The following is a 55,720-nucleotide window of genomic DNA, read 5'->3' on the forward strand; positions in this document are numbered from 1 at the left end:
TCCCGCACCATCCGCGAGCACGTGGGCTACATGACCCAGCGCTTCTCGCTCTATCAGGATCTCTCGGTGCGGGAGAATCTGGAGTTCGTCGCCCGCCTCTATGGCGTGCCGCAGCCCGAGGCGGCGGCGAGCGCGGCCTTGCAGCGGCTGGGGCTGGAGGGGCGTGGCAAGCAGCTTGCCGGCGCGCTCTCCGGCGGCTGGAAGCAGCGGCTGGCGCTCGGCGCCTGCATCCTGCCCGGCCCGGACCTTCTCCTCTTGGACGAGCCCACGGCCGGCGTCGATCCCCAGGCGCGGCGCGAGTTCTGGGAGCAGATCCACGACCTCGCCGCCGAGGGGCTGACCGTGCTCGTCTCCACCCACTACATGGATGAGGCGGAGCGCTGCCACGAGATTGCGTATATCGCCTATGGCAAGCTCCTCGCCCAGGGCACGGTGCAGAGCGTCATCGCCGCCGCCGGCCTCACCACCGTGACGGTGGAGGTGAAGGGCGAGGCGGGACAGGAGGCCGGGCGCATCGCCCGTGACCTCGCCCGCGACCTGTCCCAGCGCGCGGGGGTGGACATGGTGGCGCCCTTCGGCACGGCCCTGCACATCTCCGGCCGTGACGGCGCGGCGCTGGAGGCGGCCCTCGCGCCCTTCCGCTCGGACGAGCGCCTCGCGTTCCGCGCCGATGCGCCCACGCTGGAGGACGTGTTCATCGACCTCATGCGCCGTTCCAAGGACGAGCTGCGATGAGCGCCCGCGCCGCGCGGGGCGGCTTCCTGACGCGCGTCGGCGCCATGATCGTGAAGGAGTTCATCCAGCTCCGCCGCGATCGGGTGACGTTCGCGACGATGATCATGATCCCGCTGCTGCAGCTGATCCTGTTCGGCTATGCCATCAACACCACGCCGCGCAACCTGCCCACGGCGGTCTTCACCCACGAGAACAACGAGGTGAGCCGCGCCATCCTCGCAGCCCTGCGCAACACCGCCTTCTTCGCCTTCGTGCGCGAGGTGAAGAGCGCGGAGGATGCCGAGCACATGATCCGCTCGGGCGAGGTGCTGTTCTTCGTGGAGATCCCGGCCGGGTTCGAGCGGTCGCTGCGGCGGGGGGAGACGCCCCAGCTTCTCGTGGCGGCGGACGCCACCGATCCCGTCGGCTCGGCCAATGCGCTGGCCGCGCTTGCCGGCGTCGTCAATTCGGCCCTCGTGCGCGAGCGATTCGTGGATGCGCCGGGCAGCGCCGCGTTCGAGATTGTACAGCACCGGCGCTACAACCCCGCCGGCACCAGCCAGCTCAACATCGTGCCGGGCCTGCTCGGCACCATCCTCACCATGACCATGCTGATCTTCACCGCTTTGTCGGTGACGCGCGAGATCGAGCGGGGGACCATGGAGAGCCTCCTCTCCATGCCCATCCACCCGGTGGAGATCATGCTGGGCAAGATCACGCCCTATGTGCTGGTGGGCATCCTGCAGGCGCTGCTCATCATGGGCGCGGGGATGATTCTCTTCGGCGTGCCGCTGGAGGGCAGCGCGATCCTGCTGGCGGTGGCGACGCTGCTGTTCATCGTCGTCAACCTGTCCATCGGCTACACCTTCTCCACCCTGGCGCAGAACCAGCTCCAGGCGGTGCAGATGTCGTTCATGTTCTTCCTGCCCTCCATCCTGCTGTCGGGCTTCATGTTTCCGTTCTCGGGCATGCCGCTCTGGGCGCAATGGATCGGCGAGGGGCTGCCGCTGACCCACTATCTGAGGATGGTGCGCGGCATCCTTCTGAAAGGGTCCGGCTTCTCCGACCTGACCACCGATGCGGGCGCGCTGGTGGTGCTGATGCTGGTCGCGATGGCCATAGCCGTGGCGAGATTCCGGCAAACTCTGGACTAAAAGCCGTGCGGCATGTGGCCGCGAAGTTTTGGCGCTTGCCGGAAATCGGGCTGTGGAAAATAGTGGCCCTTCTGGTGGAGCCTGGAGGCGTTCCAGGCTCGCGCGTCCAGCGTTTGCACGATGGCTATGCGACCTGATGTCCGCTGCACTGCGGCAATAGGCTTGCCGACTTGCGACGGCCCGCCACAGCGCACATCCGTATTTCGACGGGCATAGCCTTTGACCTGCGTCAAGGTGAAAAACGGTCCTAGGGCGTTGTTCTGCGTCCTAGTCCCCCGGGTGTAGTTCTGCGCTCCGGCGTGAAGGGTCCACAGATGACAACATTGCAAGCTCCAATCCAGCCCCCGGCGAAGTCGTTGAGGTGGGGTGAGGGCGCTCTCATCGGGGTGTTCTCCCTCTTCGCCCTTTTCTCGATCGTCGTGGCGGCGAAGGCCTACACGCCGGAATTCGCGTTCCACGCTTACCTGTTCGCCGCGGCGAGCATCGCGGCCGTGTTCGCCATCGGCAACCGCTACATGAACCGCCCGGCCGGCCCTGTGCCGCAGTTCATTGACGGCAAGCCCAACTACAACATGGGCGTGGTGAAGTTCGCCACCATCGCCGCCGTGGTGTGGGGCATCGCCGGCTTCCTGGTGGGTGTCATCGCCGCGCTGCAGCTGGCCTTCCCGCTGTTCAACTTCGATCTGCCCTGGATTTCATTCGGCCGGTTGCGGCCGCTGCACACCTCGGCGGTGATCTTCGCCTTCGGCGGCAACGTGCTCCTCGCCACGTCCTTCTACGTGGTGCAGCGGACCTCGCGCGCCCGCCTCGCTGGCGACCTCGCCCCGTGGTTCGTGATCCTCGGCTACAACTTCTTCATCGTCATTGCCGGTACGGGCTACCTGCTCGGCATCACCCAGGGCAAGGAATACGCCGAGCCCGAGTGGTATTCCGACCTGTGGCTCACCGTGGTCTGGGTCACCTACCTGCTGGTGTTCCTGGTGACGCTGCTGAAGCGCAACGAGCCGCATATCTATGTGGCCAACTGGTTCTACCTGGCCTTCATCATCACCATCGCGGTCCTGCATCTCGGCAACAACGCCACCATCCCGGTGTCGGTCTTCTCGCCGAAGTCCTACATCCTGTGGTCCGGCGTGCAGGACGCCATGTTCCAGTGGTGGTACGGCCACAACGCGGTGGGCTTCTTCCTGACCGCCGGCTTCCTCGCCCTGATGTACTATTTCATCCCGAAGCGCGCCGAGCGGCCGGTCTATTCCTACCGCCTGTCCATCGTGCACTTCTGGGCGCTGATCTTCATCTACATCTGGGCCGGCCCGCACCACCTGCACTACACGGCGCTGCCGGACTGGGCGCAGACGCTGGGCATGACCTTCTCGGTGATCCTGTGGATGCCCTCTTGGGGCGGCATGATCAACGGCCTCATGACGCTCTCCGGCGCCTGGGACAAGCTGCGCACCGATCCCGTCATCCGCATGATGGTGGTGGCCGTCGCCTTCTACGGCATGTCCACCTTCGAAGGTCCGATGATGTCGGTGAAGGCGGTGAACTCGCTCAGCCACTACACCGAATGGACCATCGGCCACGTGCACTCCGGCGCGCTGGGCTGGGTGGCCTACATCTCCTTCGGCGCCATCTACTGCCTGGTGCCCTGGCTCTGGAACAAGCGCGAAATGTATTCGGTCAAGGCCATCAACTGGCACTTCTGGGTCTCGACCCTCGGCATCGTGCTCTACATCTCCTCGATGTGGGTCGCGGGCATCCTGCAGGGCCTCATGTGGCGCGCCTACACGCAGCTGGGCTTCCTCGAATACTCGTTCATCGAGACGGTCGAGGCGATGCATCCGCTCTACGTGATCCGTGCCCTGGGCGGCATCCTCTTCCTCACGGGCGCTCTCATCATGGCCTGGAACATCTGGAAGACCATCACCACGCCCCAGACCGCAGCCGAGCGCGAGCTCGCCCTGCAGGCGGCCGAGTGAGGAGGCGAGCATGGCAACCCAAGGCACCTCCATCTGGTCCAAGCACCAGATCTTCGAGAAGCACTCCTACTGGCTGATGCTGGGCATCCTGGTGATGATCTCCATCGGCGGCCTCGTCGAGATCGCGCCGCTCTTCTACCTGAAGAGCACCATCGAGAAGGTGGAGGGCATGCGTCCCTACACCCCGCTCGAGCTGGCCGGTCGCAACATCTACGTCCGCGAGGGCTGCTACAACTGCCACTCGCAGATGATCCGCCCGCTGCGCGACGAGGTGGAGCGCTACGGCCACTACTCGCTGGCGGCCGAGAGCATGTACGACCGCCCGTTCCAGTGGGGCTCCAAGCGCACCGGCCCCGACCTTGCCCGCGTCGGCGGCAAGTATTCGGACCTGTGGCAGGTGGAGCACCTGAACAACCCGCGCTCCGTGGTGCCGGCCTCCATCATGCCGAGCTACCCCTGGCTGGCGAAGACCAAGCTCAACGCCAAGCACATCGGCGAGGAAATGCGGGTCCAGCAGGTCCTCGGCGTGCCCTACACCGACGAGATGATCGCCAAGGCGCAGGATGACCTGAAGACCCAGGCGACCACCGACGCGGCCGACTCCGACGGCCTGCAGAAGCGCTATCCCAAGGCGCAGGGCCGCGACTACGACGGCAATCCCGGCGAACTCACCGAGGCCGACGCGCTCATCGCCTATCTGCAGATGCTGGGCACGCTCGTCGACTTCAAGCTCTACGACAACCAGGCGAATGTGAGGTGATCGATGCACGACACCTATCTCGGTCTCGCGGCCTTCGCCCAGACGGGGGGCCTGATCCTCTTCGTCGTCGCCTTCCTGCTGGTGGTCGCTTACGCCTTCTGGCCCTCTAAAGCGAGGAAGAAGGAATTCGACGACGCCGCCAACATTCCGCTCAAAGAGGATTGATCCCGTGAGCACGACCAACGACACCCACGGCAAGGTCGACCAGGCAACCGGCGTCTCGACCACCGGTCATGAATGGGATGGCATCTCCGAACTGAACAACCCGCTGCCGCGCTGGTGGCTGTGGGTGTGGTACGCCTGCATCGTCTGGGCGATCGGCTACTGGATCCTGTATCCGGCGTGGCCGCTCGTTTCCTCCGCGACGCCGGGCCTCCTCGGCTGGCATTCGCGCTCGGCGGTGGCGATGCAGATCGCCGATCTCAACGCCATCCGGTCGGAGAGCGCGGCCAAGCTCGCCAACGCCTCGCTCGAGCAGATCGAGCAGACGCCGACGCTGCTCTCCCTCGCCCGGGCGCAGGGCCGCGTGGCCTTCGCCGACAATTGCGCGCCCTGCCACGGCGCGGGCGGCGGCGGCGCCACCGGCTTCCCCAACCTCAATGACGACGACTGGCTGTGGGGCGGTTCGCTGGAGCAGATCCAGACGACCATCGAGCACGGCATCCGCGCCAACGATCCCGACACCCGCCAGGGCAGCATGCCGGCCTTCGGCAAGGACGGCATCCTGCAGAAGCCGGAAATCTCGGCGGTGGCGGACTATGTGCGGACCCTCTCCGGCATCGCCAAGCCCGGCGCAGATTTCGCCAAGGGCAAGGAAGTGTTCGAGGGCAATTGCGCCGCGTGCCACGGCGAGGATGGCAAGGGCAACCAGGAGATGGGCGCCCCCAACCTCACCGACGGCATCTGGCTCTACGGCTCCGACAAGGCCACCATCGAGTATGGTGTCACCAACGGACGCGGCAACGTGATGCCGGCCTGGCACGCGCGCCTCGACCCGACCACGATCAAGGCGCTCACCGTCTACGTCCACTCGCTGGGTGGCGGACGCTGAGCCTGAAGTCCGGGGCTTTCCGCCCCGGACGCGCCCACCGGCCAGTCTTCCGGGCGGACACGCGCACCGCCCGGATTGGCCGAGAGGCGCAGATGCCAAAAGGTCGCGCGACCAAACGTCGGCGCGACCTTTTGCTTTGGGGATCACATCTACATTCTAAGATATGAATGTAGTGCAGCAGAACGGAGACGGGGGTCTTCGCGTCTGCGCCCGAGGGGCACGGCCCCGACACGTATGGCCGGTCCGTCTTGACCGGCGAACCGCGGTGAAGATGATGACTGCCCTGTCCACCAAGTCCGAGGACAAGAAGGCCCCCGTGGTCGTGAGCGGCGACGACGACATCCCGCTCTACGAAGCCCGGCGCCAGATCTATCCCCAGAGCGTCCACGGTCGCTTCCGCACCATCAAGTGGGTTTTGCTCGGGATCACCCTCGGCATCTACTATCTGCTGCCGTTCGTGCGCTGGGACCGCGGGCCGGACGCGCCCAATCAGGCCGTGCTCATCGATTTCCCGGCCCGCCGCTTCTACTTTTTCTTCCTCGAGATCTGGCCCCAGGAATTCTATTACGTCGCCGGCCTGCTCATCCTCTCCGCGCTCATCCTGTTCCTGATGAACGCGGTGGCCGGCCGCGTCTGGTGCGGCTATCTCTGCCCGCAGACGGTGTGGACCGACCTGTTCATGGCCGTGGAGCGCCTGATCGAGGGCGACCGCCGCGAGCGGATGATTTCCGATGCCGCGCCGTGGACCATGGAGAAGGTCGCCCACAAGACGCTGAAGCACTCCGTCTGGCTGTTGATCGCCTGGTGGACCGGCGGCGCCTGGGTGCTCTATTTCGCCGATGCGCCCACTCTGGTGGTGGAACTCGCCACCTTCCAGGCGCCCGCCATGGCCTACATGTCCATCGCGGTTTTGACCTTCACCACCTATGCCCTCGCCGGCCACATGCGCGAGCAGGTCTGCACCTATATGTGCCCGTGGCCGCGCATCCAGGCCGCGCTGACCGACGAATACGCGCTCAACGTCACCTATCTCTACGATCGCGGCGAACCCCGCGGCTCGGTGAAGAAGGCGGCTGTGCTGCGCGAGAAGGGGCTGCCCGCCGGCGACTGCGTGGATTGCGGCCAGTGCGTCGCGGTGTGTCCCACGGGCGTCGACATCCGCCACGGTCTCCAGCTGCCCTGCATCCAGTGCGGCCTGTGCATCGATGCCTGCAACACGGTGATGCATAAGATCGGCCGCCCGGGGAACCTCATCACCTATGAGAGCGAGGCGAATCTTGAGGCGCGCGCCGCCGGCAAGCCCTTCGTCCAGCGCATCCTGCGCCCGCGCACCATCCTCTACGGCGTGCTGATCGCCCTCGTTTCCGGCCTCATGCTCACCGCGCTGATCGGGCGCTCGACGGAAGGCGTCGCCGCCATCCACGACCGCAACCCGCTGTTTGTGCGGCTCTCCAGCGGTGCGATCCGCAATGCCTACACCATCCGCCTCATCAACAAGAAGCTGGAGGAGCGGACCTTCATCCTCTCCGTCGAGGGCGTTCCCGACGCCAGCCTCGAAGTGATCGGCGACAATGCGGACGGCCTCACCATCGGCCCGGACCAGACGCGGGAGGTGCGCGTGCTCGTCACCACCGGCGACAAGCTTCCGCCCGCGGCTTCCCTGCCGGTGACGTTCCGCATCCGCGACAAGGCCTCCGGCCTGTCGGCCTCCGTCACCGACCATTTCATCGGCCCCTGAGCGGGCCGCACGAAGGGAAACACACCATGGCTCGAGCCTCTGCCCCGGCCGCCACCCCCCCGAAGGCACCGCGCGAACTGACCGGCCGCGCGGTGCTCGCCATCCTCCTCGCCTTCTTCGGCGTGGTCATCGGCGTCAACGTCATCATGGCGCGCTTCGCCGTCACCACCTTCGCGGGGGTGGAGACCGAAAGCTCCTACAAGGCCGGCCTTGCCTTCACCGCCGAGCATCAGGCGGCCGAGCGGCAGGCGGCCATGCACTGGAAGGTGGATGTGTCGCTCGGCTCGCTCGGCGGCGGCGCCCGCGAGGTCAACATCGTGGTGCGCGACGCCAATGGAAAGCCGCTCACCAACCTCGTCGCCGACGGCGAGCTTGCCCATCCCACCGACGCCCGCCGCGATGTGGCGCTGGACCTCGAACCGCTGGGCGACGGCCGCTACCGCGCCCGGACCCAGGCCGGCGCCGGCCAGTGGGATCTGGTGATTGATTTTGCGCAAGGCGGCGAGCGGGTCTTCCGGTCCAAGAATCGTGTGCAGCTTCCGTAAGCCGCTTAAACGGGCAACCGGCATCCTCCGGGCCTCCCGAGGCGGCATCGAGACTGCCGGGCGGCTACCGTCCAGTGCCGTCCGTGCCTTGGGTACGAGAGGCTGGGCGGCTCGTCGCGCCGCCGGCCTGTCGTACTCTTTTTATTTCATGGCACGGTGCTGATCCGTGTTGCGGGCTGAGCCCGCACCCCTCCCTGCAGCCCCCGGGGACCTGAAGATGTCTGAGGCGATCGACTATTCCATCTTCGTCGGCACGTCCGAGGACGGTCTGGCGCAGATGAGCCTCGCCATCGACGGCATCGATTGCGCCGCCTGCATCGGCGAGATCGAGAACGGGGTGAAGGCGCTGCCCGGCGTGGTGCGCGCCCGCCTCAACTACTCGACCCACCGCCTCACCGTCGCCTGGTCGGAAGGCACCTCGCCGGACCGGGTGGTGGGGCAGCTGGAGGCGCTCGGCTACCGCGCCCATCCCTTCGCCGGCCGGGCGGAGGAGAGCGAGGCGCGGCACGCCCGCTGGCTGCTGCGCTGCCTCGGCGTCGCGGGCTTTGCGGCCATGAACATCATGCTGCTGTCGGTCTCGGTGTGGTCGGGCAATGTCACCGACATCACCCCCGAGACGCGTGATTTCTTCCACTGGATCTCCGCGCTCATCGCGCTGCCAGCGGCGGCCTATGCGGGGCAGCCCTTCTTCCAGAGCGCGGTCAGGGCCATCCGCTCCGGCCGGCTGAACATGGACGTGCCGATCACCATCGGCGTCACGCTGGCGCTGGGCATGAGCGTGCTGGAAACGGCCATGAGCCAGCCCCACGCCTATTTCGACAGCGCCATCATGCTGCTGTTCTTCCTCCTCGCCGGCCGCTACCTCGATCACGAGGCGCGCCGGCGCACCCGGGCCACGGCTGGCAACATCGCCGCGCTTCGGGGCGAGATGGCCCATCGCATCGGCGCCGACGGCGTGCCCGTGCTGGTGCCGGTGCAGGCGCTCCAGCCGGGCGACACCATCCTCATCCATCCCGGCGAGCGGGTGGCGGCGGACGGCGTCGTCGCCTCCGGCCTCTCGGCGGTGGACGAAAGCCTCGTCACCGGCGAGACGCTGCCCCGGGCGCTCAAGGCGGGAGATCACGTCTATGCCGGCAGCCTCAACGGCGAGGGCGCGCTGCACCTCACCGTCACCGCCGGCGGCGAGAACACCCTGGTGGACGACGTGCAGCGGCTGCTCGACGGCGCTCTGGCCGAGAAGGGCGCCTATGTGCGCCTCGCCGACCGGGTGGCGCGGCTCTATGCGCCGATGGTGCACCTCACCGCCCTGGTCTCGGCCATCGGCTGGCTGCTGGCGGGCTCCGGGCTGCACGATGCGGTGATGATCGCGGTGGCCGTGCTCATCATCACCTGCCCCTGCGCGCTGGCGCTCGCCGTGCCGGCGGTGCAGGTGACGGCGACGGGAAGGCTGTTCCGCGCCGGGATGCTCATCAATGCCGGCGACATGCTGGAGCGCCTCGCCGCCGTGGACACGGTGGTGTTCGACAAGACCGGCACCCTGACCCTGCCCGAGCCGGCGCTGGCCTTGCCGAGCGGCGCCGATCCGGACCTGGTGGCGCTGGCCGGCCGGCTGGCCCTGTCGAGCCGTCATCCGCTCGCCGGCGTCATCGCCGCACGGGCGAAGGGGCCGGCGCTGGAGCATGTCACCGAGGTGAGCGGGCAGGGCATCGAGGCGATCATCGAGGGACGACGCGCCCGTCTCGGCAGCCTCTCCTTCTGCGAGGCCGTGGCTCCCGCCGATCTGCCCGCCGACGCCTCACTCATCGCCTTCCGCCATGGGGAGAAAGTGCTCGTCATGGGCGTCGCCCAGGCGCTGCGGCCCGATGCGTGCGAGGTGGTCGCCGAGCTGAAGGCGCGTGGTCTCGACGTGCGCATCCTCTCGGGCGATCGTCCCGCCGCCGTGGCCCCGGTCGCCGTGGCGCTCGGCATTGCGCAGGCCGAAGCCGGCCTCAAGCCCGCCGACAAGATCGCCGCGCTGGACGCCCTCAAGGCCGAGGGCCGCCGCGTGCTCATGGTCGGCGACGGCCTCAACGACGCGCCAGCCCTTGCGGCGGCGGCCGTGTCCCTCTCGCCTGCGACCGGTGCGGCCGTCACCCAGGCCCATGCGGACGCGGTGTTCCTCGGCCGCCGGCTGTGGCCCGTGCTCGCCGCGGTGGACGGTGCCCGCACGGCGGCGCGGCTCATGCGGCAGAACCTCGCCATTGCGGTCGGCTACAACATCATCGCGGTGCCGCTCGCCATCGCCGGCTTCGTGACGCCGCTGGTGGCGGCGCTCGCCATGTCCGGCTCTTCCATCCTTGTGACCGTGAACGCCTTGCGCGCGGCCCGTCCCGGGCGCAAGGAAGAGGCGGTGGGGGATGACAGCGCGACGGGCGAAGCCGGTGCGCTCACGGAGGTGGCGGCGTGAACGTCCTCGTCTATCTCGTGCCCCTCGCGCTGCTGCTCGGCCTCGGCGGCCTGTTCGCCTTCCTGTGGAGCCTCAAGAGCGGGCAGTATGACGATCTCGACGGCGCGGCCGTTCGGGTGCTCTCCGACGACGACCTGCCGGACAGTGCAAGACCCGCGTCCAGTGCCGCGCCGGAAAGGCACCACTCGTGAGGCGCGCCGCGCCCGCTCCCGAGCCCCGCGCGGGGATGCTGGTCTGCGTCTGCGACCCGCAGCTCGACGCTCCGGCCAATGACAACGGCCCCCGTGCCGTCTCCACCTTCGGCCTCGCGGTGGGCTTCGCCTTCGCCGTGCTGGCGCAGACGGTGGCTTCCGCCGCCTTGCCGCTGGCCGGTGCGCAGTTGGCCCCCCGGCCGGAACTGGTGACATGGCCGTTCGCCGCCCTACTGCTCGGCGCGGCGCTCGCCTCCTTCCCCGCCTCCTTCCTGCGCGATGCCTTCGGCCGGCGCACCGGCTTTGCGCTCGGCGCCTCGGTGGGCATCGCCGGCGGCGCCCTGCTGGTGGCGGCGCTGATCCAGCGGCAGTTCGCCTGGGCCTGCCTTGGTGCCCTCTGGCTCGGCATGGCGCAGGGCTTCTCCTTCTTCTACCGGCACGAGGCGGCCGCCGCGAGCGGGCGGCCCGCCGCCGCCACGGCCGGGGTGCTGGCTGGTGGCCTCCTCGCGGCTGTGGCCGGGCCGACGCTGGCGGGCTTCGCCGAAAGCCTCGCCGCCCCCTTCTTCCTGGTCGGCGCGGCTGCGTTGGCGGCGCTGGCGCACACCTGCTCGCTGGGCGTCGCGGTGATGCTGGCGGACGATCCCACTTCCACCTTCCGCCCCAAGGTGACGGCGCCCCTCTCGGCCATCGTGTGGCCGACGCTGGTGGCCGGCACGGCGTGGTTCGGCATGAACGCCGTCATGTCCGGGGCGCCGCTGGCGCTGGTGGGCTGCGGCATCGGCGGGGCGGCGGTGTTCGGCTTCATCGCTTTGCACGTCGCGGCCATGTATGCGCCCGCCGTCCCGCTGGCCCTCGCCGGGGACCGCCTGCCGCCGCTGGCCATCGCGCTGACGGGCGTCGTGCTCGTCGCCATCGGCGTGCCGCTGCAGCGGCTCGCGACGCCGGAGAGCATCACGGCGGCGCTGATCTGCGTCGGCGCCGGCTGGTCCGTCGCCACGGTGGGGGCGACCGCCTGGATCTACCAGTCCGGCCAGCCGAGCCGCCTCGCTCTGGCGCTCCATGACGGCGGCCTGTTTGCCCTCGCCATCTGCGGCGCGCTCACCGGCTACCTGCTGGCCTGAATCGTCCCGGAGCGGTAGGCAGGGGGAGACGAACCCCGGAGCCTCGCCGTGACCCATCCCTTCGCCCTCGATGGACAGACCGCCCTCGTCACCGGCTCGGCCTCCGGCCTCGGCTTCGAGATGGCGCTGGCGCTGGCGCAGGCCGGCGCCCATGTGCTGGTGAACGGGCGCCATGCCGAGCGGCTGGGCGCCGCCGTCACCGCCATCATCCGCAAGGGCGGCAAGGCGGAACCCTTCCTGCTCGACGTGTTCGACGCGGCGGCGGTGGATGCGGTCCTGGCCAAGGCCCCGCCCATCCACATCCTCGTCAACAATGCCGGCGCCCGCGACCGCCGCGCCTTCCTCGACATGGAGGATGCCGACTTCCGCCGGCTGGTGGAGGTGGACCTCCTCGCCCCCGCTCATCTCACCCGGCAGGTGGCGCGGGGCATGGTGGCGCGCAAGGCGGGCGGGCGCGTCATCAACATCACCTCCATCGCCGGGCCGCTCTCCCGCGCCGGGGATGCCGCCTACACCACGGCCAAGGGCGGGCTGGAGGCGCTGACCCGCGCGCTCGCCGCCGATCTCGGCCCGCACGGCATCACGGTGAACGCCATCGCCCCCGGCTACATGCTCACGGCCGCCAACGAGGCGCAGTCGCGCGACCAGACGCTCAGGGAATGGCTCTCCCGCCGCACCTCGCTCGGCCGTTGGGGGCATCCGGAGGAGGTGGCGGGGGCGGCGGTGTTCCTCGCCTCGCCGGCGGCCTCCTACATCACCGGCCAGATCCTGGCGGTGGATGGGGGCTATATGGCCCACTTCTGAGGCGCGCCTCAGCGCACCCAGAAGCGCGGCATGAACAGCACCAGCACGGTGAGGATCTCGAGCCGCCCCAGCATCATGGCGGCGGTCAGCAGCCACAAGGCGGGATCGGGCAGGCCGCCGAAATTGGAGGCCGGCCCCACCACAGGACCGAGGCCCGGCCCCACATTGGCGAGGCAGGCGATGGCCGCCGAGAAGGCGGTGCGCAGATCGAGCCCCATCGCGTTCAGCGCGACGCCCACCAGGAAGAAGGTGAGGAGATAGAGGAAGACGAAGGAGAGCACCGAGCCCACCACGTCGTCAGACACCGGCGCCCCGCCATAGCGGATGGGGAAGATGCCGGCCCGGAACGAGATGCGCTTCAGGTGCTGGCGGATGGCCTTGGCGGTGATGGCGAGCCGGAGCGCCTTCAGCCCGCCCGAGGTGGAGCCGGTGCAGCCGCCGAGGAACATGAGCACGAAGAAGAGGGCATCCGAGAACGGGCCCCAGTTGGTGTAGTCCACCGACATGAAGCCGGTGGTGGAAATGAGCGAACTCACCGTGAACAGCGCGCTGCGCAGCGCCATCTCGCCGCTGGCGATGCCCTGTAGGCTCTGCTGGGCGAAGGACAGCAGCGTGAACACGCCGACGATGGCGAGGAAGACCCGCACCTCGGGATTGGTGAACAGCCGGCTCGCATCCCCCGACAGCGCCCGCACATAGAGCGGGAAGGGCAGGGCCGCGGCGAGCATGAAGACGATGGCCACATAGTCCACCGCCGGGCTGGCGAACACCGAGAGCGAGGAATCCGAATTGGCGAAGCCGCCACTCGACAAAGTGGACATGGCGAGCGTCACCGCATCGAACGGCTTGAGGCCCGCCGCCAGATAGCACCCGGCGCAGATGACGGTGAGCAGCACGTAGGCCTGGAGCAGGCGCTTGGCGATGCTGCCCGCGCGCGGCAGGAACTTGTCGGACTTGTCGGAGGATTCGGTGCGGAACAGCTGCATCCCGCCGATGGAGAGCACCGGCATCACGGCGATGGCGATGGCGATGATGCCGATGCCGCCGAACCAGTGCAGCAGCGCCCGCCACAGGAGGATGCCCGGCGACATGGCGTCGAGCCCCGACATGACACTGGCGCCGGTGGTGGTGAGGCCGGACATGCTCTCGAACATGGCCCGCGTGAAGGAGAGGCGCGAAGACCCCCACATGAGCGGCAGCGCGGCGAACACCGAGAGCACCACCCAGACCGAGGTGGTGAGCACGAAGGCCTGACGCAGATCGAGCTTGCGGGTGAGCTGGCCGCGCCCGGTCATCCACAGGAGCACGCCGACGAAGATGGTGACGGCGGCCGAGCCGACGAAAGCCGCGCCGGCGAACGTCTCCCGGCTGTTGGCGCGGGCGGCGAAATCGGCCACGGCGGGCGCCAGCATGGCGGCGCCGAGGATGGCGAGCAGGATGCCGAGCGTGGCCGCGACCGGGCGCAGGCTGAGGACCGATACGGCCTCGGCCTCCACGGTGGGAATGCCCGCGTGCATGATCTCCCCTCTCGCCCGGTTCGCTGCAACGTCAATAAAGGACAGGGGCCAAAAAAAGCTAAAGCCGAAAAGGCCAAGGCTGAAAAAGGTTAAAGCTGAACAGGTTTCCCCGCCCGGCCTGCGCCGGGCGGATGGGTGGGGTCAGTTGAGGACGCGGCGCACGTCCGGCACGTCCAGCGAGAAGGCCGGGATCTCGATGGAGAAGGCCTCCCCCGTGTCGGTGACCATCTCGTAGCGTCCGCGGATGATGCCGGTGGCTGTGTTGAGCGGCACCCCGCTCGTGTATTCGAACCGGCCGCCGGGCGGCAGGGTCGGTTCCTCGCCGACGACGCCGGCCCCGTGCACCTCCTCGGTGCGGCCGTTGGCATCGGTGATGATCCAGTGGCGCGCCTTGAGCTGCACCGTCTCCTGGCCCAAATTGGCCACCTCGATCGTATAGGCCCAAAAATGACGGCCCTGGTCGGGCTCCGACCGCTCGGCCACATAACGCGGCGTCGCGGTCACCTGAATATTCCGAGTGATGGCGCGGTACATACCCGCTCGACCTCCTCACACCGCGGGAGAAAATGCCCCCGCGGCGCATAGTGAACCTGCGTTGTCGCCCGCGCGCAACAGGACATGGTGCGGCGCGGCAGTCCGCGCGGCACGACGCCTGCAATCACAAGGCTTCGGCGGCTCCGGTCAGGTCGGCGATCAGGTCGTCGGCATGCTCGAGGCCCACGGAGAGGCGCAGGAGGCCGTCGGAAATGCCCATCTCCGCCCGCGTCTCCGGCGTGAATCGCTGGTGCGTGGTGGTGGCGGGGTGGGTGATGAGGCTCTTCGCATCGCCCAGATTGTTGGAGATGCGGATGAGCCGCAGGGCGTTGGCGAAGCGGAAGGCGCCGGCCTTGCCATCCTTCACCACGAAGGTGACGAGGGTGCCGCCGCCCTTCATCTGCCGTTTCGCCAGCTCTGCCTGCGGATGATCGGCGCGGCCGGGATAGATCACCTTTTCCACGCCCGGCAGGGCGGCGAGGGCGTCAGCCACCTTGCCGGCGCTCGCTTGCATGCGCTCCACGCGCAGGGCCAGCGTCTCCAGCCCCTTCAGCATGATCCACGCATTGAAGGGCGAGATGGAGGGGCCGGTCTGGCGCAGGAAGGTCTGGAGGTGGTCGGTGACGAACTGCTTGGAGGAGAGGATCACCCCGCCGAGGCAGCGGCCCTGGCCGTCCACATGCTTGGTGGTGGAATAGACCACCACATCCGCTCCCAGCTCGAACGGATGCTGGAGGAGGGGGGTGGCGAACACGTTGTCCACCACGAGGCGCGCGCCGGCTTTGTGCGCGATCTCGGCCACCGCGGCGATGTCGATGAGGTCGAGCGTCGGGTTGGTGGGGCTTTCGAGGAACAGGATCTTGGTGTTGGGCTTCACGCCCGCCTTCCAGGCGTCGAGGTCGCCGCCGTCGATGAGCGTGGTCTCGACGCCGAAGCGGGGGAGGAAGTCCTCCAGGATCCAGCGGCAGGAGCCGAACAAAGCGCGAGCGGCGAGCACATGGTCGCCGGCGGAGAGCTGGCACAGGAGGGCGGCATTCACCGCCGCCATGCCGGAGGCCGTGGCGCGCGCCGCTTCCGCCCCTTCGAGCAGCGCCATGCGCTCCTCGAACATGGCGGTGGTGGGGTTGGAATAGCGGGAATAGACGAAGCCGGGGTCCTCGCCCTTGAAGCGCGCCTCGCAGCTTTCGGCGTCGTCATAGACGAAGCCCTGCGTCAGGAAGAGCGCCTCGGAGGTTTCGCCGAAGGGGGAGCGCGTCGTCCCGCCATGGACTAGCCGTGTTTCCGGGTGGAGTGTAAGGGGATCGCGGGGGACGAACCGGGGGGGCTTTGGCGCCACGGACATGACGGTCTCCGAGGGGAGGCCGAGGGGACCGGACCGGGCGTTCGCCATATGCGCAGACGGAGCTGCTGCACAGACGGACCGACCTTGTCGTCTCCCCGGCCTTTTAGCATGGTTGTTTAACGTGGCTGCAAGCCGGCCGGCTCAAATTCTCCACGGCCGCACTAAAGAGCGGGGCCCCCTTGGCGTCAAGGGCTCCGTCCGGTAAATCGAACAAAAAGGACGGGAAAGCGGATATGACGATGCGTGCCACGGAGCATCTGAAGCCCGGCATCCTGCCTGCAGAGGCAATCGGGGCGCTGAAGGCGTCCGGCGCCATCGCCTGCCGCAAGGCGCTGGACGACGACCAGATCCAGCCGGCGAGCCTGGACCTGCGCCTCGGCCGCACCGCATGGCGGGTGCGCGCGAGCTTCCTGCCGGGCGCCGGCGTCTCGGTGAAGGAACGGCTGGGCGACCTCGCCCTGCACGATTTCGATCTCACCAAGGGCGCGGTGCTGGAAACCGGCTGCGTCTATCTGGTGGAACTGTTCGAGCGGCTGAAGCTGCCGGCGGATCTGGCCGCCGCCGCCAACCCCAAGAGCTCCACCGGGCGGCTCGACGTGTTCGTGCGCGTCATCACCGATGGCGCCCGCGCGTTCGACACCATCCCGGCCGGCTATAACGGCCCGCTCTATCTGGAAATCTCGCCGCGCACCTTCCCCATTCTCGTGCGCACCGGCTCGCGCCTGTCGCAGGTGCGGTTCCGGCGCGGCGTGTCACGGCTGTCCGATCTGGAGCTTCTGAATCTCCAGACCGCCGAATGCCTCGTGGATGCGACGAGCCCGGACGTGGCGGCGGGCGGCATCGCGCTGGGCGTGGACCTCGCCGGCGATGCGCTGGGCGGGCTCATGGGCTTCCGCGCCAAGAAGCATACGGGCGTGATCGACGTGGACCAGGCCGGCGTGCTGGACGTGGCGGACTTCTGGGAACCCATCCATGTGCGGCCGGATCGCCCCGCCAGCCTCGTGCTCGACCCGGATGCCTTCTACATCCTCGCCTCCCGCGAGGCGGTGCATGTGCCGCCGGACTATGCGGCGGAGATGGTGCCGTTCGATCCGCTGGTGGGCGAGTTCCGGGTGCATTATGCCGGCTTCTTCGACCCCGGCTTCGGCAATCCGGCGGCCGGCGGGCGCGGTGCGCGGGCGGTGCTGGAGGTGCGCTCCCGCGAGGTGCCGTTCATCCTGGAGCACGGGCAGACCGTGGGCCGCCTCGTCTACGAACGCATGGCCGCGCGCCCCCACACGCTCTATGGCGCCGACATGCGCTCCCACTATCAGGGCCAGGGGCTGAAGCTCTCCAAGCACTTCAAGCCGGTCGCGCTCTAGAGCGCGATCCGAGCGGATCAAAATCAACCCGCTCCGTGAGTCGCCCTCTGAACCCAGAGTGGAGAACGCGCCGGCTCGTCCTTGGAGCGCTCCGTTGCGCGTGTCGACGGGGATGCAGCTGATTTGAACGTTGGCCGTCGTTAAAGGTGGCCGTCGTTAAAGAAAGCCGCAGCGGGCGCCAGACACGGCTTGCGTATGACGGGTCAGCGCGAAATGGTCGCCTTCCACTTACCCGCAGCTTTCGACCAGGCGCAATTGTAATCGCCGGCGATTATATTGCCCTTTACGGTTCCGGTATATTCGCAGCCGGCCTTGCCGACGCCGGGCCCGGACGTGTCATCCCGCGTGATCGAAACGACATTTCCACTCACGGTCATCTGAAGACTGGCGCGGACAACGCGATTGTCTTTGGTCCAGACGGCCTGAAATGTGTTGGACCGGCCGACGCGCGTCCACACGCCCTGCCATCCGGCTTCCTGCTCGTTCCAGATTGTGCCCAGATCGACGGGCGTCTGGGCGTTGGCCAGATGCATTCCCGCAGTCGTAAGCGCCATCACGGCGACCAAATTGCAAACGCCAGCCCGCGTCATCGTTTCCCCCCATGGGTGATGGTCGTGGCCCCCAATTTTGCCCGGCCGTCACCCCGATTTCGACTGTACAGCCACGTGGACTGCGAGCAAGGCGGGATCTAAGGCGCTGGCGTGGCCGGGGCGGCGCCCGCAGCGATCATGTCTTCCTTGCGCCATGGCTTGTCGCGCAGGCCCGCATTGAGTTCACGCAGCGGGCGCAGCAGCGCTTCCGAATAGGCGAGATAGTCCGCTACCAGCGGCAAAGTTTCCCTGAGCTTGGCGTCGTCGGCGAGGCCGAGCACGGTGGAAACGGCGGCGGCCACGGCGGGATTGGCGGCATCGGCGCTGCCGGCGCCGGCCTCCCCCAGCACCACCTCGAAGGCGGTGAGGGTGCGCGAGCGGGCGGCCTCCACCACGGTCACGAGTTGCTCCGAGGGGTTCGCGGCGGCGAGCCGGTGGGCCACGTCCTCCATGAGGGCGAGATAGGTGATGAGCACGTCGAGGGTGGAGACGATGTTGGCCACATCTCCCGCCGAATGGCCGAACACCTGCTCGGCGCCGAGATTGGGCAGGCGCAGGCCGAGGGAGCGGACGTCCCGCACCAGCGCCGCGACACTGGTCGTCTCGCCGGGATGCGGCCACCACGATGCAAAGGCCGCCCGGCAGCGCCGGAGCAGCGCGCGCACCTCGGGCCGCACCTGATCGGTGAGGTAGACCGGCAGCACGATGAACGACACCGCCAGCGCCACCGCCGCGCCGATGGCCGTCTCATAGACGCGGGCGACCATGCCCTCCGGCCCGAGCCCGGAGATGATGTGAAGACCCAGCACCACCGAGAGGCCGACCGCGGCGGAGGCGATGTCGTAACGGTCCTTCTGGGTCACCACGGCGATCATCTGCGCCAGCATGCAGAAGCCGGCCATGACCCAGATCTGCCCTTCCAGCGCGAGGAACAGGCCGAAGCCCAGCGCCACGCCGATGAGCGTGCCCACCGTGCGGTAGCGCACCCGCATGTAGGTCTCGCCCACGCTGTTGCCGATGACGAACATGACCGTCATCGTCGCCCAATAGGCATGGTCGAGATGGACGATGAGGTCGAAGGCCGTGGTGATGGCGGTTGCCATGGCCCCCTGGCAGGCGACCCGGTAGGGCGCGGAGAGGATCTGGCGGCCGTCCGGCGCCTTCACGAAGAGGGGGATCGCCCTGGGCGGCGGAGGCAGGGCGTCCTGCTCGTCATCGGGATGGGGCGGCGGGAAGGGCGCCATCTCGGCCGCCGCGATGCCGGTGACCACCATGGAGAGGCGATCGAAGGCCGTGAGCGCCCGCAGAAGCGCGAAGCGCGCCTCGCCGGGCAGGTCCGGCGAGAAGGCAACGAGACGCAATTGCGCCACCGCGCGCTCGAACCGTTCTTCCGCATGGACATCGGAGACATCCACCGCCTCCAGCCGGCGGGCGATGTGGTCGGCTGCGGCGGCGAAGGGCTGGCGCCAGTCCACGGTGTCGGGCGTCTTCTGCGGCACGCAGCCGGCGAGAAGCTGCACCGCCACGCGCAGGCGATAGAAGCGCACGCGCAGCTGCTCGAAATCGGGCTGGGCGGCGGGATCTTCCGCGATGGCATTGGCGAGGGCGTTCCAGACGCGCCCGCGCAGGTGCTCCAGCACCTCGGACGCATCCGGCGGGAAGGGATGATTGTCGCGCACCGCCGCCGACAGCTCGCGCAGGTAGGTGGCGACGGCGCTCTGCATGTCGAGGGTGGTGTCCACGAAGGCATTCACCGCCGACGGCCGCCACGGCGAGAGCCGCACCGCCGCCGCCACCAGCGCCCCCTGGCAGAAGGCGAGGAGCAGCATGGCCGCCTCCATCCGCGTTGGGCGGATGATGGTGCCCACCGTCGCCACCACGATCAGCGCGAGGCCGAGGCGCTGGCCGTCCATGCCGGAGCGCCTGAGCGCCAGCGCGATGAAGGACAGCGGGATCAGCAGCAGCTTCTGCACCATGTCGTTGGCCGCGCCGTTGCCGGGGCCGATGGCGGTGAGAAGCACGAGGAAAGCGACGGAGACGCCGAACAGGCGCAGCATGGTGCGCCCCTCGGCGGCGGCGCTGGCGCCGGGATTGAACGAGATCATCACCAGCGCGGCGCAGCCGGCCATCATCGGAAAGGTGGTGTCCATTCCCAAGCGGAACCCCACCGAGGTGGCGTAGCCGGTGGCGATGACGATGACGAATGAGATGCCCAGCGCGAGCGCGCGCGTGGTGTCGATGCCACCGGGATCGTGGTCGGCCAGCCAGTGCTTCACGCGGCGGGCGAACGGCTCGCGCGGACGGTGGCGGGGCGGGGCAAGGGGTTCCATCGTGCGGGCTCGGCTGTTCCTGTCGGGCGGGACGGTGGATGACGAAAGAATTTGGCCTAAGCGCGGTCGCCTTTTCGCAGGCGGGCCTGACGGGGGCGGGTCTGATGGGGATAGTGTGCTCTGGTGGTCAACACGGAGACCGGTCGGCGTGTCACCTTTCAAACTCTACTGCTTCGCCCAGTCGGGCAATGCCTATCGTGCCGCCCTCATGCTGGAGCTGTGCGGGCTCGCCTGGGAGGCCCGGTTCGTCGACTATTTCAACGGCGAGACCCGCACCGAGGCCTACAAGCGCGATGTGAACGAGATGGGCGAGGTGCCGGTGCTGGTGGATGGCGCGCTGAAGCTGTCCCAGTCGGGCGTGATCCTCGACTATCTCGCGAAGAAGACCGGCCGCTTCCTGCCCGACGACGAGGAAGGCCGGCGCGAGGTGCTACGCTGGATTCTCTTCGACAATCACAAGTTCACATCCTACTTCGCCACCCTGCGCTTCATGGTCGATCTGCGGGGCGAGGGCGAGAACGAGCTGACCACCTTCCTCAGGACACGCGCGAAGGCGGCCTATGCCGTCGCGGACAAGCACCTGCAGGCTTCGGACTTCCTCGTGGGCGACCGGCCCACCATCGCCGACATCTCGCTCGCCGGATACATCTACTATCCCGAGCGGGCGGGTGTGGTGGTGGAGGATTATCCCGCTCTGGCCCGCTGGGCCGGCCGCATCGCCGCTTTACCCAGGTGGAAGGCGCCCTACGAGCTCATGCCCGGCCATCCTCTGGTCATCGCCGAGACGCTCTGAGCTTCAACTTTCCGCCGATCTGCTCTAAGCGGATGCGGCAGTGCACAAGCGCCGAACCGCGGCGCGGCAGGTGAAGGCGCCGGGAACGGCGGGTGAACGGGAACACGTTCATGGCGGGTGAGACGACGGCGCGGGTCACGGAGCTTTATGCGGCGAAACTTGCCGCTGGGGAAATCTCGGAAGATCCGGCCCAGGCCGAAGTGGTGAACGAGTTCGCCCGGCTGGAGCTGGAATTGCGGCAGCGGGCGCTGGCGCAGAAATCCTCGGCGCTCGGCTGGCTGTTCCAGCGCCGCGCCCCGGTCCAGCCCAAGGGCATGTATGTCTACGGCAAGGTCGGCCGCGGCAAGACCATGCTCATGGACCTGTTCCTCGATGCGCTGCCGGCCAAGGGCAAGCGCCGGGCGCATTTCCACGAATTCATGGGCGACGTGCACGAGCGCATCTTCCGCGAGCGGCAGGCGCAGAAGCAGGGCGAGCGCAAAAGCGCCGATCCCATCGCCCCGGTGGCGCAGGCGCTGGCCGACGAGGCCAAGGTGCTGTGCTTCGATGAATTCCACGTCACCGATATCGCCGACGCCATGATTCTCGGCCGGCTGTTCGAGAAGCTGTTCGCCGACGGGGTGGTGGTGGTGGCCACCTCCAACGTCGCGCCGAAGGACCTCTATGCCGGGGGACTCAACCGCGCGTTGTTCCTGCCCTTCATCGGCGAGATCGAGCAGCGCATGCGTGTCATGTCCCTCGATTCCCGTACCGACTACCGCATGGAGAAGCTGGAGGGCGTGAGCACCTGGCACACGCCGCTCGGCCCGGCCGCCGACGCGGCGGTGGCGGCGGCCTGGCGGCGTCTCGCCGGCCCCACCGGCGGCAAGCCGGGGGAGATGCTGCTGAAGGGGCGCAAGCTCGCCATCCCCGCCATGGGGCAGGGCGCGGCGCGCTTTTCCTTCGCCGACCTGTGCGAGGCGGCGCTGGGGCCGAACCCGGACTATCTCAGCCTCGCCCGCCAGTTTCACACCATCGTGCTGGAGCACATCCCCATTCTCGGGCCGGACCAGCGCAACGAGGCGAAGCGCTTCATCTCGCTCATCGACACGCTCTACGACGCCAACGTGAAGCTCATCGCCTCGGCGGCCGCCGAGCCGGAGCAGCTCTATCTCGGCACCGAGGGGGCAGAGGCGTTCGAGTTCGCCCGCACCATCTCGCGCCTGCACGAGATGCGCTCGGACGAATATCTGGCCAAGCCCCACGGCCGCACGGATTCGGTGGCGTCTGGCAACACCACGGGTCTGGTCGAGACCTGAGGCTTATCGTTCGGTGAAGAAGGTCATCACCACCTTGTCCTTCTCGCCCACGAGGCAGAGGAAGCGGTGGGCCTTGTCGGAGCGGTCGCGCTTGATATAGGCCTCGCCCATCAGCACGGCGGTGATCTTCTCCTGCCCCACGGTCGCGTCGGCCTTGGCGATGGTGAGGCCGTCCATGTCGATGAAGATGTCGTCGACGGAGGGCGAGCGGGCCTTGAGCCGCGCCATCGCATGGGCCTTGCAGGCGGCGGCGCGCTCGGCATCCTCGGGCGCCTCGGCTTCGGCGTCCTTGAGCGCCTCCTCGGTGACGGTCTGTTCCGCCCGCGCCTTCAGCGCATCCCCCGGTTTTGGCGCGGCCAGCGGCGGCGCGATCTGGGGCGAGACGACCGGCGATGTCGCCGGTGCGGGCGCGGCCGTGGCGGGCGCGGGGCGCGAGGGGAGGGGATCGGCCGGGGCGGCCTGCTGCGCCAGCGCGGGGTCGCTCAGCAGCGCACCCGCGAGGAAGGCTCCCGCAAGGACGGGACGAAAGAGGCGGATCGGGCGGGCAGACGGCATTGTGTCCTCCGGATGGTTTCGGAGGACAACGCAGGCGCGGCCATATGGTGCCGCCGCGCCTCTGCTTTCGGTGAACCCTATCTTACGTGCCGGCCGGTGAGGGCATAGCAGAAGGCGTCGAGCATCTCGGCCTCGGCTTCCTTGAGCGAGCCGTCGGCGTTGATGACGCGCATGCCGGCCTTGAGCAGGGTGGCGATGGCCTCGGTGCCGCTCTCGAACAGGGTGTCGAGGGAGGTTTCCACGGACTCGGGCGTGGGCCGCAGGCGGGCGACCCAGGCGGCAAGGCGCTCGCGCTCGGCGCCGGTGAGGTCGATTTCCTCGGCGGCGCAGGCGCGCTCGCAGAAGAACACCATCTCCTCCACCTCGGCGGCACCGATCTCCCGGTCTGCCCGCGCCAGCGCGGCGAGGAGCGCAATGCCGGCCTTGCGGATGACCATGCGGATGCGGTCCCAGCGCTGGTCCTCGGGCTCCTCGGGGGCGACCACCTCGGCATCCTTGGGCCAGATGAAGCCGAAGGTCTCGTAGAAGAAGCGCGACAGCGGCTCGCGCTTCGCCCCGTCGAGGTCGGTCACACCGGTGATGCGGTCCACCCGGAACGCGCGCGCCGCCTGCCGCTCGTGGCACTTGGCGATGAGGATGGGCACGCCCTCCACATTGCGCTGCACCGCCCACACCGAGATGCGGCGGTGGCTGATGTTGCCGGCATGGTCCACATAATCGATGGCGAAGGACTGCCCGTCGGCGGGGTCATGGTCTTCCGCCGCCCCGGCGGCGAGGGTGTCGTGGGGGTCGTCCTCGGGCACCGAAAGGCGGTGGGCGTCGGTATAGAAGGGGGCGCCGATCATCTCGACCCGGTCGAGGATGAAGGACTTCAGCGAGGTGATGGCGTTCATGGGGGCGCTCGCATTGAGGCCGACGGTTCACGCATCGGGCCGACGACGGTTCTCCCATAGATAGCTGGCGCAGCGTCGCCGATAAAGCTTTTCCCCGTGGGGCCTACCCCTGCGCCTCAGTCCCGATCCAGCGCATCCCGGATCAGGAGCGCGATGTGGCGCGCCTTGCGGCCCGAACCGTGCTCGATCTGGTGGCGGCAGGAGAAGCCGTTGGCGATCAGCGGCGCGTCGTCCGGCGCGGCGCGCATGGCCGGCAGCAGGGCGATCTCGGCCATCTGCATGGAGGCATCATAATGCTCCGCTTCCAGCCCGAAGCTGCCGGCCATGCCGCAGCAGCTCGTTTCCACGATGTCGTAGGAGAAGCCGGGAATGAAGGACAGCACCTTGCGCGTCGCCTTCATCACCCCGAACGCCTTCTGGTGGCAGTGGCCGTGCAGCACCGCCTTCGCGCCGGGAAGGGCCTTCAGCTTCAGCCGCAGGCCCCGGTTCTGGTGCTCGCGGGCGAGAAATTCCTCGAACAGATAGAGCTGCTTGCCCAGCGCGCCGATCTTCGGGCCGAGGCCGAGGCTGTAGAGTTCGTCCCGCAGCGAGAGCAGGCAGGAGGGCTCAAGGCCGATGATGGGCGTGCCGGTGGCGATCTCGCTCTCGAAGGCGGCGAGCACGCGCTTTCCCTCGCTGCGCGCCTTTTCCACCATGCCGGTGGTGAGATAGGTGCGGCCACAGCACAAAGGCCGGTCGGGCTCTGCGTCGGAGGGGTCGGGCTTGGCGATGCGCACGCGATAGCCGGCGAAGGTCAGCACCTCGCGGGCGGTCTCCGCCACCTCCGGCTCGAAATGGTGGCAGAAGGTGTCCACGAACAGGATCACATCGCCCCGTTCCGCCAGATGCGGTGCGGCCGGCGGCGCCACATAGGCCGCCGGTGCCGGCTCCGGGATCGGCCGGCGGGCGGTGATGCCGAGGAACCGCTCGGCGAGCCGGGCCATCAGCGGCACGCGGTTGCGCAGGACAATGGCGCGGCGCAGCAGGCGGCGGTGGCGGCCGGTCCATTCCGGCACCCCGCCGAACAGACGGGTGCGCAGGGGCACACCCTTGATCTCGTGCCGTTGCGCCAGATACTCGGTCTTGATGAGCGTCATGTCGACGGCGCTCGGGCATTCCTTCTTGCAGGCCTTGCAGGAGACGCACAGGTCCATGGCGGCGTCGAGCCGGGGATCGGCGAAGGCGGCGGCATCGCCACCGTCGTTCAAAGCCACCTTGAAGGCGGCGACGCGGGCCTCGGTGGAATGGGCGCGGTCGCCGGTGATGCGGTAGCTCGGGCACATCACGCCCTTGCCGGTATTCTGACAATCGCGGCTGTGCATGCACACGGCCACGGCCTTGGCGTAGTTCCCGCCCGTGGCGGGAATGCCGGAATAGGCGTCGCCGATGCCGTAGGTGTCGTAAGCCGACCAATCCAGAAAGGTTTTCATGCCGCGGGCCCCGTTCGCCCGCGCCCATGCAAGAGGCATACCCCCGGACACACGAAGAGCCCGGCGGCGCACGTGGGATAGGCGTGCGCCACCGGGCGCCGGCCACAGCCTGCGGGACGAGCAGGACACCTGCGACCGGAGGGAGACGGCCCCTGTTCGGCCCGTCTCTGGATCGAAGCGGAGACGACCCGCGGGAGGTCAGAACCGCGTCGTCAGCGTGGTCAGCCAGGCCGGGGAGACCTGAACCAGCGCCGCTTCGATCCGCTTGTCGGCGCCGGTGGCGATCAAAAGGCCGACCACCACCAGCACGAGACCCATGAGCGCCTTCGCCCCCTTGCCGCCGGAGATCATCCGCGAGCGCCAGCGCATCAGCGTGGGGCGCGAGAGGGTTCCGGCAAGAGCCAGCGGCAGGCCGGCGCCGAGGCCGAACAGGCCCATCACCGCCGCCACCTCGCCGAGGTTGCGGCCCTGCGCGGCGAGCACCGAGGCGGCGCCGAGCGTCGGGCCGACGCAGGGGCTCCACACCGCGCCGAGCAGCAGCCCGACGGCGAACTGGCCGCCCACCCCCTCGGTCGCGAAGCCGGAGAGGTGCCGGCTGGCGAGGTCGCTCACCGGCCCGCCCGCGGTGGCGAGCCGCGTCTGCAAGGGCGGCACGGCGAGGACCGCGCCGATGCCGATCATCAGCACTGCGCCCACCATGCGGAAAGCGTCGCCCTCCAGCCCGATGGCGTAGCCAACGGTGGCGACGAACAGGCCGATGACGGTGAAGGAGAGCGTCACCCCCACCGCCAGCGCCAGCGGGGCGAGGCGGTGCTCGGCCGCTGCCGCGCCGAGCACCAGGGGCAGCAGCGGCACCACGCAGGGCGACAGGATGGAGAGGACGCCCGCGAGAAACGCGAGGCCGAGGCTGCCGAGGGCCATGGCCGCCTCAGACGCCCTTGGCCAGCAGCGCCTCGATGGAGGGCTTCGCGGTATCACCCACGGAACGGCCTTCCTCGGTCTTGCCCTTGTAGACGATGAGGGTGCTCTGCGAGCGGGCGCCGAACGCCTTCACCGCATCCTTCTGGCTGTCGAAATCCACGCGGAACACCACCACGTCCTTGAACTTGGGGGTGGCCAGCAGCTCGCCGAGGATGGGGGCCTGGGCCGCGCACACCGGGCACCAGCTGGCGTGGATCTCCACGAGGATGGGCTTGCCCGCCTTCTGCGCGTCGGCAAAGGCGGCGGGCGTGTAGGCGGCGTGTTCGGTTGCGGCGTGTGTGGTGGCGCCGTGTTCGGTGCCGGCGAGGGCGGATGCGCCGGCGAAAGCGGCTGCGGCGAGGGGGAGGGCGATCGCGAAGGCGAGGGTGAAACGGCGGGTGAACATGGATGGCGTCCTTCTTCCCTGGATCGGCTGCGCTTGGCCGACAGGGGGCTTTTCGGGCGCCGGCCGGCGGCGGTTACCGATGGCGACTGCCATCACGGGCAGTTGATCGGCGTTCACAGGCTCCCCCAATTCCGCTAGACCACGGTCCTGCATTCGGCCGGCGCGATCCGGCCCGGGAGGATTTTGCTCCGTGAACGATCAGGTGAAGCTCGTCCTTGCCTCCGGCTCTCCCCGCCGCCTCGCGCTGCTGAACCAGGCCGGCATCGAGCCGGACCTTCTCATGCCCGCCGACGTGGACGAGACGCCCGAGCGCGGCGAGCTGCCCCGCCGCCTCGCCCAGCGCCTGTCGCAGGAGAAGGCGAAGCTGGTGGCCGGCCGGGCCAAGGACGCCGAGATGAACGCGCTGGTGCTCGCCGCCGATACGGTGGTGGCGGTGGGCCGGCGCATCCTGCCCAAGCCGGACCTCGTGGACGAGGCGGAGGCGTGCCTGCGCCTGCTCTCCGGCCGCACGCATCGCGTCTATACCGGCGTCTGCCTCATCGATCCGCGCGGCCGCACCGCCACCCGCCTCGTGGAGACGCGGGTGCGCTTCAAGCGGCTGTCGCGTGACGAGATCAACGATTACCTCGCCTGCGGCGAGTGGCGCGGCAAGGCCGGTGGATATGCCATCCAGGGCATCGCGGGCGGCTTCGTGGTGAAGCTCGTGGGCTCCTACACCAACGTGGTCGGCCTGCCGCTTTCGGAAACCCTCGGCCTGCTGACCGGCCAGGGCTACGACGTGCGCGCCGGCTGGGTGGAGCGCGCGGCGTGAGCGCGGATACCCCCGCTAAGCCCATCCCCACCGCCCGGCCGTGCCCCATCTGCGGCAAGCCGCCGGTGGAGCGCTACAAGCCCTTCTGCTCCAAGCGCTGCGCCGACGTGGACCTCAACCGCTGGCTGTCCGGCAGCTACGCCATCCCCGGCCGTCCCGAAGAGGACGAGGACGGGGAGAGCGGCCCGCCCGAGCGGGGCTGAACCACCTGCGGGCTCTCGCGCAAAAATATGCCTTTCCAGTAAACACAACTTTAAATAGAGTTGCGTTGGGGAGGGCATCCTATGCATGCAGCGATCTTATCCGTGCTGCCGGCGGTTGCGCTTGCCGCCGGGCTTCTGGTTCCGACCGGTGGGGCGCAGGCACAATCCGCATGTCCGGTGGCATCCGGGCAGCTTATGCCCGGCCAGCTTTATCTTCGCTCGCCCGACGGACGACAGTGGATCGACGCCACCGGACCGGGAGTGAAGTCCGTGATGGCTACATCAGACCGCGTCCGCGCCATCTATGCCCTGCCACCAGACCGTGGCGGCGTGGTCGCGATCAAGCTGCGCAACGAGGCGCCGCGCACCGGGCGGGACAGTGCGGACGTGCAGGAAGTCCACATCGAGCGCCCGGCCCTCAATGAAAGCTGCTTTGCGGGCAGGCGGGGGCCCATGGATCGGCGGGTGGCAGCGCGGGAGTATGACGACTACCACGCGGCGGGCCTCAAGGAATCCCAGCTGCTCCATGCCTTCCATTTCCGCTACCGCTCCACGGAGCAGCCGGAGTGCCACCGGACCGACGACGCCAACGTCGGCGGGCGGAGGCATTATTCGTTCACCCAGCCGAGCGAGTCCGGCGAGCCCACCCTTCGGGTCGCCGAGATTTCCGACGATGGCATTCCCCCGATCCTCGTCCCCATACGCGATGCGCTCGCCGTGATCTCCGGGCTGAAGCCGGCCCAGGCCAGCACCGGTGGCGGGCCGGGCATGCACTATGTCTATCTGCGCACCATGCTGCGGCGCTACCAGCCGGTGCCGCAGGGGGCGGCAAATTGCGTCTCCTTCAGCCTCGACGCCGCTGCCAACGTGACGACCACCTATGTGACGGTCTCCGACCTTGACTCCGGCAAGCAGTCCGCCGTGCAGCAAACGACCTGGACCCTGCGCTGGGCACGCCCGGAGCGATAGGCATGGCCGGAAAGCTGGTCGATACCATCAAGCGCAACATCCAGGTCTTTTTCGACGCCTTCTATTCCACCCGTGTTCCGCCGCTGGGCCAGGACGCTCCCGGTGAGAAAAAGGATGCGGTCGCGCTCTCGCAGCTGCTTCTGGTGACGGTGCTGGTGCTCGTCTCCCGGAGCTTTCTGGCGGGCGGCGGCATCTCCCTGTCGGTGCCGGCGATGCTCGCAGGTGTCGCCTTGGTGGCCGTGATCCTCGTGTCCCTGCTCGCCTACATCTTCTACCCCAAGGCCGATCCTAAGACGCAGAGCCTGCGCGGGTCGGTTTTCGTGATGTGCTATCTGATCCTGACGATCATGCTGTTCATCCTCATCGACGGCGTCGGCCTGTTCGCGCTCGGCCAGGCGCCTTCGACGCTGCTCGCCGACGCGATGTTCGCGGTGGGGCTCGATCCCGTCCGCTTCGGGGATTTTCTCACGGCTTTGGTCTTCAGCCTGCTGGCCTGGGTCCTTCTGACGGTGCGCACCGTATTGCAGTTTCCGCCGACCTCCTGGACAGACGCCTTCTGGACCCCGCAGTTCCCGACCTTCGTGCTCATGAATGCGGGGCTGTTCTACGTGGTCATCCTCGCCTGAGCGCCCGCCGCCCCACCTTGACGGCTCCCGTTACGGCGCGCGAGGGTGCCGCAGGTCTGGCACGGGCCGGGTCTGGCAGCGGAGCGCACATCATGGCGGCGGTGGAACGGGCGGCGGCGGACATTCCTTCCTTCCGGACCCACGCCTTCATCGACGGGGCCTTCCACCCGGCCGCCTCGGGCCGCACCTTCAGCGCCGTCAATCCCGCCACCGGCCACGCCATCGCCGAGGTCGCGGCCTGCGATGCGGAGGATGTGGACCGCGCCGTGAAGGCCGCGCGCCGCGCCTTCGAGGATCGCCGCTGGGCCGGCCAGCGCCCGCTGGAGCGCAAGCGCGCCTTGCTGCGCTTCGCCGAGCTCATCCGCGCCCACCGGGATGAACTGGCCCTCACCGAGACGCTGAACATGGGCAAGCCCATCTCGGACGCCCGCGCCATCGACGTGCGCGCGGCGGCCGACTGCTTCGCCTATTACGGGGAGTGCTGCGACAAGGTCTATGGCGAGGTCGCGCCCACCACCGACGACAATCTTGCCCTCGTGCTGCGCGAGCCGCTCGGCGTGGTCGGCTGCGTCACGCCGTGGAACTTCCCCATGATCATGGCCGCCTGGAAGGTGGCGCCGGCGCTGGCCATGGGCAATTCCGTGGTGCTGAAGCCGGCGGAGGAAAGCCCGCTCACCGCGCTGCGCCTCGCCGAGCTGGCGGCGGAGGCCGGCATTCCCGCCGGGGTGTTCAACGTGGTGCCGGGGCTCGGCGTCGAGGCTGGCAAGGCGCTGGGGCTCCACATGGATGTGGACGCCATCGCCTTCACCGGCTCCACCGAGGTGGGTCGCTATTTCCTGCGCTATTCCGCCGAGAGCAACATCAAGCGCGTGGCCCTGGAGCTGGGCGGCAAGACCGCCTTCGTGGTGGCCCACGACGTGAAGGATCTCGGCGCCGTGGCCGAGGCGGTGGCCGGCGGCATCTTCTTCAATCAGGGCGAGATGTGCACGGCGGCTTCGCGGCTGCTCGTGGACAACCGCATCCGCGCCGAGCTGGTGGAGCGCGTCGCCGCGCTTGCCCCGCGCTGGATGCCGGGCGATCCGCTTGATCCCGATGCGCCGGCCGGTGCCGTGGTGAGCCGCGAGCATCAGGGCCGCATCCTCTCCGCCATCCAGGCGGGCGGGGAGAGTGGCGCACGGCTGGTGACGGGCGGCACGGCGGTGCGCACCGAGACCGGCGGCGCCTTCGTGGTACCCACGGTGTTCGACGATGTGGCACCGTCCTCCGCGCTGGCGCAGAACGAAATCTTCGGGCCGGTGCTGTCGGTGATCGGGTTCGACGGGCTGGACGAGGCGGTGGAGATCGCCAACGGCACCATCTACGGCCTCGGCGCCTCCGTCTGGAGCGCCGACCTTGCCGCCGCCCACAAGGTGGCGCGGCGCTTCAAGGCCGGCATCGTCTATGTGAACTGCTTCGACGCCGACGATATCACCACCCCCTTCGGCGGCGTGAAGCAGTCCGGCTTCGGGCGCGACAAGTCCCTGCACGCGCTGGAGAAGTATTCCGACCTCAAGACGGTGTGGACGCGGCTTTGAGACTGGAGCGGCCCGGCTCCCCGGACAAGCGACACCGGAGGTGGAGCGCCGATCCGGGGGCCAGCGCAAAAGTCCGCCGCAGGCGCTTCAAAATCCAGCGGCTGCAGGAATTGTCCGCTGCGCGGTCGTCCTTGCGCTGGATCCCGGCTCTCCTTCCGCTGCGCTCCAGTCGGCCGGGATGCGAGACCCCTCACCGCCGCTCCAGCAGATGCACCTCTTCGGTCGCTTCCCACTGGCCCTTGAGGGCATCGGGACGGGTGACGGCATCGAGGTGCGTCACCCGATAGCCGGCGTCGTGCAGTGCATGGACCTCCACCGAAGGCACGGAGAAGGGCGGGCCGCCGACGAGGGACTGGTCATAGACGAGCGTCACCACCAGCTGCGGCACCGCCCCGGTGATGGCCGTGACATGGGCCGCATAGCGCGGGCGCATGTCGGGCGGCAGGGCGATCAGCGCGGCGCGGTCGTAGACCGCATCGACCGGACCAAGTGTTTCGGCTTCGAGCGCGAAGATGTCGCCCTGGAAGATGTCGAGGCCGGGGGCGCTGAAGCGCAGGAGGTCGCCGGCCGCGGTGATCTCGGGCACCACCTCCAGCTCGGCGAACAGCTCCTCCACCGCGATGCGGCTCAGTTCCGCGCCGGCCACGGCGAAGCCTTGCCCCAGCAAATAGGCGATGTCCCGCGTCTTGCCGCACAGGGGCAGGAAGATGCGCGCGCCGGGCGCGAGGCCGAGGCGGTCGAGGTGCTTCACCAGATAGGCGTTGGGCTTTCCCTCGTGAAAGCCGATCTGCTTCGTCTCCCACCGCGCCTGCCAGAACCCCGGTTCCATGCCCTCGCCTCCGCTGACTCCATCACCGGTCGCAGCTTTAGCAGATCAGGCGCGCCGTGCGAGCGCGGGGGTGGCCCACGGTCCCGCTTTCGCGCTGGAGCATGTCCGGCGAAGTCCGGTCGCCGGAAAGGCTCCAGATTTTTGGCCAAACGCATTTTCTTGACGCGAACCGGAATCCACTTCGCTCGAAAATGCTCTAGAACCGCAGAGGTTCAACACGGAGCATCGCCATCGTGACGTCCGCCCCCCTGTCCAACTCCACCGCCCACTGGCGCGCGCTGGATGCGGCGCACCACCTGCATCCGTTCTCCGACACGAAGGCGCTGAACGCCGAGGGGGTGCGGGTCATCACGCGGGCCGAGGGGGTCTATGTCTTCGACAGCGACGGCAACAAGATCCTCGACGGCATGTCGGGCCTGTGGTGCTCGCAGGTGGGGCACGGGCGGCACGCCATCGTCGATGCCATGGCGCAGCAGCTCTACCAGCTCGATTATTACAACACCTTTTTCAAGACCACCCACCCCGCCGCGGCGGAGCTGGCGGCGGCCATCTCCGAGGTGGCGCCGGCCCATATGAACCATGTGTTCTTCACCTCCGGCGGCTCGGAGGCGGTGGACACGGTGCTGCGCATGGTCCGCCACTATTGGGCCGCGCTGGGCAAGCCCGAGAAGCACATCTTCATTTCCCGCCGCAACGGCTATCACGGCTCCACCATGGGCGGCGCCTCGCTCGGGGGCATGAAGCCCATGCATGCGCAGGGCGGGTTGCCCATTCCCGGCATCATCCACGTGGCCCAGCCCTATTGGTGGGCCGAGGGTGGCGAGATGAGCCGCGAGGACTTCGGCCTCTATGCCGCGCGCGAGGTGGCCCGCGCCATCGACGAGGCGGGGCCGGAGAATGTGGCGGCCTTCATCGGCGAGCCCATCCAGGGTGCCGGCGGCGTCATCATCCCGCCCGCCAATTACTGGCCCGAGGTGGAGAAGATCTGCCGCGAGCGCGACGTTCTGCTGATCTGCGACGAGGTGATCTGCGGCTTCGGGCGCACCGGCCGCTGGTTCGGCTGCGAATTCATGGGCGTGAAGCCGGACCTCATCACCTTCGCGAAGGGCGTGACCTCCGGATACTTCCCGCTGGGCGGCGTGATTGTCGGGGATCATTTCGCCGAAGGCTTCATCGAGCATGGCGGCGACTTCAACCACGGCTACACCTATTCCGGCCATCCCGGCGGCTGCGCCGCGGCGCTCGCCAACCTCAAGATCATGCACGAGGAAAAGCTGGTGGACCGGGTGCGGACCGATATCGGCCCCTACCTGCAGGAACGCTGGCTGAAGCTCGCCGAGCATCCGCTGGTGGGCGAGGCGCGCATGGTGGGGCTCATCGGTGCCATGGAGCTGACCCCCGACAAGTCCACCCGTGCCGCCTTCGCGGCCGAGGAGGGCACGGTGGGCCTCATCTGCCGCGATTTCTCCTTCAAGGAGGGGCTGGTGATGCGCGCGGTGCGCGACGGCATGATCCTCGCCCCGCCCTTCACCCTGTCGCACGAGGAGGCGGACGAACTGGTCGCCACCGCCTGGCGGGTGCTGGACCTTACCCATGCGGAGCTGATCAAGCGGGGGATGATGGTTCCCGTCCCGCGCGTGCCGGCGAAGGCCGTGGCGAGCGCCTGAGCGCGCCGCGCACGGCGAAGCCGAAGTCAAAGATGGCGGCGGTGGGGCGAAGGCCAAGGTTTTCGCCCCCGGTTTTCCTCAAGTCAGTCCCAGGTATTTGCAGCTCTTGGACGCTGTCGGGAACGTTTTTGCCTCGACCACTGTTTCTGATGCGATCTGAACGCAGCAGGAGAGGTAAGATGCGAAAGACGTTGCTGATGAGTACCGTGATCGCCGCCCTTGCGGCTCCCGTGATCGCTCCCGCCGCCGCCTTCGCGCAGGCCTCCACCGCCACGGGCGCGGTCGGCGGTGCCGCGGTCGGCGCGGTGGTGGGTGGCCCCGTGGGTGCGGTGGTGGGCGGCGTGGTCGGTGCCGGTGTCGGCGCGGCCGCCGAGCCCCCGCAGGAGGTGCGCACCTACGTGATGAAGGAGCGCCGCCCCTCCGTCCGCATGGAGCAGGAGGTGGTGGTGGGCCGCCAGCTCCCGCCCAGCGTGACGCTCTACAACATCCCGCAGAACAGCGAGTATGAATACACGGTGGTGAACGACCGCCGCGTCATCGTCGAGCCCAAGACCCGCAAGGTGGTCTACATCGTCGAGTGACGAAAGCGCTGGTACCGCGTCGAAGGCGCCACCCCTCGGGGCGGCGCCTTTGGCGTGTCAGGCCACCGGCGCGGAATCCGCAAACTCAGGATGCGCGGCACTGAAGGCGTCGAACCAGGCGACGAGCTTGGGATGCTCGGCCCTCCAATCCCCGCCGAAGCGGAAATCGAACCAGCCCAGCGCGCAGGCAAGGGCGATGTCGCCCGCGTTCGGCGTGCCGGAATAGGGCTCCACCTCCGCCTCCAGTGCATCGATCGCGCGCAGGCGCTTGCCTGCCTGATGCTCCAGCCAGCGCGGCTCGTGCTTCTCCTGCGGCCGGAAGCGCGCCTCATAGAGAATGAGGATGCCTGCATCCATCATCCCGTCGACGAGGGCCTCGCGGCGCAGCACCTTGATGCGCGCAGCCGGCGCGGTGGGCAGGATGCGCCCGTCGCCCGCCAGATGGTCCAGATAGGCGAGGATCACCGACGAATCGAACAGGACCTCTCCGTCGTCGGCCAGCAGCGCGGGAATCTTCCCCAGCGGGTTCTGCTGGCGCAGCGTGTCATTGGGGTCGAGCGTGTCGGCCGGCTCCAGCTGGAGCGGAATGCCGAGGATGGCAGCGGCGACGCGCACCTTGCGCACGAAGGGAGAGGTGGGGGAGTGGCGGAGCAGCATGGGAAGGGGGTCCGTGGGGACGGGAGGAGGGACCTTCTGGATAGCCCGGCCATGGCCATGCTGCCACGCAAAAACAACGGGATTCGGCGCAGCGTCGTCGCTACCCCGTTCTTCCGGCGCCTCAGCCGGCTTCCGTCAGCCACGACACCCGCGCCCGCCCCTTGCCGTCCCGCGCCAGCAGGGGGGCGAGGGCGTTGAGCACGGTTTTCATCTCGTCGGCCAGCGTGAAGGGCGGATTGACGATGATGAGGCCGGAACCGGAAAGGGTGTCCAGCGCGCGCACCTGCGCGAAATCCAGTTCCACGCGCAAGGTCTTCGGCAGCTTCAGACTGGCCACGTCGCGGCGGAAGGCGTCTACCGCGCGCAGGTCCTTGATGGGGTACCAGAGCATGAAGATGCCGGTGGCGAACCGCCGGTGCGCCGCCTCCAGCCCCGCCACCATGCGCTGGAATTCGCCGGGCTCCTCGAACGGCGGGTCCACCAGCACCACGCCGCGCCGCTCGCGCGGGGGGAGGTGCGCGGCGAGGGCCTGCCAGCCGTCCTGGGCGAGGATTTTCACCCGGCCCTCGGCGCGCGGGTCCTCGCCCACGCGCTTCTCCAGCTTCACGCGCTCTTCCTTGTTCAGCTCGCAGAACAGGAACTTATCCTGCGGCCGCGACAGGGCGAGGGCGAGGGCCGGCGAGCCGGGATAGAGCTTGCGGCCGCCTTCGCGCAGGCCGCGCACGCAGTCGAGATAGGGCGCGAGCAGCGCCGCGGCGGGGGCGGGGAGGGTGCCGGCGTCCTGCGCCGCCAGCACCGCCTCGATGCCGGCATCCGCCTCGCCGGTCTTGCGGGCGTTGATGCCGTCGAGATCATACAGCCCGGTGCCGGCATGGGTGTCGAGCACGCGATAGGGCGCATCCTTCTTGCCGAGATAGGCGAGCACGCGGGCCAGCGCGGCGTGCTTCATGACATCGGCCGGGTTTCCGGCGTGGAAGGCGTGGCGATAGTTCATCTCGGCTCGGCGATGGCGCGGAAGGGAGGGTGTGGATGGCGCGGGCAGCTGTGACGTAGCGGTATTGTGGCCCTCGTGACGCCGTGCGACCGTTCCGGCGTGACGCATGGACGCCGGGACGTCAAGCGGCAGTGCTCCACCCGCGCCCCCCGCGTCCGCAGGAGGGAAACATGAAGCCTCTCGTTTTCGCGCTGTCCCTTGTTGCCACGCTCGCGGTCGCGGTGCCCGCTTCGGCGCAGCAGGCGCCCTCCCTCGTCGGGACCTGGAAGGGGCCGAGCGACGGTGTGGGCATGGAAATGGGCTATGTGACCGCCGATTACGGCCTCGTCGTCGAGGAGCAGCGCGGCCGCTCCTTCAAGGCCAAGGTGGTCTATCCGGTGCGCGGCGGCACCAAGTCCGAGCCGGTCTTCGGCACGCTCACGCCCGATCTGAAAACCCTCTACCTGTCGGGTGACGACGGCATCCACATCGGGACGATCCAGCCCGACGGCGTGATCGACCTCTGCTATCTGGAGGCGGACGACGACGACGCGCTGGCGCTCTGCGCGCGCCTCACCAAGCAGCCCTGAAGACGGGGCGGGGAACCGGCCGGCGGGTGTCTCAGCGCCCGCCGCGCACCGGCGGCATCACCATGCGCGAAAGGCGGCAGGCGCGGCGCTCCACCTCCGGGCAGGGCTGGAAGGCGAGGTCGCGGCTGAGGCACACCCGCACTTCCCGCAGCCGGCGCCGGTCGCAGTCCACCGAAATCATGCCGGCCTCCAGGCCGGGATTGGCGGCGCGGAAGGCGTTTTCCACCTCTTGCGGCGCGACCATCTTGTAGTCGTCGAGACGGGAGAACTCTGCCGGGATGACCACCTTCGCCTTCGCCGCGCGCACCTGATCGAAATAGGCCTGCGGCGACAGGCCGGAGCAGGTGCCGTGCTTCTTCCATTCATAGATGACGAGGCGCCGGCTCGGCATCATGTCCAGCATGGAATTGACGAGCGGGTTCGGCACGTAGGGCGGCGGGTTCTGGCAATATTGCGGGAAGCCGCGCTCATACTGCGGCCACAGGCCGTGCACCACGAAGGCGTAGGGGCGGGTGAGCGAGCATTGTGGCTCGCTGTCCGCGCGCTTGCCCTGGTCCTCGCAATAGGTCGGGGACCAGGACAAGGAGAGCACATAGAAATCGAACTGGCCGGGCTGGCCCTCGGCTTGCGCAGGGCCGAAAGCCGCGAGCGCCAGCAGCAGCGCGAGACCGGCGGCGAGCCGGCCTGCGGTCGTCCGCAGGGCCTGTGCGAAAGAGGCCTGCGGGAAAGAGGCCTGCGCCAAAGGCCGCGTCACGGACCCGCCATCTTGCAGGACGGAGCGTAGGCGTAGTTGCGGTCGAGCCCGACCACGCACCATTCCACGCCCCAGGTGGCGCCGGTCCAGCCGCCGTCCTCGATGATGGAATAATAGATGACGCGCTTCTTGAGGTCGTTGGTGAAGACCGTGCCGCGGCAGTAGCGGCGCGGCTGGTATTCCTGCCCCCACGGGCGGAAAGCGATCTCGTGCACCTTCTCGAAGTCGGTGATGGAGAGGCTGGAGGCCCAGAAGCGCCGCTCGGTCTCGGCGAAGCGGGTGGCGATGAGGTCGAGCGCCTCCTGGCTGTCGCAGGCCGGGACGACGCCGGAATAGTTCGGGCCGGAGAGCCAGAAATTCAGCTCCAGCAGGTTCGCCGCCTTGGCCGGGGCGACGGACACGGGCGCGAACGCAAGCGCAGCCACGGCCGCCGTCGCGGCGATCCGGCCGATGGAGGCTCCCAAGGCCGCGCGCACGCGCTTCATCTTGCCGCCAGCCTTTTCGCCAACGGCCTTCGCGCCCAGCGCCCGCTCACCCATGGTCGTCTCCACTTCGGCCTTCCGCCCCTCCGGGCGTACCTCGGCGGGACGATGCGGCCGGGTTCGGCCGCGGTCAAGGACGCGGCGGCAACACCTTAAGAGAAAATGAACGAGCGGTTCGATGGCGCCTGTCGTGCTCTCGCCGGAAAAGAACGGCAAGCTGCCTGGGTCCGACTCGCGGGAGGAGCCCCGAATGCCGCAAACGACGCCCCACCTCGTGACCGCCGGCCGGAGCGGACCTGTGCCTTCGGGCCTGCCGCGCTTCTCCACCGGGCGGGAGGCGGCGCTGGAGATGCGGCCGGACCAGCCGGTCTATTGCTTCCGCCCGGAGGTGCTGACGGCGGACGCCGCGGCCTTCCTCAAGGCCTTTCCCGGCAAGACCGCCTATGCGGTGAAGACCAATGGCGAGCCCATGGTGCTCGACGTACTGGCGCGATCGGGCATCAACGCCTTCGATGTCGCCTCTCCCGCCGAGTTCGCGGCGGCGCGGGCCGCGGCGCCGGGGGCGGAGCTGTTCTACATGCACCCGGTGAAGGCGCAGTCGGACATCCGCCTCGCGCTGGAGCATTACCGCATCCGCGCCACCGCCCTCGACCATGAGGACGAGGTGGCGAAGATCCTGCGCATCGTCCGCGCGCTTGATCTCGATCCGGAAGACCTCACCTTGTTCGTGCGCATCGCCTCCAAGGGGGAGGCGGCCTATGAGCTGTCGCGCAAGTTCGGCGCGGCGCCGGGCCATGCGGCGGAGCTGCTCCAGCGCATCCATGGCCTCGGCATCCGCTGCGGCCTGTGCTTCCACGTGGGCAGCCAGGTGGAGGATGTGGACACCTACGCCCGTGCCGTCGCCACCGCTGCCGAGGTGCGTGACGCGGCGAAGGTGCCCATCTCGGTGCTCGACGTGGGCGGGGGCTTTCCGGCGACCTATGCGGTGGACCCGCGCCGGCCGGTGCCGCCCATGCCGCCGCTGGGCGAGATCGTCGGCGGGCTGATGGGGGCGGTGGAGCGGCACGGCTTTTCCGGCATCCCGCTGGTGGCGGAGCCGGGGCGCGTCATCGTCGCCCGCGCCTTCTCGGTCATCGTGCGGGTGCTGCTGAAGAAGGGCCAGCGGCTCTACATCAATGACGGGGTGTGGTCGTCTTTGTCCGACTCGTGGACTGGCAAGATTTTGCTGCCCGTGCGTCACATCCCCGATCCCGCCCGCCGCCGCCGGCCGGGGCGGGCGGACGTGATGGCGCCGTTCCGCATCTACGGCGCCACCTGCGACAGCGTGGACGTGCTCTCCCGCCCCTTCTATCTGCCGGAGAGCGTGGACACGGGCGACTGGATCGAGATCGGCCACATCGGCGCCTATTCCCTCTCTTTGCGCACCCGCTTCAACGGCTTCTACCCCGACACCTTCGTGGAAGTGACGACGCCGTTCGACGCCGGTGAGGCGCCGGACGGCTTCGCCGAGCCCGAGCGGCGGGGCGGAGTGGAGGGGTAGGCGAAAGACCGAAGGCGGGCTTCGTCTCGACAAGAGCGCCGTCATGCCCCGGCTTGTCCGGGGCATCCACCGTGCCGACAAAGCGATGTTTCGTTTCCCAGAGGCCGCCCGGCCGCTGAGTGGATCCCCCGGACAAGCCGGGGGATGACGGTCGAAAGGGATGGTGAGGTCCCGGCCCTAGAACCAGATCTTCTGGGTCTCGCGGCCCTTGTAGAGGTCGGCCACATACGCGCCGTAGCCGTTGAATAGCTCGGTCGGCACGCGCTGGCCGGTGGCGATGTCCTCTTCGCTCGCCTGGCTCCAGCGCGGGTGCGGCACCTTGGGGTTCACATTGGCCCAGAAGCCGTATTCGGACCCCTGGAGCTGCTCCCAGAAGCTCACCGGCTGCTTGTCGGTGAAGGTGAAGCGGACGATGCCCTTGATGGATTTGAAGCCGTATTTCCACGGCAGCACCAGCCGGAGCGGCGCGCCGAACTGGTTGGGCGCGGGCTTGCCGTAGACACCGGTGACGAGGAAGGCGAGTTCGTTGGTCGCCTCTTCCAGCGTCAGGCCTTCCACGTAGGGCCACGTATAGCGGAAGTCCCGCTGGTTGGGCGCCACCTTGGGATCGAGGAAGGTCTCCATCTTGATGTATTTCGCGCCCGAGGTGGGGGCCGCGAGGGCCACGAGGTCCTTCATGGGAAAGCCCGTCCACGGCACCGCCATGGACCACGCCTCGACGCAGCGGTGGCGATAGAGGCGCTCCTCGAACTTCACCTTCTTGAACAGATCGTCGATGCCCATTTCCTGGGGCTTCTCCACCAGCCCGTCGATCTTCACCAGCCACGGACGGCGCTGGAAGCGCGTCATGGAGGGGCCGACGACCTTGCCGTAGCTGAACTCGTAATAATTGTTCACGAGGCTCGACTTCGCTTCAGGCGTCACCGGCCGTTCCAGCGTGTAGCGCGGGTTTCGGGGGGCGGGGTAAAGGCTGGCCGAGGGGTCGGGAATGTCGCCGACGCGCTGGGCTGCGGCAGGGCTGGAGAGCGTCCCGGCGCCGAGGCCGGCGAGGAGCATGGCCCCCGCGCCCATGGCCTGGCGGCGGTTGAGATAGACGTCCTCCGGCGTTGCCGCCGATTCGGGAAGTTCCCAGCCGCGCCTTGATCTGATGAGCATTCAGTGTCCTCCGTCGCGGCGCCAAGATCGGGGCGGGGGGACGAAGGGGCAAGTCACACAGGCGTGTCTCACACGGGCGTGTCTTACGCGCCGGTGTGAGTCCTCTCCCGTGGGCTCACTGAGGAGCGGCGGCGGATTGCTCGAGGGTCAGCGTCGCGCCGGCGATGGAAACGCTGAGGCCGCTGTCGGACGATACGCTGAGGGGTTGCAGCGTCACCTGCTTGGTGGCGTCGTCGGAGGCCAGCATGTTGGCGGAAAAGCCCGGGCCGAGGGAGAAGCCGGTGGAGATGCCGACATATTTCCCCGCCAGCGCGCCGGGCGCCACGGCCGGCGAGGTGGCGATCACCGCCCAGAGCATGCTGGCCTGATCGGAAACGCCGAAGTCGAGCCCGATCCGCTCCATGGTGCCGCTGTAATAGTGATTGACCCCCATGGAGGGCCGGTATTCGCATTTCACGGAGCGCGAGGAGCCGAAGCCGTAGCCGGTGGCGAAGGCGCTGCGGCATTCCAGCAGGCCGGCCGCCACCTGGGGCATCGCCGGGCCGCCGAAGGCCGGCGCCAGCATGGCGGCGAGGCCGGCGCCGCAAAGCGCGACCGCCACCGAACGAGACACAAACCTGGACATGCCGAACCCCTCCGCACAGGGATGGCGCCTCGGCGGGACCATGTCGTCCGGCTGAGGCAAAGCTCACTCTGCCACGAAGGCTGCGGCCCTTTTATGGTGGGTCGCGAAATACCTTCAGTTCGGCAACAGAATCAGGGTGAGGTCGGCGATGCCGGCCGCGACGTCGGCGCCCACCATGCCCTCCACCGAAATGGTCTGCAGGGCGATCTGGTTGCTGGAGCCGCCAAGCAGCACGTTGGCGCCCGCGCCGATGGTCCAGGCGGCATCCGCCGAGACGCCGATATAGCTGCCGGCGATGTCGCTCGGGTTGGGCCGGGCGGTGGGGGCGAACACCGCCCAGGCGAGGGTGTCGGCGGCGAGCACGCCGAGATCGATGCCGAAGCGGGAGATGGTGCCCTTGTAGCGCGACAGCACCACATAGGGCTGCGCCGCGTTGTCCCGGAATTCGCAGGCCGCCTCGCGCATGGAGCCGAGCACGAAGCCGATGGACGGCGCCACCTTGCACACCAGCATGCCGGACTGGACCAGCGGTCCCGTCGGGGGCGGGGGCAGCTGCACCGGCGGGAGGGGCTGGGCTGAAGCCGGAATTGCGGCGGCGAGGACGGTCGAGGCAGCAAGAAGGGCGGCGGCGATGGTGGCGCGCATGGACAATCCCCCAGATGGCGACGCTCGAGAGGTACGTCGTCGGGGAGTCCCGTGCAATCGCCGCCCCGGGTGGCTTGGCGCGCGCGGAATCATCCGGCGGAGCGGGCGGAGACAGAGGCTTGAAAATGCTCGCGCCCCCGGTTGGGCCGGGGGCGCGGGGCAGGCTTGCAGATGGGGCAGATGCCGTTGCGGCAGGAGGCGTTTGGGCCGTCCTGCCGCCGGGCAGGTGCGAATCAGCGCAGGGTGAGGTCCGACACGCCGAGGGCGAGGTTGAGCCCGGTCTGGCCTTCGAGCGACAGCGGCTGCAGCGCGAAGGTGTTCTGGGAACCGCCCACGAGGACGTTGGCACCGAGGCCCACGCCGATGGAGGCGGAGCCGGCCGCACCCACGTAGGTGCCGCGCAGGGCGCCGGCGGGAACCTTGGCGGACGGGGCGAACACGCCCCACACCAGCGTGCCGCGGCCGTTCACGCCGATGTCGAGGCCGAAGCGGCGCACGGTGCCCTGATAGGTGCCGCGCTTGGCGCCGTGGACGGCCGGGCGGAACGCGCAGCTCATCTCGCGGACCGAGCCGATCACGAACGCCACGTTGGGCGCCATGTTGCAGGTCAGCGTGCCCACCTGGACGCGGGACTGGGCCGAAGCGGGAAGCGCGCCGGCGACGAGCACGGCGGCAGCAGCGAGGCCGGCCTTGAGAACAGTCTTCATGATGTCGTTCCTCCTGTGGGAAGCGGGCGGGTCGAATCCGGCGCCCGACGACCGCGCAGCCTTAGCCCAGACTTCACCGCGGCGCCAACGCTCCAGTTGGCGCAGGGTTCCGTTTTCCCGTCGCTGTTGCAATTCCCACCCTCCCGGAAGGTAAATTTCACGGGAGGCCGGGCGGACGCGGGGCCGGCTCGGCGGCCGGGTCAAGAGCGAGCGACGGGTGCCGCTCGCTCCCGTAGGGTCAGGCCAGGGAGCCGCAGAAGCGCTGGATGCGGCGGCAGGCTTCCTCGAGGTCCGTGGTGGCCGTGGCGTAGGAGATGCGGAAGGCCGGGCCGAGGCCGAAGGCCGAACCGTGCACCACCGCGACGCCTTCTGCATTGAGCAGCTCGGTGGCGAACACCTCGTCATTGGTGATCTTCACGCCCGTGGGCGTGGTCTTGCCGATGGTGCCGGCGCAGGATGGGAACACGTAGAAGGCGCCTTCCGGCTTCGGGCAGGTGAGGCCCTTGGTCTGGTTCAGCATGGAGACCACGAGGTCGCGGCGCTCCTTGAACACCTTGTTGTTCTCGGCGATGAAGTCCTGCGGCCCGTCCAGCGCCTCGAGCGCCGCCCACTGGGCGATGGAGGAGGGGTTGGAGGTGGACTGGGACTGCAGCGTCCCGATGGCCTTGATGAGCGCCTCCGGGCCGGCGGCATAGCCGATGCGCCAGCCGGTCATGCAATAGGCCTTGGAGACGCCGTTCATGGTCAGCGTGCGGTCGTAGAGCGCGGGCTCCACCTGCGCCGGGGTGACGAACTTGAAGTCGTCATAGACGAGGTGCTCGTACATGTCGTCGGTGAGGATCCACACGTGGGGATGCTTCACCAGCACGTCGGTGAGCGCCTTCAGCTCGTCGAAGCTGTAGGCGGCGCCCGAGGGGTTCGAGGGCGAGTTGAAGATCAGCCACTTGGTCTTCGGCGTGATGGCGGCTTCCAGCACCTCGGGACGCAGCTTGAAATTGTCTTCCAGCGTGGTCATCGCCGGCACCGGGGTGCCGCCGCAGAATTCCACGATGTCCGGGTAGCTCACCCAGAAGGGCGCCGGGATGATGACCTCGTCGCCGGCGTCGACCGTGGCGACCAGCGCGTTGAACAGCACCTGCTTGCCGCCGGTGCCGACAGTCACCTGCGAGGGCTTGTAGTCGAGCCCGTTCTCGCGCTTGAACTTGCGGCAGATGGCGGCCTTCAGCTCGGGAATGCCGTCCACGGCGGTGTACTTGGTCTCGCCGCGACGGATGGCCGCGATGGCGGCTTCCTTGATGTTCTCGGGGGTGTCGAAGTCCGGCTCGCCGGCCGAGAGCGCGATGATGTCCCGCCCCGACGCTTTCAGCTCCCGCGCCTTGTTGGAGATGGCGATGGTGGGGGAGGGCTTGATGCGCTTGAGGGCGGACGAAAGGAGGCTCATGGCCTTTGGGCTCCGGGACGCGCGATCGTGGGCGGAGCGGATGCCGCGGCACGGGCGCAACGATGACAGGTCGAGGGCCGGCCGGATGCCGGCGGGGCGGACACTAGTTCAGAGCTTTGCCGCGAACAAGCAAGGATCGTGAATGTCGCGCCACGCCGGATTGATGGATCGGGGCGCGGCGTGGACCGGCCCTCTGCGCTACCTACGCTCAGGCGCCGCGCGGGCTTTGATCCGGGGCTTGCGGCCTCCCCGGCCTGCCGCCACATGCTGGGCGTTCGGGGGGCGGGGAGGACGGTTGAGGTGCTGACGCTCTATTCCACGCAGTCGTCGGGCAATTCCTACAAGGCGCGCCTGATGCTGGCGAAGCTCGGCCGGCCGTTCCGCCTCGTGGAGGTGGACATCTTCGCCGGCGAGCATCGCACGCCGGAATTCCTCGCCATGAACCTGGAGGGGCGGGTGCCGCTCCTCGATGTGGACGGGCGCTTTCTCGCCGAGTCCAATGCCATCCTCTTCTATCTCGCCGAGGGCACGCCGCTTCTGCCGGACGATCCCTTTGCCCGTGCCGAGGTGCTGCGCTGGATGTTCTTCGAGCAGAACAGCCATGAGCCCGGCATCGCCACCGCCCGCTTCTGGCTGCGGCAGGTGCGGGGCGGACGCGAATTGCGCGCCCACGACGTGGATCGCTGGATGGAGGAGGGCTACGCGGCGCTCAAGGTGATGGAGCGGCACCTGTCCGCCCGCCGCTATTTCGTCGGCGATGCGCTCACCATCGCCGACATCGCTTTGTTCGCCCACACCCATGTGGCGGAGGAGGGGGACTTTTCCCTCGCCGCTTTCCCCGCCGTGCGCGACTGGCTCGCCCGCGTGGCGGCGGAGCCGGGGCATGTGGACATGAGCTGGCGGCCCGGGAACGCGGCGGCCGACCCGGCGCTCGCCTGAGCGACGCAATCCTGAGCGACGCAATGGCGCGCCAAAACAGCGGGGACGGCTCGCGCGTCCGTGAGCGATCGACATCATCTTGCCATCATCCGTGAAGGCTAAGCCGCCGTCGCGCCACGATTCTTTTCCACCCTGCCTTGTGTCGGCGGAACTGATTCGCCCCTTTTCACGTTGCCAGACTGCGCGCGGAACAGGGGATGAGGAGGCTGCCCCAATGAGCGAGACCATCATGTCCGGACGTTGTGACGTCGGCGGTTACATGGAAGCAGGGCACTTTTCCCTCACCCGCCGCGCCGTGCGCCAGTCGCCGGCGGATCCCGAGCTGCTGGCCCGTGCCGTGCGCGCCCACAAGGAAGGCGATGCGCTGGCCCAGGCGGTTCTCACCTTTGCCCTCATGGTCGCCATCGGCGCCGTGGCGCTGGTGCTCGGCGGTCATGCGGCCATGGCGGGGGATCTGATCGCCGGTGGCGTCAAGGAATCCTCCGGTTTCCTCCTGTCGCTCGGCGTGGTCGGCGGCGCGGTTCTCCTGTCGGCCCTGGCGGCGCGGCGTTTTGCGACGTCCCGCATCGAAACCCGCCGCATCGAAACCCGCCGCATCGAAACCCGCGCGCGTGCGCGGTCGCGTTGATCCGGCCGCGCGGCATACGCCTTCGCCGCTGAACGACGCGCTGCCCGAGGCGCAGCGTGCGGCCGGGCCGCGCACGAAGCGGCGGCGCGGCACAGGCGGTGCGGCGCTCGGCTCCATCCTTCTCCTCATTCTCCTTGCGGCGGCGACATACGCGTTCGCTCAGCCCGTGGAGGCCCGGCTCGGCGGCGCGCAGGTGCGCGTCGTGCCCTTCGCCAGCGGCCTCGACACGCCCTGGAGCATCGCCTTCCTCCCCGATGGCCGCCTCCTTGTCACCGAGCGCGACGGCCGGCTGCGCCCCATCGATGCGACGGGCAAGGTGGGCGCCCCCGTCTCCGGCGTGCCGCAGGTAGCCGCGCGCGGGCAGGGCGGCCTGCTGGATGTGGTGCTGGACCCCAAATTCGCGCAGAACCGCCTGATCTATCTCAGCTATGCCGAGCCGCGCCCGGAAGGCGCCGCCACCGCCGTCGCCCGCGGCAGGCTCTCCGAAGACCTCACACGCCTGACCGACCTGGACGTGATCTTCCGCCAGCAGCCGGCGGTCTCCGGCGGCAACCATTTCGGCTCCCGCCTCGTGTTCGCGCCGGATGGCATGCTGTTCGTCACCCTCGGTGAGCGGTTCAACTACATGGACAAGGCGCAGGACCTCTCCACGACCCTGGGCAAGGTCGTCCGCATCGCGCCCGACGGCTCAATTCCGGCCGATAATCCCTTCGTCGAAAGGGTCGGCGCCCGGCCTGAGATCTGGAGCTATGGCCACCGCAATGTGCAGGCCGCGGCCATCGAGCCGGGCACCGGCGCGCTGTGGACCGTCGAACATGGCCCGCGCGGTGGCGACGAGGTGAACCGGCCGGAGGCGGGCGAGAATTACGGCTGGCCGGTGATCGGCTATGGCCGGCACTATTCCGGTGCCCAGATCGGCGTCGGCACCGCCAAGGAGGGCATGGAGCAGCCCCTGTTCTACTGGGACCCCTCCATCGCCCCGTCCGGCGCCGCCTTCTACACCGGCGATGCGCTGCCGGGCTGGCGCGGCCAGCTCTTCGTCGGCGCGCTGGCGGGTCAGGCGCTGGTGATGGTGAAGGTGCGCGACGGCGCCGTCATCGGCGAGGAGCGCCTGCCGCTGGGCAAGCGCATCCGCGACGTGCGCATGGGGCCGGATGGCGCGCTCTGGCTCGCGGCGGAGAGCACGGGCGAGATCCTGCGCGTCGTGCCGGCCGGGCGCTGACCGGATTCCCTCCTCCCCTGAAGCTCCCTAAGATCGGACAGCCGCAGACGCGCGGCGTCCGACCCGGAGTTCCCATGGCCTCGACCCTGCTCGCCCGCAACGCCCTCGTGCTCGTGACCATGGACGGCGAACGGCGGGAGATCGCGGGCGGCGGGCTCTATGTGGAAGACGGCCGCATCGTCGCCGTGGGCCGGCCGCAGGACCTGCCGGCGAGCGCCGACGAGGTGATCGACCTCTCGGGCCATGTGGTGATGCCGGGCATGGTGAACACCCACCATCACATGGTGCAGAGCCTGACCCGGGCGGTGCCCGCGGCGCAGGATGGCGAACTTTTCACCTGGCTGAAGTCACTCTATCCGCTGTGGGCGGGTCTCACCGGCGAGATGGTGGAGGCGGCGACGGAAACCGCCATGGCGGAGCTGATCCTCTCCGGCTGCACCACCTCCTCGGACCATCTCTACATCTACCCCAACGGTGCGCGGCTCGACGATTCCATCCGCGCGGCGCGGCGCATCGGCATGCGCTTCCATGCGGCGCGGGGCGCCATGACCATCGGCGAGAGCAAGGGCGGCCTGCCGCCCGACCGGGTGGTGGAGGACGAGGGCTTCGTGATGAAGGACACCGAGCGGCTGATCGGCGCCTATCACGACCCCGCCCGCTACTCCATGCTGCGCATCGTGCTCGCGCCCTGCTCGCCCTTCACGGTGAGCCGTGACTTCATGCTGGAGACGCTGAAGCTCGGCCGCGACAACAACCTGACGCTCCACACCCACCTTGCCGAGAACGACAGCGACGTCGCCTTCTCCGAGAAGACCTTCGGCATGGGGCCGACCGAATATGTGCGCTCGCTGGGCTGGGTGGGGCCGGATGTCTGGCACGCCCACTGCGTGAAGCTGGACGACGACGGCATCGCCTTGTTCGCAAAGACCGGCACGGGCATCGCCCATTGCCCGTGCTCCAACATGCGCCTCGCCTCGGGCATCGCGCCGGTGAAGCGCTTCCTCGCCGAGGGCATCCGGGTGGGGCTCGGGGTGGACGGCTCCGCCTCCAACGACAGCGGCCACATTCTGGGGGAGGCCCGGCAGGCCATGCTGCTGCAGCGCGTCGCCCATGGTCCCGACGCCATGAGCGCGCGCACGGCGCTGGAGATGGCGACGCTGGGCGGCGCCCGGGTGCTCGGGCGTGACGACATCGGCGCGCTGGCCCCGGGCATGGCGGCGGATTTCATCGCCTTCGACATGTCGCGCCTCGCTTACGCAGGGGCGCTGCACGATTCGGTGGCGGCGCTCATCTTCTGCCAGTCGCAGGATGTCTCCCTCAGCGTCATCAACGGGCGGGTGGTGGTGCGCGACGGTCGCCTCCTCACCATCGACCTTGCCGCCACGGTGGCGCGGCACAACGCCATGGCCGCCGAACTGGCGCGCTTGGCTTCAGCTTGATAAGACGACCGCGGCGGCTGGCGGCCCGCCCTCCCGGTGCCGGAAACGGCGCTGCCTTTTTGAAGACGACCGTCCGGAGTTGACGATGGGCAAACGCATCGTCGCGGTGCGCTACAGTCCCGACTGGCTCGCCCTGACCGACGACGACACCCGCCGCTTCCTGCGCCGCCACCACATCGACGAGAATTTGCTCGTGGATTTCATGGCGCTGTGGGATGGCAACCTGAAGGTGGATTACCGCAGCTTCCGCGACGAGATCGCCAAGCTCTCCCGCGCGAGCTTCGCCGCCGTGCGGGGCGCCGAGGTGATCTCCCACGAGGTGCTGCGCGAGACGAAGCGCGCGAGCGATGATCTCATCGCCTTCGTGGACGACGACGACTGGCTCTCCCCCGGCCTGTTCGAGGAGCTGGACAAGGCCTGCCCGCGCCCGCTCAACGGCATCTGGTGGGGCTCGATCCTGGTCGGCCCGCAGCTGACCACCTACGAGGAATCCCAGACCGTCCCGCTGATCGAGCTGCGGCCGCTGAAGCGGGTGATCTACACCAACAATTATGCCGTCACCGGCCGCGCGCTGAACCACCACGGCTATCCGCGCCTGTTCGAGCACTATCACGCGGACCGGCGCTTCGGAAAATTCTGGTGGCCGCCCAAGAAGGTGCCGCTCTATCTCTCGGCCGCCTCCAAGCACCCGTGCTCCACGGTCTCGGTGCAGTTCTTCATGGCCCAGCCCCAGTTCCGCGCCGACCCGCGCCGCCATGTGGAGCGCTTCGCCGACCAGCTGGCCGAGGCGGTGATCCCGGCCGAATACGGCTGGCTGAAGCAGCCCATGAACGCCGTCGAGGCCCTGGTGCGCCGCGCGCTGGCCTGAGCGGTTCTCGGCTTTGCCTTCGCTCAGGCGCCGCGCGGGCTGGCTTTGACGTTGTCTTCGCTCAGGCGCCGCGCGGGCTGAACGCGCGGCGCCGATGCCGCGCCGCCGCGCTCAGAACTTGTGGAAGATGAAGAAGGCGCCGGCCGAGATGAAGGCAAAGCCGAGCAGGTGGTTCCAGCCCAGCGGTTCCTTTAGGTAAAGCACCGAGAAGCCGGCAAAGACGATGAGGGTGATGACCTCCTGCATCGTCTTGAGCTGGGCCGTGGAATAGACCTCCGAACCGAAGCGGTTGGCCGGCACGGCGAGGCAATATTCAAAAAAGGCGATGCCCCAGCTCGCGATGATGGCGAGAACGAGCGGCGCCGACTTGTGCTTGAGGTGCCCGTACCAGGCGAACGTCATGAAGACGTTCGAGGCCACGAGCATGACGATGGGCAGGATTTGGGGGGGCAGAAGGTTCGTCAGGGGGGGCATAAGGCAGTGTTCCGGCGGATCTGAACCGATCCGCCGTCTAGCACGGAATGCGCGGCGGTGGGCCTCGCCTATTTTAGCTTTTCAGCCGCCTTGGCCTGCGGCGTCACCGAGGCAGCGTTGGCGGCCTGCGCGTCAGGCTTGTTGGAGGTTACGGCGAGGCTGGTCACGCCGGACATGAAAGAGCAGGCCTGATGGTATGACTGTGCATCACGTAGCGCGAGGGCGACCGAATAGTCCGCCAGTGTCGCGGTTTTGCGATTGGCGATGATCTGGTCGCGAATGCGGGTGCGATTGGCCTGAATCTGGTTGGCGATCAGCGAAACCAATTGGTTCTGCATCAACGTGCTGTCGCTGAGCGTGTCGGTGCCTTGGGCCAGAGCGGAGACGAGATTGAGCGCCTGCGCCGCTTGTCCGCCAGCAAATGCGCCAACGGTGGAGGCGACCATCGCGATTTCGCCGAGGAAGAGCTTGCGGTGCGATACGCGGACATAGAGATCGTCGATAAAAGCTTCGCACAGCACGTCCGACCGCTGCATCAGCGCGTCCTGAACGAAATCACGGTTGGCTGTGCTGCGCTGGGCGAAGTCAAGGATATCCCAATCGATCAGCGGCACGTAACGGCCGGAAAAGGCCGACGGCTGCGGCGTGGCAGTTTCACTGGCGGCCGACGCGGCAGGTAGCGCAGTGACGGTACGCCCATTCTGCTGGTCCACGTAGGACAGTCGCAGGTTGTAGTCGACGAGGGTTGTAGGGCGCATGGGTGCCCGCATCCCGGCTGGCAGTGATTCGCATCCCGTCAGGGCGAAGCCCGTGACGAACATCAGAATTGTGGTGCCCCGACGCCCGAATTTCATCTGCATGATTGCCTCCCCCTCCACCCATGATGGTGGGGTGGGTGGCGTCTGCAATTAAAAGTAGTAATTTGTTAATCATTCTATCACAGCGTGTCTTTCTTGCATCAGGAGTCCAGTGCTGCGGAGCCGGCACTTCGGCTGTCGGTACCGCCTTTTCATAGTCGGTGATCGCCCCCATATTCCCCCCATGGCCAAAGCATCCCGTCCCGGAAAGCTCGGTGAGCGCTCCCAGCGTCATTTCGAGCCGGCGCCCCAGCAGGCGCTTGATCCCGCCGTTGCGAAATCCCTCGGGCTGGAGCCGGGGGCGCTTTCGCTCGACTTCGAATCGGCCGGGGCTTCGGCCACGGTGCAGGCGCTGTCGCGGCTGATCGAGACCGGGCGGCCGGAGGTGAACGGCCAGACCTGGGTGCCGCACCGTCCGCCGCGGCCGGAGAAGTCGGAAGGCGGCGTCCCCTTCACCATGAAGAGCGACTTCCAGCCCGCCGGCGACCAGCCGCAGGCCATCAAGGAGCTGTGCGCGCAGGCCGAGGCGGGGGACCGCGATCAGGTGCTGCTCGGCGTCACCGGCTCGGGCAAGACCTTCACCATGGCCAAGGTGATCGAACAGTTGCAGCGCCCGGCCATCGTGCTGGCGCCCAACAAGACGCTCGCCGCCCAGCTCTATGGCGAGTTCAAGAGCTTTTTCCCCGATAATGCGGTGGAATATTTCGTCTCCTACTACGATTACTACCAGCCCGAGGCCTACGTGCCCCGGACCGATACGTACATCGAGAAGGAATCCTCCATCAACGAGCAGATCGACCGCATGCGCCATGCGGCGACCCGCGCGCTGCTGGAGCGGGACGACGTGATCATCGTCGCCTCGGTGTCGTGCATCTACGGCATCGGCTCGGTCGAGACCTATTCGGCCATGACCTTCGACATCAAGGTGGGCGAGCGCATCGACCAGCGCGGCCTGATCGCCGATCTCGTGGCCCTGCAATACAAGCGCATCCAGTCGGATTTCGCCCGCGGCACCTTCCGGGTGCGCGGCGACAGCGTGGAGATCTTCCCCGCCCACTATGAGGACCGCGCATGGCGCGTGAGCCTGTTCGGCGACGAGGTGGAGAGCATCGCCGAGTTCGATCCGCTCACCGGCCAGAAGAGCGGCGACATGAAGAGCGTGCGCGTCTACGCCGCCTCGCATTATGTCACCCCGCGCCCGACGCTGATCCAGGCCATCTCCGGCATCAAGGCCGAGCTGAAGATGCGGCTCGACGAGCTGTACAAGATGGGCCGCCTGCTGGAGGCCCAGCGGCTGGAGCAGCGCACCCGCTATGATCTGGAGATGATGGAGGCCACCGGCTCCTGCGCCGGCATCGAGAACTATTCGCGCTGGCTCACCGGCCGCAAGCCCGGCGAGCCGCCGCCCACCCTGTTCGAATACGTGCCCGACAACGCCCTCGTCTTCATCGACGAGAGCCATGTGACCGTGCCGCAGATCGGCGCCATGTATCGCGGCGACTTCCGCCGCAAGGCGACGCTGGCGGAATACGGTTTCCGCCTGCCGAGCTGCATGGACAACCGCCCGCTGCGCTTCGAGGAGTGGGAGGCCATGCGGCCGCAGACCGTCCACGTCTCCGCCACCCCCGGCTCGTGGGAGATGAACCAGACCGGCGGCGTGTTCGTGGAGCAGGTCATCCGCCCCACCGGTCTCATCGATCCGCCGGTGGAGGTGCGCCCGGCGCGCACGCAGGTGGACGACCTCCTCGGCGAGGTGCGGGCGGTGGCCGCCAAGGGCTACCGGACGCTGGTCACCGTGCTCACCAAGCGCATGGCCGAGGACCTCACCGAATATCTGCACGAGAACGGCATCCGCGTGCGCTATATGCATTCGGACATCGACACCATCGAGCGCATCGAGATCATCCGCGATCTGCGCCTCGGGGCGTTCGACGTGCTCATCGGCATCAACCTGCTGCGCGAGGGCCTCGACATTCCCGAGTGCGGGCTCGTCGCCATCCTCGATGCGGACAAGGAAGGGTTCCTTAGGTCCGAAACCTCGCTGGTGCAGACCATCGGCCGCGCTGCGCGCAACGTGGACGGGCGGGTGGTGCTCTATGCCGACCACATCACCGGTTCCATGGAGCGGGCCATGGCGGAGACCTCCCGTCGCCGCGAGAAGCAGGTGGCCTACAACACCGAGCACGGCATCACGCCCGAGAGCGTGAAGAAGGCCATCGGCGACATCCTCAATTCCGTCTACGAGCGCGATCACGTGCAGGTGGATGCGGGCCTCGCGGAGGAGGGGGCGGCCTTCGGGCACAATCTCAAGGCGGTGATGGCGGATCTGGAGAAGCGCATGCGCGCCGCCGCCGCCGATCTCGATTTCGAGACCGCCGCTCGCCTGCGCGACGAGATCCGCCGGCTGGAGGCCACGGAACTCGCCGTCTCCGACGATCCTTTGGCGCGGCAGGAGGCGGTGGACGACCGCACCGGCGGCTACAAGGGCGCGCGCAAATACGGCAAGGCGGCCAACCTGCCACCGAAGGAGGAGGCCGGGCGCCTCTTGCCGCGCGGCCGGGGCAAGCCTTCGGCCAAGGGCCGCGGCACAGCCGCCGAGGACGGCATGGGGGAGGCGCAGGCGCCCTACACCCCGCCGGGCGCGGCCACGCCGAAGGCTGCCCGCACCCCGGCCGAGACGCCGCTGGCCGCGCCTCTATCCACGCGCGCCCACAAGCCGTCCCTTGACGACATGGGCCCCGGCTCCGACCGGGTGGTGCCGCTGGCCGAAGACACCTTCCGCCCCGGCCCACGGCCCGATCCCGGCACCAAGGGCTATCGCAAGGGTGGCAGGCGGAAAGGGTAGCTACAGTCCTAGAATTTCATCGATAGATTTACCGCGCTGCTCGTCCTTTTCGAATAGCTCTTTACACCAATCGTTTATCGCGGAAATTTCAGATCTCATCCTTTCTTCATCTGGTAAAAATGAACTATAAAGTTCACGCTCCAGGCGTTCAATGGATTTTAAAGTGGGCTTGAATTGTTCTGGCTCCTTAATGGCCACCTCTACTTTGTTGGGCAAAAAAGTAATTCTGGCTACAATTTCGTCTCCCGCTATTTTAGACCTTTTTACGAATTTTTCGAAAGAGCTTTCTACAGAAAACCTGTTAAAATTGAAAGATATCGGTCGTGAAATTGAGTTCAAATTGTCTTTTATCCGCGAAATATGGCGACAAAAAAATAAAAAATCTGACATATATAAAGAGAATATGCCAAATCCATCTCCAAAGCTGCGGTACTCGTACGTTATATTGAATTTTGAAAGTATGCTTAATCCGTTTTCATTGCCGTAAATTACTGAATCGGATAAAAAATTGTTGTACTCTGGGCGTATATATTCTTTTATGACTATATTTTTGTTTAATTCAAAAGCCAATTGAATGACGTTGTCGTCAGAGTGTCTTTTAATTCTGCTTATAAATGAATTAAATTTGTCAGAAAGAGTCGATGTCAGTGCTAGTGCGGCAAAGTACTCTTGAAATGATCTATGAATAAATACGTAAATCAATCCATCTTGCCTCAATAGATTAACGCTTTCAACGTATTCCCTTTTAATATCATAGGGATCAAATTTGAATGACAGAACTTTGTTTGTTTTAATTATATACTCAATGATCTCGCTTTCTGAAAATTCAATCTTTCCCTCGTAGTAAGATAAAAGGCAAAATATAGAAAATGATCTCCTAAACTCATCGATGTTCAGGCATCTCTTTCTATGAAATGCCTTGGTGGCGTCGTGCCATTGAAATAGAGTTGTGAACGCGTTGTCGTAAAATATCGACATGTTGCTCGGAATAGTCATATTATCTTTAAACGTCATCATCATCATTATGCATAGAAGTGGGCTTGAGATGAAGCTAGAGTGACTGTTGTAGAGATTTGTGTCGAGTTTTTTTATGAATAAAGCCTTTGAATTTTCATCAAACGGCACTTTCTTCACAAGTTCAATCGATTGGAGAAGGTCGAATGGTTCTGACTGAAATATACTGAAGCCTTGCCATCCAGAAAATCGTCTATCATATCGGCTCGATACGACAAATCGACAATTTCTATACAGACTAGAAAGCTCCAGTATCTGATTTTGCACATATTCTCGCGCATTATCTTGAAGTTCGTCAAATCCATCAAGTATAAAAACAAATGATCCTCTATTGCAAAAATAGTCAAATACATCCTCAGGAAGATATTCGCTAGACGATATCGCGAGTCTAATATAATTCTTTAGATCAATTTTAGATAAATCACTCAATGCCCTAAGTTCTAAGAAAATTGGAGTCTTAAAATCGCTGCGCTTAAATAAGCTAAGCCAAAGATGTCTCATAAAAAATGTTTTTCCAGCGCCTCCATTTCCAACAATGATTGCGTTTCCAGATTCCATGATATGAGATAATACCTCAGAATCGTATAATATTTTATCATTGCATCTAAATTTTGATGGAACATAAATCGAGTAAAGATCGATGTCTTGATCTTTCTGACAAATGATCCTTACATACTTGTTCCTATTTAATGTCCGTTCGAGGTATGGCTCAAAATCAGATGTTATTTTAAGCCATGCCGACTTCATTTTTTCCGAGGCGCCTTTTGCCGCGGCTGCCGCGCCTTGTTTTATGAGGGTGGTTACAACTTCTGCGGCGATGCGGCTGGTATCAATGTCGGTCATGGCTTTTTTTCTCCCACCCGCGATAAGCTAGGGCGGTGCGATAGGTGGCGCAACTCATGATCGTCGATGCATTCACAAGCCGATCAAGACTAGCGCGACCAGCAAATGGAGTGGATGCCAGACACAAGCTTAGCCTTGCGGCTTAGAGTGGCTATTTGAGAAGTTTGGTTTGCGTGCCCCTATCGCCGGCTGATCCGCCCGATGACCAGTTCGTCGATCTCCAGCCGGCGGATGCGCGCGCGGCCGATGGCGAGGCGGCCGATGGCCACGGCGCCCACGGCGAGCGCTCCGAAGGCCAGCGCGCCGATGGCGATGGCGCCGATGGAGCCTGCGCCCAGAGATCCCGCACCCACGGTGCCCGCACCAACTGCCCCGGCCCCCACGGCCGCCTTGCGGATGCGGCGCCTGCGGGCGGGCGGTGCGGCGGGAGCCTCGGTCTCGGTCTCTGGATCGGCGGTCATCGCATGTTCTCGGATCGGGCGGCTTGGGATCGGGTTGCGGCGGGTCAGGGCACGAGGCTGTGGGCGTCCCAATCGTGCCGCGGCACCTCGGCGCCCAAGGTGTAGCTGAAGGCTACCACATCCATGCCGTCCGGGCTGGTCTTGCAGCGATAGGAGAGGTGATACCAGTGCTGCCGGCTGCGGATGGCCGCGCCGGGGGCGGAGATGGCGGCATCGCCGTGCCGGAAGTCGCCGAGCTTGGGATCGGCGAAGGCATAGGCCACCACCTCTTCCGGCCGCATGTCCTTGTGCTCGCGCCCGATCTCGCCCATGGCGCGGGCGTTGCAGCGCTGCTCGATGCGGGTGCCGGGGTCCACATGGAGCATCATGTCGTCGTGCCGGCCGGGACCGGCGAGCGCCGGAGCGGCCGTTGCGGCAGTGAGGAGGACGAGGGGCAGCACGAGCGGGCGAATCACGGGGGGAGCATCTCCGCAGACAGGGAAGCGTGCCGCCTCTAGGCCGAATCTGTGGCAGGGATGGGACGGGATGGTGGCGTGGTAGGGAAGAGGGGTCTCGCCCGCCGGAGCCCCTGCGTGTTATGGTGTTCACGATACAGCTTCGGCTGTCGGGGGCGACGGGCGGATCGGCCGGCAACGGCGCAGAGGACGGATGTTCGGAATGACGGGGGACGAACGGCCGATGATCCTCGCCCTTCAGGGCGGCGACCGGGAAGCGATCCAGTCCTTGCTGGCGGAAGCGGCGCGGCGGCTT

Annotated in this window: 56 protein-coding genes and 1 riboswitch (2 of these 57 cut by a window edge); of the genes, 31 read left to right on the plus strand and 25 right to left on the minus strand. The window is 67.3% G+C overall.

The genetic code is table 11. The features are described 5' to 3' along the window. From EJ105_RS19350 to EJ105_RS19405, 12 genes are all read left to right on the plus strand, one after another. A protein-coding gene (locus EJ105_RS19350) for an ABC transporter ATP-binding protein (protein WP_250167645.1) crosses the window boundary here: on the plus strand, positions 1-735 show its 3' portion. Its footprint begins 243 nt before the window's first position; the window shows 735 of its 978 coding nt (coding positions 244-978); its start codon lies off the left edge, out of view; its stop codon occupies positions 733-735. Further along, complete coding sequence (locus tag EJ105_RS19355) at positions 732-1,868, plus strand: ABC transporter permease (RefSeq protein ID WP_250167646.1); 1,137 nt, start codon at positions 732-734, stop codon at positions 1,866-1,868. The genes EJ105_RS19350 and EJ105_RS19355 overlap by 4 nt, the downstream gene beginning before the upstream one ends. Before the next feature lie 314 nt (positions 1,869-2,182). Further along, complete coding sequence (gene ccoN, locus EJ105_RS19360; protein ID WP_029557080.1) at positions 2,183-3,847, plus strand: cytochrome-c oxidase, cbb3-type subunit I; 1,665 nt, start codon at positions 2,183-2,185, stop codon at positions 3,845-3,847. Positions 3,848-3,857: 10 nt separating this feature from the next. Then, positions 3,858-4,607: a cytochrome-c oxidase, cbb3-type subunit II gene (ccoO, locus tag EJ105_RS19365; RefSeq protein ID WP_029557081.1), complete on the plus strand. Its 750-nt coding sequence runs from the start codon at positions 3,858-3,860 to the stop codon at positions 4,605-4,607. 3 nt (positions 4,608-4,610) lie between these two features. Next, positions 4,611-4,772: a cbb3-type cytochrome c oxidase subunit 3 gene (locus EJ105_RS19370; RefSeq protein ID WP_029557082.1), complete on the plus strand. Its 162-nt coding sequence runs from the start codon at positions 4,611-4,613 to the stop codon at positions 4,770-4,772. 4 nt (positions 4,773-4,776) lie between these two features. Next, the gene (ccoP, locus tag EJ105_RS19375; protein WP_024277453.1) at positions 4,777-5,658 is read left to right on the plus strand and encodes a cytochrome-c oxidase, cbb3-type subunit III; all 882 of its coding nucleotides are present in this window, start codon (positions 4,777-4,779) and stop codon (positions 5,656-5,658) included. A 274-nt stretch (positions 5,659-5,932) separates the two neighbouring features. After that, on the plus strand, positions 5,933-7,396 hold the full coding sequence (gene ccoG / locus EJ105_RS19380) for a cytochrome c oxidase accessory protein CcoG (RefSeq protein WP_250167701.1): 1,464 nt from the start codon (positions 5,933-5,935) through the stop codon (positions 7,394-7,396). 26 nt (positions 7,397-7,422) lie between these two features. Further along, on the plus strand, positions 7,423-7,941 hold the full coding sequence (locus EJ105_RS19385) for a FixH family protein (protein ID WP_250167647.1): 519 nt from the start codon (positions 7,423-7,425) through the stop codon (positions 7,939-7,941). A 217-nt stretch (positions 7,942-8,158) separates the two neighbouring features. After that, the gene (locus tag EJ105_RS19390) at positions 8,159-10,387 is read left to right on the plus strand and encodes a heavy metal translocating P-type ATPase (protein ID WP_250167648.1); all 2,229 of its coding nucleotides are present in this window, start codon (positions 8,159-8,161) and stop codon (positions 10,385-10,387) included. Continuing rightward, the gene (gene ccoS, locus EJ105_RS19395; protein WP_029557086.1) at positions 10,384-10,578 is read left to right on the plus strand and encodes a cbb3-type cytochrome oxidase assembly protein CcoS; all 195 of its coding nucleotides are present in this window, start codon (positions 10,384-10,386) and stop codon (positions 10,576-10,578) included. The genes EJ105_RS19390 and ccoS overlap by 4 nt, the downstream gene beginning before the upstream one ends. Continuing rightward, a complete protein-coding gene (locus EJ105_RS19400) occupies positions 10,575-11,699 on the plus strand; it encodes a hypothetical protein (protein WP_029876723.1) in 1,125 nt (374 codons plus the stop codon). Before ccoS ends, EJ105_RS19400 begins: the two co-directional genes overlap by 4 nt. Before the next feature lie 48 nt (positions 11,700-11,747). Beyond that, positions 11,748-12,503, plus strand: coding sequence for an SDR family oxidoreductase (locus tag EJ105_RS19405; protein ID WP_250167649.1), 756 nt, complete (start codon positions 11,748-11,750; stop codon positions 12,501-12,503). An 8-nt stretch (positions 12,504-12,511) separates the two neighbouring features. On the opposite strand, the gene EJ105_RS19410 is transcribed toward EJ105_RS19405, so the two are convergent. The 3 genes from EJ105_RS19410 to EJ105_RS19420 form a co-directional block, all read right to left on the minus strand. Next, positions 12,512-14,020 (minus strand): TrkH family potassium uptake protein, encoded by a 1,509-nt coding sequence (locus EJ105_RS19410; RefSeq protein ID WP_250167650.1) that lies wholly within the window; start codon positions 14,018-14,020, stop codon positions 12,512-12,514. Between the two features lie 141 nt (positions 14,021-14,161). Beyond that, on the minus strand, positions 14,162-14,554 hold the full coding sequence (gene apaG, locus EJ105_RS19415) for a Co2+/Mg2+ efflux protein ApaG (RefSeq protein ID WP_024277461.1): 393 nt from the start codon (positions 14,552-14,554) through the stop codon (positions 14,162-14,164). 124 nt (positions 14,555-14,678) lie between these two features. Continuing rightward, positions 14,679-15,896: an O-succinylhomoserine sulfhydrylase gene (locus EJ105_RS19420; RefSeq protein WP_250167651.1), complete on the minus strand. Its 1,218-nt coding sequence runs from the start codon at positions 15,894-15,896 to the stop codon at positions 14,679-14,681. An 83-nt stretch (positions 15,897-15,979) separates the two neighbouring features. Next, positions 15,980-16,060, minus strand: a riboswitch (SAM riboswitch). Positions 16,061-16,129: 69 nt separating this feature from the next. Here EJ105_RS19420 and EJ105_RS19425 point away from each other — a divergent pair. Beyond that, positions 16,130-17,257 carry a 2'-deoxycytidine 5'-triphosphate deaminase gene (locus tag EJ105_RS19425; protein ID WP_029557091.1) on the plus strand — a complete coding sequence of 376 codons (1,128 nt, stop codon included), beginning with the start codon at positions 16,130-16,132 and terminating at the stop codon, positions 17,255-17,257. A 203-nt stretch (positions 17,258-17,460) separates the two neighbouring features. Here EJ105_RS19425 and EJ105_RS19430 read toward each other — a convergent pair whose 3' ends face one another. After that, entirely contained in the window at positions 17,461-17,790 is a 330-nt protein-coding gene (locus tag EJ105_RS19430; RefSeq protein ID WP_250167652.1) for a hypothetical protein, read from the minus strand. A gap of 155 nt (positions 17,791-17,945) precedes the next feature. Further along, a complete protein-coding gene (locus tag EJ105_RS19435; RefSeq protein ID WP_250167653.1) occupies positions 17,946-20,177 on the minus strand; it encodes an FUSC family protein in 2,232 nt (743 codons plus the stop codon). A gap of 148 nt (positions 20,178-20,325) precedes the next feature. Here EJ105_RS19435 and EJ105_RS19440 point away from each other — a divergent pair, with 148 nt between their 5' ends. Together EJ105_RS19440 and zapE are read left to right on the plus strand one after the other, a co-directional pair. Next, the gene (locus tag EJ105_RS19440) at positions 20,326-20,970 is read left to right on the plus strand and encodes a glutathione S-transferase family protein (RefSeq protein WP_250167654.1); all 645 of its coding nucleotides are present in this window, start codon (positions 20,326-20,328) and stop codon (positions 20,968-20,970) included. 110 nt (positions 20,971-21,080) lie between these two features. Then, entirely contained in the window at positions 21,081-22,268 is a 1,188-nt protein-coding gene (zapE, locus tag EJ105_RS19445; RefSeq protein ID WP_024277467.1) for a cell division protein ZapE, read from the plus strand. 3 nt (positions 22,269-22,271) lie between these two features. On the opposite strand, the gene EJ105_RS19450 is transcribed toward zapE, so the two are convergent. The 5 genes from EJ105_RS19450 to EJ105_RS19470 form a co-directional block, all read right to left on the minus strand. After that, the gene (locus EJ105_RS19450; RefSeq protein ID WP_250167655.1) at positions 22,272-22,823 is read right to left on the minus strand and encodes a hypothetical protein; all 552 of its coding nucleotides are present in this window, start codon (positions 22,821-22,823) and stop codon (positions 22,272-22,274) included. Positions 22,824-22,900: 77 nt separating this feature from the next. Continuing rightward, a complete protein-coding gene (locus tag EJ105_RS19455) occupies positions 22,901-23,716 on the minus strand; it encodes a WYL domain-containing protein (protein WP_029557096.1) in 816 nt (271 codons plus the stop codon). Between the two features lie 116 nt (positions 23,717-23,832). Then, positions 23,833-25,185 (minus strand): (Fe-S)-binding protein, encoded by a 1,353-nt coding sequence (locus EJ105_RS19460; RefSeq protein ID WP_250167656.1) that lies wholly within the window; start codon positions 25,183-25,185, stop codon positions 23,833-23,835. 198 nt (positions 25,186-25,383) lie between these two features. Next, complete coding sequence (locus tag EJ105_RS19465; protein ID WP_029557098.1) at positions 25,384-26,106, minus strand: cytochrome c biogenesis CcdA family protein; 723 nt, start codon at positions 26,104-26,106, stop codon at positions 25,384-25,386. Positions 26,107-26,113: 7 nt separating this feature from the next. Continuing rightward, positions 26,114-26,551, minus strand: a complete 438-nt coding sequence (locus EJ105_RS19470; protein ID WP_029557099.1) for a thioredoxin family protein — start codon at positions 26,549-26,551, stop codon at positions 26,114-26,116. Between the two features lie 190 nt (positions 26,552-26,741). On the opposite strand from EJ105_RS19470, the gene EJ105_RS19475 reads away from it, so the two are divergent. The 5 genes from EJ105_RS19475 to EJ105_RS19495 all read left to right on the plus strand — a co-directional run bounded on the left by EJ105_RS19475 (position 26,742) and on the right by EJ105_RS19495 (position 30,734). Further along, positions 26,742-27,362, plus strand: coding sequence for a Maf-like protein (locus EJ105_RS19475; protein ID WP_029557100.1), 621 nt, complete (start codon positions 26,742-26,744; stop codon positions 27,360-27,362). Continuing rightward, the gene (gene yacG / locus EJ105_RS19480) at positions 27,359-27,565 is read left to right on the plus strand and encodes a DNA gyrase inhibitor YacG (protein ID WP_250167657.1); all 207 of its coding nucleotides are present in this window, start codon (positions 27,359-27,361) and stop codon (positions 27,563-27,565) included. The genes EJ105_RS19475 and yacG overlap by 4 nt, the downstream gene beginning before the upstream one ends. 273 nt (positions 27,566-27,838) lie before the next feature. Beyond that, positions 27,839-28,534, plus strand: coding sequence for a hypothetical protein (locus tag EJ105_RS19485; RefSeq protein WP_250167658.1), 696 nt, complete (start codon positions 27,839-27,841; stop codon positions 28,532-28,534). Positions 28,535-28,536: 2 nt separating this feature from the next. Further along, positions 28,537-29,160, plus strand: coding sequence for a hypothetical protein (locus tag EJ105_RS19490; RefSeq protein WP_250167659.1), 624 nt, complete (start codon positions 28,537-28,539; stop codon positions 29,158-29,160). Positions 29,161-29,252: 92 nt separating this feature from the next. Further along, the gene (locus tag EJ105_RS19495) at positions 29,253-30,734 is read left to right on the plus strand and encodes an aldehyde dehydrogenase (RefSeq protein ID WP_250167660.1); all 1,482 of its coding nucleotides are present in this window, start codon (positions 29,253-29,255) and stop codon (positions 30,732-30,734) included. 190 nt (positions 30,735-30,924) lie between these two features. On the opposite strand, the gene tmpT is transcribed toward EJ105_RS19495, so the two are convergent. Continuing rightward, positions 30,925-31,563 (minus strand): thiopurine S-methyltransferase, encoded by a 639-nt coding sequence (tmpT, locus tag EJ105_RS19500; RefSeq protein WP_250167661.1) that lies wholly within the window; start codon positions 31,561-31,563, stop codon positions 30,925-30,927. 233 nt (positions 31,564-31,796) lie between these two features. Between tmpT and EJ105_RS19505 the strand changes: the two genes are divergently transcribed. Continuing rightward, on the plus strand, positions 31,797-33,230 hold the full coding sequence (locus tag EJ105_RS19505; RefSeq protein ID WP_250167662.1) for an aspartate aminotransferase family protein: 1,434 nt from the start codon (positions 31,797-31,799) through the stop codon (positions 33,228-33,230). A 179-nt stretch (positions 33,231-33,409) separates the two neighbouring features. Continuing rightward, positions 33,410-33,811 carry a DUF1236 domain-containing protein gene (locus tag EJ105_RS19510; RefSeq protein WP_250167663.1) on the plus strand — a complete coding sequence of 134 codons (402 nt, stop codon included), beginning with the start codon at positions 33,410-33,412 and terminating at the stop codon, positions 33,809-33,811. 57 nt (positions 33,812-33,868) lie between these two features. On the opposite strand, the gene EJ105_RS19515 is transcribed toward EJ105_RS19510, so the two are convergent. Together EJ105_RS19515 and EJ105_RS19520 are read right to left on the minus strand one after the other, a co-directional pair. Then, a complete protein-coding gene (locus tag EJ105_RS19515) occupies positions 33,869-34,468 on the minus strand; it encodes a glutathione S-transferase family protein (protein ID WP_250167664.1) in 600 nt (199 codons plus the stop codon). 121 nt (positions 34,469-34,589) lie between these two features. Next, on the minus strand, positions 34,590-35,462 hold the full coding sequence (locus EJ105_RS19520; protein WP_250167665.1) for a 23S rRNA (adenine(2030)-N(6))-methyltransferase RlmJ: 873 nt from the start codon (positions 35,460-35,462) through the stop codon (positions 34,590-34,592). 170 nt (positions 35,463-35,632) lie between these two features. Between EJ105_RS19520 and EJ105_RS19525 the strand changes: the two genes are divergently transcribed. Further along, the gene (locus EJ105_RS19525; protein WP_024277482.1) at positions 35,633-36,031 is read left to right on the plus strand and encodes a hypothetical protein; all 399 of its coding nucleotides are present in this window, start codon (positions 35,633-35,635) and stop codon (positions 36,029-36,031) included. Between the two features lie 31 nt (positions 36,032-36,062). Here EJ105_RS19525 and EJ105_RS19530 read toward each other — a convergent pair whose 3' ends face one another. Continuing rightward, positions 36,063-36,785 (minus strand): ribonuclease T2 family protein, encoded by a 723-nt coding sequence (locus tag EJ105_RS19530; RefSeq protein WP_347881332.1) that lies wholly within the window; start codon positions 36,783-36,785, stop codon positions 36,063-36,065. Next, positions 36,782-37,270 carry a hypothetical protein gene (locus EJ105_RS19535; RefSeq protein ID WP_051460770.1) on the minus strand — a complete coding sequence of 163 codons (489 nt, stop codon included), beginning with the start codon at positions 37,268-37,270 and terminating at the stop codon, positions 36,782-36,784. Before EJ105_RS19535 ends, EJ105_RS19530 begins: the two co-directional genes overlap by 4 nt. A gap of 307 nt (positions 37,271-37,577) precedes the next feature. Between EJ105_RS19535 and EJ105_RS19540 the strand changes: the two genes are divergently transcribed. Further along, a complete protein-coding gene (locus EJ105_RS19540; protein WP_250167703.1) occupies positions 37,578-38,807 on the plus strand; it encodes a type III PLP-dependent enzyme domain-containing protein in 1,230 nt (409 codons plus the stop codon). A gap of 177 nt (positions 38,808-38,984) precedes the next feature. Here EJ105_RS19540 and msrP read toward each other — a convergent pair whose 3' ends face one another. From msrP to EJ105_RS19565, 5 genes are all read right to left on the minus strand, one after another. Continuing rightward, positions 38,985-39,962 carry a protein-methionine-sulfoxide reductase catalytic subunit MsrP gene (gene msrP, locus EJ105_RS19545; RefSeq protein ID WP_029557111.1) on the minus strand — a complete coding sequence of 326 codons (978 nt, stop codon included), beginning with the start codon at positions 39,960-39,962 and terminating at the stop codon, positions 38,985-38,987. A gap of 115 nt (positions 39,963-40,077) precedes the next feature. Then, the gene (locus EJ105_RS19550; RefSeq protein ID WP_250167666.1) at positions 40,078-40,587 is read right to left on the minus strand and encodes a DUF992 domain-containing protein; all 510 of its coding nucleotides are present in this window, start codon (positions 40,585-40,587) and stop codon (positions 40,078-40,080) included. Between the two features lie 114 nt (positions 40,588-40,701). Next, entirely contained in the window at positions 40,702-41,232 is a 531-nt protein-coding gene (locus tag EJ105_RS19555) for a DUF992 domain-containing protein (protein ID WP_250167667.1), read from the minus strand. Between the two features lie 233 nt (positions 41,233-41,465). Further along, positions 41,466-41,939 carry a DUF992 domain-containing protein gene (locus EJ105_RS19560; protein WP_029557114.1) on the minus strand — a complete coding sequence of 158 codons (474 nt, stop codon included), beginning with the start codon at positions 41,937-41,939 and terminating at the stop codon, positions 41,466-41,468. A 238-nt stretch (positions 41,940-42,177) separates the two neighbouring features. Next, positions 42,178-43,380, minus strand: coding sequence for a pyridoxal phosphate-dependent aminotransferase (locus tag EJ105_RS19565; protein WP_250167668.1), 1,203 nt, complete (start codon positions 43,378-43,380; stop codon positions 42,178-42,180). A gap of 264 nt (positions 43,381-43,644) precedes the next feature. On the opposite strand from EJ105_RS19565, the gene EJ105_RS19570 reads away from it, so the two are divergent. The 5 genes from EJ105_RS19570 to EJ105_RS19590 all read left to right on the plus strand — a co-directional run bounded on the left by EJ105_RS19570 (position 43,645) and on the right by EJ105_RS19590 (position 48,476). Next, positions 43,645-44,319, plus strand: a complete 675-nt coding sequence (locus tag EJ105_RS19570) for a glutathione S-transferase family protein (RefSeq protein WP_284145541.1) — start codon at positions 43,645-43,647, stop codon at positions 44,317-44,319. A gap of 214 nt (positions 44,320-44,533) precedes the next feature. After that, a complete protein-coding gene (locus tag EJ105_RS19575) occupies positions 44,534-44,947 on the plus strand; it encodes a hypothetical protein (RefSeq protein ID WP_250167670.1) in 414 nt (137 codons plus the stop codon). Positions 44,948-45,062: 115 nt separating this feature from the next. Beyond that, a complete protein-coding gene (locus EJ105_RS19580) occupies positions 45,063-46,169 on the plus strand; it encodes a PQQ-dependent sugar dehydrogenase (RefSeq protein WP_374254364.1) in 1,107 nt (368 codons plus the stop codon). 74 nt (positions 46,170-46,243) lie between these two features. Then, the gene (locus tag EJ105_RS19585) at positions 46,244-47,608 is read left to right on the plus strand and encodes an 8-oxoguanine deaminase (protein ID WP_250167672.1); all 1,365 of its coding nucleotides are present in this window, start codon (positions 46,244-46,246) and stop codon (positions 47,606-47,608) included. An 85-nt stretch (positions 47,609-47,693) separates the two neighbouring features. Next, the gene (locus EJ105_RS19590; RefSeq protein ID WP_250167673.1) at positions 47,694-48,476 is read left to right on the plus strand and encodes a hypothetical protein; all 783 of its coding nucleotides are present in this window, start codon (positions 47,694-47,696) and stop codon (positions 48,474-48,476) included. 111 nt (positions 48,477-48,587) lie between these two features. Here EJ105_RS19590 and EJ105_RS19595 read toward each other — a convergent pair whose 3' ends face one another. Both EJ105_RS19595 and EJ105_RS19600 read right to left on the minus strand, forming a co-directional pair. Continuing rightward, positions 48,588-48,950, minus strand: a complete 363-nt coding sequence (locus EJ105_RS19595; RefSeq protein WP_250167674.1) for a DMT family protein — start codon at positions 48,948-48,950, stop codon at positions 48,588-48,590. A 68-nt stretch (positions 48,951-49,018) separates the two neighbouring features. Then, positions 49,019-49,810 carry a hypothetical protein gene (locus EJ105_RS19600; protein WP_250167675.1) on the minus strand — a complete coding sequence of 264 codons (792 nt, stop codon included), beginning with the start codon at positions 49,808-49,810 and terminating at the stop codon, positions 49,019-49,021. Positions 49,811-49,991: 181 nt separating this feature from the next. On the opposite strand from EJ105_RS19600, the gene uvrB reads away from it, so the two are divergent. Continuing rightward, the gene (gene uvrB / locus EJ105_RS19605; protein ID WP_284145542.1) at positions 49,992-52,652 is read left to right on the plus strand and encodes an excinuclease ABC subunit UvrB; all 2,661 of its coding nucleotides are present in this window, start codon (positions 49,992-49,994) and stop codon (positions 52,650-52,652) included. Here the strand turns inward: uvrB and EJ105_RS19610 are convergent, their stop codons facing one another. The 3 genes from EJ105_RS19610 to EJ105_RS19620 all read right to left on the minus strand — a co-directional run bounded on the left by EJ105_RS19610 (position 52,653) and on the right by EJ105_RS19620 (position 55,425). Beyond that, positions 52,653-54,509 carry an NACHT domain-containing protein gene (locus EJ105_RS19610; RefSeq protein ID WP_250167676.1) on the minus strand — a complete coding sequence of 619 codons (1,857 nt, stop codon included), beginning with the start codon at positions 54,507-54,509 and terminating at the stop codon, positions 52,653-52,655. 179 nt (positions 54,510-54,688) lie between these two features. Further along, on the minus strand, positions 54,689-54,970 hold the full coding sequence (locus tag EJ105_RS19615; protein ID WP_250167677.1) for a hypothetical protein: 282 nt from the start codon (positions 54,968-54,970) through the stop codon (positions 54,689-54,691). A gap of 44 nt (positions 54,971-55,014) precedes the next feature. Further along, positions 55,015-55,425, minus strand: a complete 411-nt coding sequence (locus EJ105_RS19620) for a DUF930 domain-containing protein (RefSeq protein WP_038193104.1) — start codon at positions 55,423-55,425, stop codon at positions 55,015-55,017. A gap of 202 nt (positions 55,426-55,627) precedes the next feature. On the opposite strand from EJ105_RS19620, the gene EJ105_RS19625 reads away from it, so the two are divergent. After that, positions 55,628-55,720, plus strand: the 5' end (the start) of a protein-coding gene (locus EJ105_RS19625; protein ID WP_250167678.1) for a DUF2478 domain-containing protein. The gene runs 459 nt beyond the window's last position; only the first 93 of its 552 coding nucleotides appear in the window; its start codon is at positions 55,628-55,630; the stop codon falls past the right edge of the window.

The sequence above is a fragment of the Xanthobacter aminoxidans genome, assembly GCF_023571765.1.
In the GTDB taxonomy this organism is placed as follows: domain Bacteria; phylum Pseudomonadota; class Alphaproteobacteria; order Rhizobiales; family Xanthobacteraceae; genus Xanthobacter; species Xanthobacter aminoxidans.

Excerpts from the sequence above, each read along its gene's own strand:
- EJ105_RS19570 (WP_284145541.1), top strand. The coding sequence starts at position 43,645 with ATGCTGGGCGTTCGGGGGGCGGGGAGGACGGTTGAGGTGCTGACGCTC.
- EJ105_RS19430 (WP_250167652.1), bottom strand. The coding sequence starts at position 17,790 with ATGCATCTGGCCAACGCCCAGACGCCCGTCGATCTGGGCACAATCTGG.
- EJ105_RS19550 (WP_250167666.1), bottom strand. The coding sequence starts at position 40,587 with ATGTCCAGGTTTGTGTCTCGTTCGGTGGCGGTCGCGCTTTGCGGCGCC.
- EJ105_RS19610 (WP_250167676.1), bottom strand. The coding sequence starts at position 54,509 with ATGACCGACATTGATACCAGCCGCATCGCCGCAGAAGTTGTAACCACC.
- EJ105_RS19425 (WP_029557091.1), top strand. The coding sequence starts at position 16,130 with ATGACGATGCGTGCCACGGAGCATCTGAAGCCCGGCATCCTGCCTGCA.
- EJ105_RS19525 (WP_024277482.1), top strand. The coding sequence starts at position 35,633 with ATGAAGCCTCTCGTTTTCGCGCTGTCCCTTGTTGCCACGCTCGCGGTC.
- EJ105_RS19535 (WP_051460770.1), bottom strand. The coding sequence starts at position 37,270 with ATGAAGCGCGTGCGCGCGGCCTTGGGAGCCTCCATCGGCCGGATCGCC.
- EJ105_RS19515 (WP_250167664.1), bottom strand. The coding sequence starts at position 34,468 with ATGCTGCTCCGCCACTCCCCCACCTCTCCCTTCGTGCGCAAGGTGCGC.
- EJ105_RS19575 (WP_250167670.1), top strand. The coding sequence starts at position 44,534 with ATGAGCGAGACCATCATGTCCGGACGTTGTGACGTCGGCGGTTACATG.
- EJ105_RS19450 (WP_250167655.1), bottom strand. The coding sequence starts at position 22,823 with ATGCCGTCTGCCCGCCCGATCCGCCTCTTTCGTCCCGTCCTTGCGGGA.
- EJ105_RS19495 (WP_250167660.1), top strand. The coding sequence starts at position 29,253 with ATGGCGGCGGTGGAACGGGCGGCGGCGGACATTCCTTCCTTCCGGACC.
- EJ105_RS19385 (WP_250167647.1), top strand. The coding sequence starts at position 7,423 with ATGGCTCGAGCCTCTGCCCCGGCCGCCACCCCCCCGAAGGCACCGCGC.
- EJ105_RS19435 (WP_250167653.1), bottom strand. The coding sequence starts at position 20,177 with ATGGAACCCCTTGCCCCGCCCCGCCACCGTCCGCGCGAGCCGTTCGCC.
- apaG (WP_024277461.1), bottom strand. The coding sequence starts at position 14,554 with ATGTACCGCGCCATCACTCGGAATATTCAGGTGACCGCGACGCCGCGT.
- zapE (WP_024277467.1), top strand. The coding sequence starts at position 21,081 with ATGGCGGGTGAGACGACGGCGCGGGTCACGGAGCTTTATGCGGCGAAA.
- EJ105_RS19390 (WP_250167648.1), top strand. The coding sequence starts at position 8,159 with ATGTCTGAGGCGATCGACTATTCCATCTTCGTCGGCACGTCCGAGGAC.
- msrP (WP_029557111.1), bottom strand. The coding sequence starts at position 39,962 with ATGCTCATCAGATCAAGGCGCGGCTGGGAACTTCCCGAATCGGCGGCA.
- EJ105_RS19485 (WP_250167658.1), top strand. The coding sequence starts at position 27,839 with ATGGCTACATCAGACCGCGTCCGCGCCATCTATGCCCTGCCACCAGAC.
- EJ105_RS19460 (WP_250167656.1), bottom strand. The coding sequence starts at position 25,185 with ATGAAAACCTTTCTGGATTGGTCGGCTTACGACACCTACGGCATCGGC.
- EJ105_RS19615 (WP_250167677.1), bottom strand. The coding sequence starts at position 54,970 with ATGACCGCCGATCCAGAGACCGAGACCGAGGCTCCCGCCGCACCGCCC.
- ccoN (WP_029557080.1), top strand. The coding sequence starts at position 2,183 with ATGACAACATTGCAAGCTCCAATCCAGCCCCCGGCGAAGTCGTTGAGG.
- EJ105_RS19420 (WP_250167651.1), bottom strand. The coding sequence starts at position 15,896 with ATGTCCGTGGCGCCAAAGCCCCCCCGGTTCGTCCCCCGCGATCCCCTT.
- EJ105_RS19470 (WP_029557099.1), bottom strand. The coding sequence starts at position 26,551 with ATGTTCACCCGCCGTTTCACCCTCGCCTTCGCGATCGCCCTCCCCCTC.
- ccoG (WP_250167701.1), top strand. The coding sequence starts at position 5,933 with ATGACTGCCCTGTCCACCAAGTCCGAGGACAAGAAGGCCCCCGTGGTC.
- EJ105_RS19600 (WP_250167675.1), bottom strand. The coding sequence starts at position 49,810 with ATGCAGATGAAATTCGGGCGTCGGGGCACCACAATTCTGATGTTCGTC.
- uvrB (WP_284145542.1), top strand. The coding sequence starts at position 49,992 with ATGGCCAAAGCATCCCGTCCCGGAAAGCTCGGTGAGCGCTCCCAGCGT.
- EJ105_RS19560 (WP_029557114.1), bottom strand. The coding sequence starts at position 41,939 with ATGAAGACTGTTCTCAAGGCCGGCCTCGCTGCTGCCGCCGTGCTCGTC.
- EJ105_RS19510 (WP_250167663.1), top strand. The coding sequence starts at position 33,410 with ATGCGAAAGACGTTGCTGATGAGTACCGTGATCGCCGCCCTTGCGGCT.
- EJ105_RS19565 (WP_250167668.1), bottom strand. The coding sequence starts at position 43,380 with ATGAGCCTCCTTTCGTCCGCCCTCAAGCGCATCAAGCCCTCCCCCACC.
- EJ105_RS19455 (WP_029557096.1), bottom strand. The coding sequence starts at position 23,716 with ATGAACGCCATCACCTCGCTGAAGTCCTTCATCCTCGACCGGGTCGAG.
- EJ105_RS19595 (WP_250167674.1), bottom strand. The coding sequence starts at position 48,950 with ATGCCCCCCCTGACGAACCTTCTGCCCCCCCAAATCCTGCCCATCGTC.
- EJ105_RS19555 (WP_250167667.1), bottom strand. The coding sequence starts at position 41,232 with ATGCGCGCCACCATCGCCGCCGCCCTTCTTGCTGCCTCGACCGTCCTC.
- tmpT (WP_250167661.1), bottom strand. The coding sequence starts at position 31,563 with ATGGAACCGGGGTTCTGGCAGGCGCGGTGGGAGACGAAGCAGATCGGC.
- EJ105_RS19465 (WP_029557098.1), bottom strand. The coding sequence starts at position 26,106 with ATGGCCCTCGGCAGCCTCGGCCTCGCGTTTCTCGCGGGCGTCCTCTCC.
- EJ105_RS19585 (WP_250167672.1), top strand. The coding sequence starts at position 46,244 with ATGGCCTCGACCCTGCTCGCCCGCAACGCCCTCGTGCTCGTGACCATG.
- ccoO (WP_029557081.1), top strand. The coding sequence starts at position 3,858 with ATGGCAACCCAAGGCACCTCCATCTGGTCCAAGCACCAGATCTTCGAG.
- EJ105_RS19370 (WP_029557082.1), top strand. The coding sequence starts at position 4,611 with ATGCACGACACCTATCTCGGTCTCGCGGCCTTCGCCCAGACGGGGGGC.
- EJ105_RS19410 (WP_250167650.1), bottom strand. The coding sequence starts at position 14,020 with ATGCACGCGGGCATTCCCACCGTGGAGGCCGAGGCCGTATCGGTCCTC.
- EJ105_RS19590 (WP_250167673.1), top strand. The coding sequence starts at position 47,694 with ATGGGCAAACGCATCGTCGCGGTGCGCTACAGTCCCGACTGGCTCGCC.
- EJ105_RS19520 (WP_250167665.1), bottom strand. The coding sequence starts at position 35,462 with ATGAACTATCGCCACGCCTTCCACGCCGGAAACCCGGCCGATGTCATG.
- EJ105_RS19355 (WP_250167646.1), top strand. The coding sequence starts at position 732 with ATGAGCGCCCGCGCCGCGCGGGGCGGCTTCCTGACGCGCGTCGGCGCC.
- EJ105_RS19490 (WP_250167659.1), top strand. The coding sequence starts at position 28,537 with ATGGCCGGAAAGCTGGTCGATACCATCAAGCGCAACATCCAGGTCTTT.